At 63.7% G+C, this 57,671-nt stretch carries 48 protein-coding genes, 1 pseudogene and 1 riboswitch (2 of these 50 running past the window's edge); of the genes and pseudogenes, 20 read left to right on the top strand and 29 right to left on the bottom strand.

From position 1 onward, the window contains the following. From fba to BPNPMPFG_RS30650, 4 genes are all read right to left on the bottom strand, one after another. Positions 1-60 carry the 5' end (the start) of a class II fructose-bisphosphate aldolase gene (gene fba / locus BPNPMPFG_RS30635; protein WP_258592286.1) on the bottom strand. The gene continues 1,005 nt to the left of window position 1, outside the view, so the window shows 60 of its 1,065 coding nt (coding positions 1-60); it begins with the start codon at positions 58-60; the stop codon falls past the left edge of the window. 163 nt (positions 61-223) lie between these two features. Further along, positions 224-697 carry a 6,7-dimethyl-8-ribityllumazine synthase gene (locus BPNPMPFG_RS30640; RefSeq protein ID WP_258592287.1) on the bottom strand — a complete coding sequence of 158 codons (474 nt, stop codon included), beginning with the start codon at positions 695-697 and terminating at the stop codon, positions 224-226. Positions 698-773: 76 nt separating this feature from the next. Then, positions 774-919: riboswitch (FMN riboswitch) on the bottom strand. A gap of 289 nt (positions 920-1,208) precedes the next feature. After that, complete coding sequence (locus tag BPNPMPFG_RS30645; protein ID WP_258590634.1) at positions 1,209-2,153, bottom strand: IS110 family RNA-guided transposase; 945 nt, start codon at positions 2,151-2,153, stop codon at positions 1,209-1,211. A 277-nt stretch (positions 2,154-2,430) separates the two neighbouring features. Beyond that, a complete protein-coding gene (locus BPNPMPFG_RS30650; protein WP_258592288.1) occupies positions 2,431-3,609 on the bottom strand; it encodes an MFS transporter in 1,179 nt (392 codons plus the stop codon). Positions 3,610-3,657: 48 nt separating this feature from the next. Between BPNPMPFG_RS30650 and BPNPMPFG_RS30655 the strand changes: the two genes are divergently transcribed. After that, entirely contained in the window at positions 3,658-4,197 is a 540-nt protein-coding gene (locus BPNPMPFG_RS30655) for an Lrp/AsnC family transcriptional regulator (protein ID WP_258592289.1), read from the top strand. Positions 4,198-4,208: 11 nt separating this feature from the next. On the opposite strand, the gene mtnA is transcribed toward BPNPMPFG_RS30655, so the two are convergent. Beyond that, the gene (gene mtnA, locus BPNPMPFG_RS30660; RefSeq protein ID WP_258592290.1) at positions 4,209-5,303 is read right to left on the bottom strand and encodes an S-methyl-5-thioribose-1-phosphate isomerase; all 1,095 of its coding nucleotides are present in this window, start codon (positions 5,301-5,303) and stop codon (positions 4,209-4,211) included. Next, the gene (gene mtnK / locus BPNPMPFG_RS30665) at positions 5,300-6,571 is read right to left on the bottom strand and encodes an S-methyl-5-thioribose kinase (protein ID WP_258592291.1); all 1,272 of its coding nucleotides are present in this window, start codon (positions 6,569-6,571) and stop codon (positions 5,300-5,302) included. The genes mtnA and mtnK overlap by 4 nt, the downstream gene beginning before the upstream one ends. A gap of 135 nt (positions 6,572-6,706) precedes the next feature. On the opposite strand from mtnK, the gene BPNPMPFG_RS30670 reads away from it, so the two are divergent. The 4 genes from BPNPMPFG_RS30670 (at position 6,707) to BPNPMPFG_RS30685 (ending at position 11,346) form a co-directional block, all read left to right on the top strand. Further along, positions 6,707-8,218, top strand: a complete 1,512-nt coding sequence (locus BPNPMPFG_RS30670; RefSeq protein WP_258592292.1) for a sugar ABC transporter ATP-binding protein — start codon at positions 6,707-6,709, stop codon at positions 8,216-8,218. Positions 8,219-8,300: 82 nt separating this feature from the next. Next, the gene (locus tag BPNPMPFG_RS30675; protein WP_258592293.1) at positions 8,301-9,296 is read left to right on the top strand and encodes an ABC transporter permease; all 996 of its coding nucleotides are present in this window, start codon (positions 8,301-8,303) and stop codon (positions 9,294-9,296) included. 49 nt (positions 9,297-9,345) lie between these two features. After that, on the top strand, positions 9,346-10,398 hold the full coding sequence (locus tag BPNPMPFG_RS30680; protein WP_258592294.1) for a substrate-binding domain-containing protein: 1,053 nt from the start codon (positions 9,346-9,348) through the stop codon (positions 10,396-10,398). A gap of 102 nt (positions 10,399-10,500) precedes the next feature. Further along, positions 10,501-11,346 carry an acyl-CoA thioester hydrolase/BAAT C-terminal domain-containing protein gene (locus tag BPNPMPFG_RS30685; RefSeq protein ID WP_258596996.1) on the top strand — a complete coding sequence of 282 codons (846 nt, stop codon included), beginning with the start codon at positions 10,501-10,503 and terminating at the stop codon, positions 11,344-11,346. Positions 11,347-11,387: 41 nt separating this feature from the next. On the opposite strand, the gene BPNPMPFG_RS30690 is transcribed toward BPNPMPFG_RS30685, so the two are convergent. From BPNPMPFG_RS30690 to BPNPMPFG_RS30705, 4 genes are all read right to left on the bottom strand, one after another. Beyond that, positions 11,388-11,660, bottom strand: coding sequence for a type II toxin-antitoxin system YafQ family toxin (locus tag BPNPMPFG_RS30690; RefSeq protein WP_258592295.1), 273 nt, complete (start codon positions 11,658-11,660; stop codon positions 11,388-11,390). Position 11,661: 1 nt separating this feature from the next. Next, positions 11,662-11,919, bottom strand: coding sequence for a type II toxin-antitoxin system RelB/DinJ family antitoxin (locus BPNPMPFG_RS30695; RefSeq protein ID WP_258592296.1), 258 nt, complete (start codon positions 11,917-11,919; stop codon positions 11,662-11,664). A 115-nt stretch (positions 11,920-12,034) separates the two neighbouring features. After that, positions 12,035-14,089 (bottom strand): bifunctional aldolase/short-chain dehydrogenase, encoded by a 2,055-nt coding sequence (locus BPNPMPFG_RS30700; RefSeq protein ID WP_258592297.1) that lies wholly within the window; start codon positions 14,087-14,089, stop codon positions 12,035-12,037. A 92-nt stretch (positions 14,090-14,181) separates the two neighbouring features. Continuing rightward, entirely contained in the window at positions 14,182-15,141 is a 960-nt protein-coding gene (locus tag BPNPMPFG_RS30705) for a sugar-binding transcriptional regulator (RefSeq protein WP_258592298.1), read from the bottom strand. 156 nt (positions 15,142-15,297) lie between these two features. Here BPNPMPFG_RS30705 and BPNPMPFG_RS30710 point away from each other — a divergent pair, with 156 nt between their 5' ends. The 4 genes from BPNPMPFG_RS30710 (at position 15,298) to BPNPMPFG_RS30725 (ending at position 22,273) form a co-directional block, all read left to right on the top strand. Then, positions 15,298-16,938, top strand: a complete 1,641-nt coding sequence (locus BPNPMPFG_RS30710; RefSeq protein ID WP_258592299.1) for an acyl-CoA synthetase — start codon at positions 15,298-15,300, stop codon at positions 16,936-16,938. Positions 16,939-17,126: 188 nt separating this feature from the next. Beyond that, positions 17,127-17,735 (top strand): TetR/AcrR family transcriptional regulator, encoded by a 609-nt coding sequence (locus BPNPMPFG_RS30715; protein WP_258592300.1) that lies wholly within the window; start codon positions 17,127-17,129, stop codon positions 17,733-17,735. A gap of 52 nt (positions 17,736-17,787) precedes the next feature. Next, a complete protein-coding gene (locus BPNPMPFG_RS30720) occupies positions 17,788-18,930 on the top strand; it encodes an efflux RND transporter periplasmic adaptor subunit (RefSeq protein WP_258592301.1) in 1,143 nt (380 codons plus the stop codon). Between the two features lie 202 nt (positions 18,931-19,132). Then, on the top strand, positions 19,133-22,273 hold the full coding sequence (locus tag BPNPMPFG_RS30725) for an efflux RND transporter permease subunit (RefSeq protein WP_258592302.1): 3,141 nt from the start codon (positions 19,133-19,135) through the stop codon (positions 22,271-22,273). 274 nt (positions 22,274-22,547) lie between these two features. Here the strand turns inward: BPNPMPFG_RS30725 and BPNPMPFG_RS30730 are convergent, their stop codons facing one another. Beyond that, entirely contained in the window at positions 22,548-23,678 is a 1,131-nt protein-coding gene (locus tag BPNPMPFG_RS30730; protein WP_413776790.1) for an IS481 family transposase, read from the bottom strand. A 385-nt stretch (positions 23,679-24,063) separates the two neighbouring features. Here BPNPMPFG_RS30730 and BPNPMPFG_RS30735 point away from each other — a divergent pair. From BPNPMPFG_RS30735 to BPNPMPFG_RS30765, 7 genes and pseudogenes are all read left to right on the top strand, one after another. Beyond that, positions 24,064-25,958, top strand: a pseudogene (locus tag BPNPMPFG_RS30735) (CocE/NonD family hydrolase). A 19-nt stretch (positions 25,959-25,977) separates the two neighbouring features. Then, a complete protein-coding gene (locus BPNPMPFG_RS30740; RefSeq protein ID WP_258592303.1) occupies positions 25,978-26,928 on the top strand; it encodes an ABC transporter permease in 951 nt (316 codons plus the stop codon). Beyond that, positions 26,912-27,799, top strand: coding sequence for an ABC transporter permease (locus BPNPMPFG_RS30745; protein WP_258592304.1), 888 nt, complete (start codon positions 26,912-26,914; stop codon positions 27,797-27,799). Before BPNPMPFG_RS30740 ends, BPNPMPFG_RS30745 begins: the two co-directional genes overlap by 17 nt. Then, positions 27,796-28,761, top strand: coding sequence for an ABC transporter ATP-binding protein (locus tag BPNPMPFG_RS30750; protein WP_258592305.1), 966 nt, complete (start codon positions 27,796-27,798; stop codon positions 28,759-28,761). Before BPNPMPFG_RS30745 ends, BPNPMPFG_RS30750 begins: the two co-directional genes overlap by 4 nt. Next, on the top strand, positions 28,758-29,786 hold the full coding sequence (locus BPNPMPFG_RS30755) for an oligopeptide/dipeptide ABC transporter ATP-binding protein (RefSeq protein ID WP_258592306.1): 1,029 nt from the start codon (positions 28,758-28,760) through the stop codon (positions 29,784-29,786). Before BPNPMPFG_RS30750 ends, BPNPMPFG_RS30755 begins: the two co-directional genes overlap by 4 nt. Position 29,787: 1 nt before the next feature. After that, positions 29,788-31,350 (top strand): ABC transporter substrate-binding protein, encoded by a 1,563-nt coding sequence (locus tag BPNPMPFG_RS30760; RefSeq protein WP_258592307.1) that lies wholly within the window; start codon positions 29,788-29,790, stop codon positions 31,348-31,350. Positions 31,351-31,394: 44 nt separating this feature from the next. Then, entirely contained in the window at positions 31,395-32,075 is a 681-nt protein-coding gene (locus tag BPNPMPFG_RS30765) for a TetR/AcrR family transcriptional regulator (RefSeq protein ID WP_258592308.1), read from the top strand. On the opposite strand, the gene BPNPMPFG_RS30770 is transcribed toward BPNPMPFG_RS30765, so the two are convergent. The 18 genes from BPNPMPFG_RS30770 to BPNPMPFG_RS30855 all read right to left on the bottom strand — a co-directional run bounded on the left by BPNPMPFG_RS30770 (position 32,072) and on the right by BPNPMPFG_RS30855 (position 53,852). Beyond that, positions 32,072-33,610, bottom strand: a complete 1,539-nt coding sequence (locus tag BPNPMPFG_RS30770) for a trimethylamine methyltransferase family protein (RefSeq protein WP_258592309.1) — start codon at positions 33,608-33,610, stop codon at positions 32,072-32,074. The genes BPNPMPFG_RS30765 and BPNPMPFG_RS30770 overlap by 4 nt on opposite strands. 93 nt (positions 33,611-33,703) lie before the next feature. Beyond that, positions 33,704-35,806, bottom strand: coding sequence for an oxidoreductase (locus BPNPMPFG_RS30775; RefSeq protein WP_258592310.1), 2,103 nt, complete (start codon positions 35,804-35,806; stop codon positions 33,704-33,706). A gap of 181 nt (positions 35,807-35,987) precedes the next feature. After that, positions 35,988-37,697, bottom strand: coding sequence for a trimethylamine N-oxide permease (locus BPNPMPFG_RS30780; protein ID WP_258592311.1), 1,710 nt, complete (start codon positions 37,695-37,697; stop codon positions 35,988-35,990). 251 nt (positions 37,698-37,948) lie between these two features. Then, positions 37,949-40,318, bottom strand: coding sequence for a trimethylamine N-oxide demethylase (locus tag BPNPMPFG_RS30785; RefSeq protein ID WP_258592312.1), 2,370 nt, complete (start codon positions 40,316-40,318; stop codon positions 37,949-37,951). A gap of 376 nt (positions 40,319-40,694) precedes the next feature. Then, positions 40,695-41,318, bottom strand: a complete 624-nt coding sequence (locus BPNPMPFG_RS30790) for a sarcosine oxidase subunit gamma (RefSeq protein ID WP_258592313.1) — start codon at positions 41,316-41,318, stop codon at positions 40,695-40,697. After that, entirely contained in the window at positions 41,311-44,292 is a 2,982-nt protein-coding gene (locus BPNPMPFG_RS30795) for a sarcosine oxidase subunit alpha (protein ID WP_258592314.1), read from the bottom strand. Before BPNPMPFG_RS30795 ends, BPNPMPFG_RS30790 begins: the two co-directional genes overlap by 8 nt. Positions 44,293-44,479: 187 nt before the next feature. Continuing rightward, entirely contained in the window at positions 44,480-44,755 is a 276-nt protein-coding gene (locus BPNPMPFG_RS30800) for a sarcosine oxidase subunit delta (RefSeq protein WP_258592315.1), read from the bottom strand. A gap of 16 nt (positions 44,756-44,771) precedes the next feature. Beyond that, positions 44,772-46,025: a sarcosine oxidase subunit beta family protein gene (locus tag BPNPMPFG_RS30805; RefSeq protein WP_258592316.1), complete on the bottom strand. Its 1,254-nt coding sequence runs from the start codon at positions 46,023-46,025 to the stop codon at positions 44,772-44,774. A gap of 33 nt (positions 46,026-46,058) precedes the next feature. Beyond that, entirely contained in the window at positions 46,059-47,366 is a 1,308-nt protein-coding gene (gene glnT / locus BPNPMPFG_RS30810; RefSeq protein ID WP_258592317.1) for a type III glutamate--ammonia ligase, read from the bottom strand. A 98-nt stretch (positions 47,367-47,464) separates the two neighbouring features. Then, positions 47,465-48,793, bottom strand: a complete 1,329-nt coding sequence (locus tag BPNPMPFG_RS30815; protein WP_258592318.1) for an FMN-binding glutamate synthase family protein — start codon at positions 48,791-48,793, stop codon at positions 47,465-47,467. A gap of 6 nt (positions 48,794-48,799) precedes the next feature. Beyond that, positions 48,800-49,531 (bottom strand): GltB/FmdC/FwdC-like GXGXG domain-containing protein, encoded by a 732-nt coding sequence (locus BPNPMPFG_RS30820; protein WP_258592319.1) that lies wholly within the window; start codon positions 49,529-49,531, stop codon positions 48,800-48,802. A gap of 4 nt (positions 49,532-49,535) precedes the next feature. Next, complete coding sequence (locus BPNPMPFG_RS30825; protein ID WP_258592320.1) at positions 49,536-50,432, bottom strand: class II glutamine amidotransferase; 897 nt, start codon at positions 50,430-50,432, stop codon at positions 49,536-49,538. Between the two features lie 85 nt (positions 50,433-50,517). Then, the gene (locus tag BPNPMPFG_RS30830) at positions 50,518-50,841 is read right to left on the bottom strand and encodes a hypothetical protein (RefSeq protein WP_258592321.1); all 324 of its coding nucleotides are present in this window, start codon (positions 50,839-50,841) and stop codon (positions 50,518-50,520) included. Next, on the bottom strand, positions 50,838-51,527 hold the full coding sequence (locus BPNPMPFG_RS30835; RefSeq protein WP_258592322.1) for a hypothetical protein: 690 nt from the start codon (positions 51,525-51,527) through the stop codon (positions 50,838-50,840). Before BPNPMPFG_RS30835 ends, BPNPMPFG_RS30830 begins: the two co-directional genes overlap by 4 nt. Positions 51,528-51,572: 45 nt before the next feature. Then, positions 51,573-52,985, bottom strand: coding sequence for an APC family permease (locus tag BPNPMPFG_RS30840; protein ID WP_258592323.1), 1,413 nt, complete (start codon positions 52,983-52,985; stop codon positions 51,573-51,575). Between the two features lie 13 nt (positions 52,986-52,998). Beyond that, the gene (locus BPNPMPFG_RS30845; protein WP_258592324.1) at positions 52,999-53,160 is read right to left on the bottom strand and encodes a hypothetical protein; all 162 of its coding nucleotides are present in this window, start codon (positions 53,158-53,160) and stop codon (positions 52,999-53,001) included. A 14-nt stretch (positions 53,161-53,174) separates the two neighbouring features. Next, on the bottom strand, positions 53,175-53,552 hold the full coding sequence (locus BPNPMPFG_RS30850; protein WP_258592325.1) for a hypothetical protein: 378 nt from the start codon (positions 53,550-53,552) through the stop codon (positions 53,175-53,177). Positions 53,553-53,564: 12 nt separating this feature from the next. Further along, positions 53,565-53,852, bottom strand: a complete 288-nt coding sequence (locus BPNPMPFG_RS30855) for a hypothetical protein (protein WP_258592326.1) — start codon at positions 53,850-53,852, stop codon at positions 53,565-53,567. A gap of 288 nt (positions 53,853-54,140) precedes the next feature. Here BPNPMPFG_RS30855 and BPNPMPFG_RS30860 point away from each other — a divergent pair, with 288 nt between their 5' ends. The 4 genes in view from BPNPMPFG_RS30860 to BPNPMPFG_RS30875 are tightly spaced (at most 41 nt apart) and all read left to right on the top strand, a layout consistent with a single transcriptional unit that may run on beyond the window. After that, positions 54,141-55,274 (top strand): aminomethyl transferase family protein, encoded by a 1,134-nt coding sequence (locus BPNPMPFG_RS30860; protein ID WP_258592327.1) that lies wholly within the window; start codon positions 54,141-54,143, stop codon positions 55,272-55,274. Positions 55,275-55,315: 41 nt separating this feature from the next. Then, on the top strand, positions 55,316-55,912 hold the full coding sequence (locus tag BPNPMPFG_RS30865; RefSeq protein WP_258592328.1) for a dimethylamine monooxygenase subunit DmmA family protein: 597 nt from the start codon (positions 55,316-55,318) through the stop codon (positions 55,910-55,912). Next, positions 55,909-56,874 carry a PDR/VanB family oxidoreductase gene (locus BPNPMPFG_RS30870; protein ID WP_258592329.1) on the top strand — a complete coding sequence of 322 codons (966 nt, stop codon included), beginning with the start codon at positions 55,909-55,911 and terminating at the stop codon, positions 56,872-56,874. Before BPNPMPFG_RS30865 ends, BPNPMPFG_RS30870 begins: the two co-directional genes overlap by 4 nt. A 9-nt stretch (positions 56,875-56,883) precedes the next feature. Then, positions 56,884-57,671, top strand: the 5' portion of a protein-coding gene (locus BPNPMPFG_RS30875) for a heme-dependent oxidative N-demethylase family protein (protein ID WP_258592330.1). The gene runs 253 nt beyond the window's last position; only the first 788 of its 1,041 coding nucleotides appear in the window; it begins with the start codon at positions 56,884-56,886; its stop codon lies off the right edge, out of view.

The following is a 57,671-nucleotide window of genomic DNA, read 5'->3' on the forward strand; positions in this document are numbered from 1 at the left end:
CACGCCGTAGCCGTATTCGGCGGCGTGGTCGAGCAATTGTCTCAGTGTTATGCGAGCCACCCAATAGTCTCCCGTATCTGGTTTCAAGCGCAACGTCGCGGGCCGGCCGATCGCCGGTCGGCCCGCTGATGCTTCTGGCCGGATTTCAGGTCAACCGCAACCTTCAGAGGCCTTGTCGACCGCAATTCTTGTTGCAGGGCTGAAATCCGGCGGCTTGCTGATCTCAGGCCGCGATCTGTTCCCGCGCCGCCAGGATCTGCACGCAGGCATTGGCCGCTTCCTTGCCCTTGACGGTGAAGTGCTCGAAGAAGAAGCGGTGATGTTCAGCGCTGTCATGATAATTGAGCGGGGTGAGCACCGCCGACAGCACCGGCACACCGGTCGACAGTTGCACGTTCATCATGCCGTCGATGACTGCACTCGCCACGAACTCATGCCGATAGATGCCGCCATTGACGACGAACGCGGTGCCGAGAATCGCGGCATAGCGGCCGGTCCCGGCCAGGGTCTTGGCGTGCAGCGGAATTTCGTAGGCGCCGGGCACATCGAAGACATCGACGGCGAAGCGTTCGCCGCCGAGCGCGGAAAGTTCAGCCTCGAAGGCCTGCACGCACTGGTCGACGATGTCGGCATGCCAGCGCGCGCGAATGACGGCGATGCGGGTCGTTTCATAGTCTTTGTGGGAATGCTGATTCATGGGTCCATCCTTCCGTTTCGAACCAGAATCAGGACGCACGATACGAAATCCGGCCCGCCTGGGCGGTCCGTCTTTCGCTCGTTCTCTTCCATCCGGACTGTAACCGTCGGCTCCGGAATCACACCGGATCTGCTGACCTCTCCGACAACCGGAGAGCGCTCGCGGGCTTGGGCCGAAACCCTTACCGCCGGTGGGGACTTTCACCCCGCCCTGAGAACATTAACGCCGTTTGTATGGAAGGGCAGGGCGCCGCTGTCAACTGGGTGAAAGACTGATCAGGGAAATCGCTCCAGACCAACGACAGGAGACCGTCAATCGCCGAAGTCAGCGCCGCCCCTCATTGCCCTGCCGGGCATTTCTCCCCGTATAGTGACGGGGAGAAAGTAACTGGCCGCAACCTCAGCGCCCTTCTTGCGATGCTGGCGATTGGCGAAACCGTCGATGAGAGTGCCCCTCTCCCCGTCACTATACGGGGAGAGGATGCCGGCAGGCAGGTGAGCAACTGTGTTTGTCAGGGTCGGGCTGGGTTCCACGGTTCGTTGTTTCGGATCATGGCACTGAGGATGGTCAGTATCTTTCGCGCGACGGCGATGAGAGCGACTTTCGGCGCCTTGCCGTTTGCAATGAGGCGCTGATGGAAAGCCTTGAGCACAGGATTGGAGCGACTGGCGGTGAGTGCTGCCATGTAGACCACCCTGCGCACGTCATGACGGCCACCCCAGATGCTGCGCTTGCCTCGGAAAGTGCCGGTGTCGAAGTCGTAGGGCGCGAGGCCGGCAAGGGCTGCGATCTCTCGTCGCGAGGCCTCACCAATCTCGGGAGCCAGAGCAAGCACGGTGTGGCTGAACACTGGGCCGGCACCGCAGAAGGACTGGATCAGGCGATCCCTGGCCGCGAGCGCTGGCTGGCTGGCGACGAGTTCGGCCATCCGTTTGGCAAGCAGAGCGATATCGAGCTCGATGCGCCGCAGCCGCCGGGTGAACATGCGCTTGACCGTCGGCTCGCGTATCTGCTCGAGCTGGTTGGCGAGGCTGACCTTGTCGTCGCTGAGCTGCCTGCGGGCAACGACCAGATCGGCGAGTTGCTCGGCGATTGGGTCACAGCGCACCGGCCGGGTCGGCAGTTCGGCGGTGTAGCGCGCAATCAGCAGCGCATCGATGCGATCGTTCTTGGCCAGCCGGCCAAGGGCGCGGGCATAGTGGCGCAGCTTGTGCGGATTGACGTTCCTGGCCGGCAGGTTCGCCTTGCGCAGCGCCTTGGCCACACCGCGCTCATAGCCGCCGCTCGGCTCCATGCCGATGGCGCGCACATTGCGACCCGTCAGCCACTTGATCAGCTCGGCCCAGCCGTCCTTGTCGTTGTCGAAACGGGCTCGTTCTAGCGTCTGAAACACCGACACATCGAGCCACCACTTGGCGACGTCAATACCGACGTCCTGAACCGTCTCTTCAGCCATCTCCTCAATCCCTTCCTTGTGTGCGGGGGCTTGCCCCTTGCAACTGTTCGGGTTCACAAAGAAGGCGGTCGGGCCCCAGCTCACCTACGGTTTAGGCCACCTGAGGGGCGACGGGCTCTCGACCGCCGCCACGAACCGGAACATCCACCGGTTCGTGGCACCCTCCATTATGCATATTCCAAACACACAAGGGGCGGCGCCAGCGCCCGTAAAAGGTGACGGGCGAATTTGAAGCCTGAAGCGATTGCCCTGAAAGACGGATGGCCAATACAGTCTGTCAATTGGCCGTGCGCCATGCCGCCGCCGAGGCGGCCACCAGCATCAGCAATGCCGCGACCATCGCGCAGGTGGCAAAACCGAAGCTGGCATAAAGCGGCCCGAAGCCGGTGGTGCCGACAAAGACCGCCAGATAGGTCACCGCGCTATTCAGGCCCATGATCGTGCCGCGCCTTGATGGATCGAGCGCCGACAGGCGCATCACCAGGACGTTCAGGCCGAAGTGGTTGGCCAGTCCCCAGACCGCGATCATGGCGATGGTCAGGCCGAAACTGCCGCTGGCCACTGCAATCGCGACATAGACCACTGCGACAAGAAGATAGGCGAAAGGCATGACACGCCGCGCGCCCAGCCAATCGATCACGCCGTCGAGGAGAGCAGCCGTGCCGAAGCCGACGCCATAGGCAAGTGCCGCCCAGCCGTTGGCGCTCACCGGTTTGCCCAATCCGCTGTGCAGGTGATCGCCGAGATAGCCATACACACCGTAGAACGCGGTCATGAAGGCAGCGCAGGCGATCAGCAGCGGCACGATGCCGGGAATGCCGAGCGCCTCCAGTGGCGTAGGCGCCGGGCCGCTCTTCCTGACGTCGCTCAGCGACGTCATCGTGAGGCAGGCCAGGGCAAGCATTGCAAACAGCGCGACCGCTGCGAACACGGCGCGCCAATGCACCAGATCGGCAAGCACGGCCGACAGCGAGACGCCGGCCACCATGCTCAAGGTCCAGCCGGTCAGTACGACGCCGATCGTGCCGCTCTCACGACCCGGCGGCGCGATGGCCGCCGCGCTCGCATAGATCGAAGGCATGGCGATACCGGCAGCGATGCCGGCGACGGACTGGGCCACGACCAGCGCCGCGACCGTCGGCGCCACGGCGCTGGCGACAAGGGCTATCGCCAGCAACAGCAATGCGCCCTGCAGCATCCGGCGGGCGCCGATCCGGTCGATATAGCGTGCCAGGAACAGGGCGCTCGCGGAGGTGCCGAGGCCGAACGCGGCCGCCGCGATCATGACGACCGGCACGCTTGTCTCGAACGACGAGGCCACGGCCGGTGCTATCGGACCCAGCACAAGCGAGTTCGAGCCGATCACGGCGATGCATCCGGTCAGGAGATAGGCGAGAGCCGGGATCGGCGCCTGGGGGTTCGCGGCCAATGGTGCAACTTGATCAGTGTTCGACATAAGATCATAATGGCCGTATTTTATTCAGCATCAATCGGGAGTTTCGATATGGATGAAGAAACAGATAGCATTCTGCGGAACAAGCCTGCGCCCCGTGATGTCGATGCAATCGACCGAAAGATATTAGGCGTCCTGGTCGACGATGCGACGGTCAGTTATGCCGAACTCGGCGAGCGTGGCGGCCTTTCGCCGCCAGCGGCGCATGAGCGCGTCAAGCGCCTGCGGCGCAGCGGCGCCATCCGCAACACCGCGGCCATCATCGATCCCAACGCGGTGCGCAAGCCGCTGCTGGCCTTCGTGCATATCGACACCAAGGGTTGGGGAAAGACCCCGGAACTGATGGCGGTTTCGCAGTATCCGGAAGTCGAGGAAATCCACACCGTCGCCGGCGACACCTGCATGCTGCTCAAGGTCCGCACCGAGGACACCAGAGCGCTCGAAGGGTTGCTGTCGCGCCTTTACGAAACGCCGGGCGTCACCTCGACGCGCAGCTATGTGGTGCTGTCGACCTATCTCGAACGGCCGGTGCAGCCCGGCGTCACCGCGCATTGGCCAACGCCCAAGCACATGGCCAAGCCGCTCTATTAGCGTTGGGTTCGTTAGCCGCGCTCGGGAAACATCGCCTTCAGGCCCTCGCGCGACGCCTTGGCGATGCCGCGTTCGGTGATCAGGCCGGTGACCAGTCGCGCCGGTGTCACGTCAAAGGCCGGGTTTGCCGCGGGCGTCGCCTCGGGCGAGATCCGCACCTGGGCGATCTCGCCGGCGGTGGTCTTGCCCCAGACCAGCGACACCTCGTCGGGGGAGCGCTGCTCGATCGGGATCTCGGCCAGCCCGTCATGCACCGTCCAGTCGATGGTCGGCGACGGCAGCGCGACATAGAACGGCACGCCATTGTCGGCGGCGGCAAGCGCCTTGAGATAGGTGCCGATCTTGTTGCAGACATCGCCATCGGCGGTGGTGCGGTCGGTGCCAACGATGACCATGTCGATCTCGCCACGCTGCATCAGATGGCCGCCGGCATTGTCGACGATCAGCGTGTGCGGCACGCCGTGGCCGGCCATCTCCCAGGCGGTCAGCTGCGCACCCTGGTTGCGCGGCCGCGTCTCGTCGACATAGACGTGGACCGGAATGCCGGCCTCGGTCGCCAGATAGATCGGCGCGGTGGCGGTGCCGTAGTCGACGGTTGCCAGCCAGCCGGCATTGCAGTGGGTCAGGATGTTGACAGGCTCGCCCTTCTGCTTGCCCGCTGCGATCGCCTTGATGATGGCAAGGCCATTCTCGCCAATGGCGCGGTTGAGGCCGACATCCTCATCGGCGATTTCAGCCGCGCGCTGGTACGCGGCTTCGGCGCGTTGTTCTGTTGGCAGCGGCTTGAGGAAGCGCCGCATCCCATCCAGCGCCCAGCGCAGATTGATCGCGGTCGGCCGCGTCTCGTGCAGGGTCTCCCACACGGCATCGAGCGCGGCATCCGACGGATCGTGCGCCATCTGCATGGCGACGCCACAGGCTGCTGTGACGCCGATCAGCGGCGCGCCGCGCACCCACATGTCGCGGATCGCGGTGGCGATGCCGGCCACGCTGCCGATCTTCTCGATGCGGAAGTCATGCGGCAGCCAGCGCTGGTCGATGATCTCCACCGAACGCCCGTCGTCGCTCAGCCAGATGGTGCGATAGTGGCGATCGCCGACGTTCAAATGCTGCTCTCCTGTTCGATCAGCGCGGCCAGGGTATTGACCTCGTCGATGCTGTGGATCTGGCGCCGGTTGACAGCGAGGTGGCGGCCGAATTTCAGCGCCTTCGCCTCACAACTGGCGCGCAAATCCTCATCGGCAATGGTCTCGAAATCGGCATTGTGGGCGAGGCCGAGGATGCGCCGGTGGACCTCGATGCCGGCAAAGCCGAGCAGGTCGGTCCACATCTGGTGCAGCACATGGTCGAGCGCCTGTTCGGCGCCAAGCCTGTCGCCCTGATCCTCGAACAGGCTTTTCTGGTAGAGCATGCCGCTCCGCTCGGTGCGCCAGAGATGCGAGAACTCGGCGCGGAACACGACCCAGGTCTCGACGGTCACCTCGAGCAGATAGGCACGCATGGCGTCGCGCTTTGCCTTCTGCTCGTGGCCGCGCTGCGAGAAGAAGGACATCCAGAAATTGGCGAGCAGCATGCCGACATCGAAGGCCATCGGACCGTAGAAAGCGAACTCCGGATCGATCATTCGGGTCTGGCTGTCGGTGACCATGATCGAGCCGGAATGCAGGTCGCCATGGAGCAGCGTTTCGGCATTGGCGGCGAAGATATGCTTCAGCCGCTGCGCCTCGACCTTGAGATCACGGTCGGCACGCAACTGCGCGACGATACCGTCGAGTTGCGGCGAGGTATGCCGGTTCATCTTGGCGTCGAAATAGGGGTCGGAGAACACCAGGCTCTCTGTGATGTCGCAAAGTTCGACATTGTCGGCGAACAGCGCCAGATCGGCCTTGCGGTCCTTGGCCGCCATATGCAGGTCGGAGCCTCGGAACAGGGTGCGGGCCATGAACAGGCCGATATCCCGGGCAATGTTCGGCAATTGCCGGCCTTCGATCAGCGCCCGCCGCAGGATGATGTGCGGCGACAGATATTCCATGATGATCAGCGCCTGGCCTTCGTCGAAATGGTAGATGGCCGGCACCGAGCCGGGCGCGCGCGCCTGTTGCCGGGTCAGCGCGTGGTATTCGAAGAAGGAGCGCTTGAGCGGCAGCGGCCAGCTGTCCCCGACCAGGCGGACATAGGGCAGGGCCTGCTTGACGACAGCCGCACCGCTGGCGCCCTCGACGATGAACACCAGGTTGAGATTGCCGTCGCCGACCTCGCGGACCTTCCAGGCGCTCGTGTCCTTGCCGATCTTCGCGCGCAACGCTTCGTTGGCGCCAAGGCGGGCCGGGAGCGTCTCGACCGATAGTGCTTCGAACTGCAATTTCCCAGTCATCGTCATCCTCCCGCATATGCACTCCGAACATAACGGAGGCATGGCTGCCGGGCCAAGCTAGGAAGCGATCTGGCAATTGTCAATCGTGTTGACAATTGCCGATGTAGCCCATAGCGTCGTGTCAGGGAGGAACGCATGATCGGCGATGCCGTGTTCCGCGCAGAGGGGCTGAGGAAATCCTTTGGCCGCAACGAGGTGCTTGGTGGCGTCTCGCTTGAACTGCATGCCGGCGAAGTGACCGTGCTGATGGGCGCCAACGGCGCCGGCAAATCCACCCTCGTCAAGATCATCAGCGGCGTCTACGAACGCGGTGGCGGCACCATGGGCCTCGCCGGTCAGGATTTCGTGCCGAACACACCGGCGGAAGCGATCCGCGCCGGCGTCGTCACCGTGCATCAGAACATCAATGATGGTGTCGTCGCCGATCTCGACGTCGCCACCAATTTGACGCTAGACCGGCTGAGCGGCAGCGGCGTCCCGTTCCTGTTCAATCCAGCCCGCGTGCGCCGCGAGGCCAAGGCCGTTGCCGACCGCATGGGCCTGGCCATCGATCTCAAAGCGCGCGTCAGCGATCTTTCGCTGGCCGACCGCCAGATGGTGGCGATTGCGCGGGCCATGGCGCACCAGCCGAAGGTGCTCATTCTGGACGAACCGACCTCCTCATTGTCCAGCGCTGAAGCCGATCGGCTGTTCGCCCTGCTCGACCGGTTGCGCCAGCAAAGCGTGGCGATCCTCTACATCTCGCATCGTATGTCTGACATCAGGCGGTTGGCCGATCGCATCATCTCGATGCGGGACGGGATGATCTCAGGCATTTTCGACAGAAAACCGCTCGACTATGAAGGCGCGGTCAACGCCATGCTCGGCCGCAAGATCCATCTCGACCAGATCGTGGTCAGGGACTCGGCCAACGCCGTCCTCGCGGTCGAAGGCCTGCGCATTGCGCAGGGCGCCAAGCCGATCTCGCTGACGCTCGGCGACGGCGAGGTCGTTGCCATCACCGGCCTCGTCGGCGTCGGCAAGACGGCGCTCGCCGAGACGCTGTTTGGCGTGCGCAGGCCGCTCGCCGGCACCATGACGTTGAATGGCAAACCCTATTCACCGCAATCGGCGGGCGAGGCGATCGCCGCCGGCGTGTTTCTCGTCGCCAAGGACCGCGGCGAAAACGGCATCGTCGGCGGCTTCAATATCCAGGAAAACATCAGCCTGCCGTTTCACAAGCGGATGTCGCGTTTCGCCGTTCTCAGGCGCCGTCTGGAGCGCGCCACCGCGCGCCGGCAGATCGAAGAACTGGGCATCGTCTGCCGCTCCGAGAAGGACGAGATGGCGGCACTTTCCGGCGGCAACCAGCAGAAGGTGATGGTCGCCCGCTGGATGGCGCAGAATGCAAAACTGTTCATTCTCGACGAACCGTTTCAGGGCGTCGATATTTCGGCGAGGCGCGACATCGCCGCCAAGTTGCGAGCAAGCGCCAGTGGCCGCGCGACGATGCTGTTCGTCACCGAACTCGACGAGGCGCTGGAGACGGCCGACCGCATCCTGGTCATGTCCGAGCAGACCATCGTCGGCGAGCACCGCAACGCCGACGTCGATCTCGACCGCCTGCTGGCCGAAGTCGCCGGCGGGCCGCTGCACAGCGCCGCCTGAGTGCGGCGTTGGATAGGAATTGGAATGGAGAGATGATGGGTTCGAGTTGGGTAAAAATCGCAGCGGCGCGCGGGAGCGCTGAATGACGCTGCGCGACCATGCCATCCGCTACGGCTTCATCGTCCTCTTGTTCGGGCTCGTCGCCTATTTCGCGACCGCCGCCGACGGTTTTGTCTCGCCGCAAAGTGCCGTCTTCATCTTCCAGTCGGTCGCCATTACCGGCGTGCTGGCGCTCGGCGTCACCGCGACCTTGGTCGTCGGCGGTTTCGACCTGTCGATCGGCTCGGTCGCCACATCGGCCATGATGGCGGCCGCCTATGTCATGGTGGTGCTGGAGCAGAACGCCTTTATCGCGGTCGTCGTCTGCCTGCTCATCGGCGCCATTGTCGGTCTCATCAATGGCTGGCTGATCGTCTATATGCGCGTGCCCGATCTCCTGGCGACGCTCGGCATGATGTTCCTGCTGGTCGGCCTGCAACGCATCCCGACCGAAGGCCGCTCGATCGCCACCGGCATGACGATGCCGGACGGTTCGGTCGCCAATGGCAAGTTCTCCGATGCCTTCCTGGCGCTCGGTCGCCACCGCTTCGACTTCTTCATCCCGAACCTCATTCCGGTGTCGGTCGTGGTGCTGCTCGTGCTCGCCGCGCTGATCTGGTTCTTCCTCGAATACACGCGGTTCGGCCGCATGATGTATGCCGTCGGCAGCAACGAGCGGGCCGCCGAACTCGCCGGTGCGCCTGTCAAGGCATACAAGATCTGGGCCTACGTCATTTCAGGAGTTTTTGCCTCGATCGGCGGCATTTTGCTCGCCGCCCGACTTGGACGCGGCGATATCGCCTCGGGTAATAATCTGCTGCTCGACGCTGTCGCCGCGGCGCTCATCGGCTACGCGGTGCTCGGCGCCGCCAAGCCGAACGCCTTCGGCACCGCCGTCGGCGCGCTGTTCGTCGGCATCTTGCTGCAGGGCCTGACGATGATGAACGCGCCTTACTACACGCAGGATTTCGTCAAGGGCGTGGTTCTGGTCGTCGCCCTTGTCTTCACCTTTGCCCTTTCGGGCAGGGGCAGGAGGTAGCTTTCGACCGGGACAGGTTTTGGGTTTCAACAAGAGTGGAGGAAACGAAGTGAACATCACAAGAAGACTTCTGGGGAAGGCAGCGCTCGGACTGGCCGGCGCAACCATGCTGATGCAGGTCCCGGCGCTGGCCGCGGACAAGCCGGCGCCGTTCGACAAGCCCGGCGTCAAGATCGCGCTGGTGCGCTATCTCTCGACCGGCGACTTCTTCCAGGCCTATCTCTCCGGCGTCGAGGCGCAGTCGAAGGCGCTCGGCGTCGACCTGCGCGTGCTCGACAGCCGACAGGACGCCGCGCTTCAGTCCGACATGGTCGACCAGGCCATCGCGCTTGGCGTGCAGGGCATCATTATCCAGCACGGCCTGACGGAATCGATGAAGGACGCCGCCCAGCGCGCGGTCGATGCCGGCATCAAGGTTGTGGCTTTCGACGTCAATGTCGAAAACCCCAAGATCCCGCAGATCGAACAATCCGACCGCGACTTGGCTCGCCTGGCCCTCGAACAGGCGGTCAAGGACAATGGCGAGAGCTGGAAGGCCGGCTATGTCTACGTCGCCGGCATCGCGCCGCTCGACCGCCGCAACGAGACCTGGGTCGACGTCAAGAAGAAGCATGCCGGCATCAACGAAGTCGCGATGTTCGGCACGCTCGACAATCCGATCGCCAACTCCGTCGCCAACCAGGCGCGTTCGGTGCTGTCGGCCCATCCCGAGATCAAGGTGATGTTCGCGCCGTATGACGAATTCGCCAAGGGCGTGAAGATCGCCGTCGACGAGGCGGGCCTGAACAAGGGCATCAAGATCTATTCGGCCGATATCTCGACGTCCGACATCGCCGCGATGCGTGAGCCTGACAGCGCCTGGGCGGCGACCGCCGCCACCAACCCGGCCGTCGTCGGCCAGGTCTCGGTGCGTGCGCTGGCACAGCTGCTCGCCGGTGAAGACCCCGGCCACAACGTCGTCGTGCCGCCGACGCTGATCACCCAGAAGGACCTCATCGACAAGGACATCAAGAACATGGAAGACCTGTCGGCCAAGCTGCCGCAGTTCGCCCATGCCGATGTCGCGATGCCGGCCTGGATGCCGAACCCGAACGCGAAGTAGGTTTCGCTCCCGAGGGCCGCTTGCAGCAGCTTGTTGCAGGCGGCCTTTTTGCCGAATATTGGAGCCGGATTGCAGATTCCGTCCCTAAGGTTCGGTTCGTATATGGAAGTGCAGACGGCAATCGAAGAAAACCTGTCCGGCGCCGTCGCTGGAAAATTGTTCCGATGCCCGCAGGCCACCACGGGCGTCGTGGTGTTGGGTGGATCGAGTGGCCGCGTCGATGTTGGGCGCGCGAGGCTCTTTGCAGACGAGGGTACCTCGGCCTTGGCGCTGCGGTGGTTTGGCGGTGAGGGCCAGATTCCCGGAATCTGTGAGATTCCCCTCGAAATGTTCTTCGCGGCAACCGGTTATCTGCTCGAAACGGGATGCCGTCGCATCGTCTATGTCGGTACATCCAAGGGTGCCGAGGCCTCATTGCTTGCGGCCGTCCATGACCAGCGGATCAGCGCCGTGGTCGCCATCAGCCCGTCATCGGTGGTCTGGGGAAATATCGGCGCGGGCCGGGATGGCGTCAGTTGGCCCGAACGATCTTCTTGGTCTCTCAACCGTATCCCCTTGCCGTTTGTGCCGACAGATCCGAACTGGGCACCAGAATACGTGGATGGCCTGGTGGCCTACAGGGGGCTTTTCGAACACTGTTTGAAAATCTCCAAGCGGGAAGCCAAGGCGGCGGCTATCCCCGTTGAGACCGCATCGGCCGAGATTCTGCTTGTCGCGGGTGGCGACGATGCGCTGTGGCCCTCCCTATCGTTCGCGACGGATATCGTCCGACGGCGAGACAAGGCAGGTAAGGTCACACATCTCATCTCGTCGCCGGATGCGGGACACCGCATTCTCTTGCCAGGCGAAAACACACCACGTTCGACAATGCATGCGCACGGCGGCAATGACGAGGCCGATTCAAGGCTGGGCAGAAAGGCTTGGGAAGGCATTCGGGAACTGCTGTAGCTGCCGTTCAGTGTCTGCGCACTTGGCGGCACGTGGTGTCTTCACTCATTGAACAGATCGGAATGGGAGCCGGTGCGGGCAAGCTGCAGTTCGTCGGGGGCCACACGATAGATCAAGAGCCAGTCCGGTTCTATGTGCGCGTCACGATAGCCTTTCCAATCTCCTTTCAGAGGGTGATCTTTATAACTCGCCGGTAACTCATCTTCGGCAATCAGAAGGCCGAGCAGCTCGCGTAATTTACCAAGGTCTTTGCCACGCTTCTCCGCACGTTTCACGTCGCGACGGAATTGCCCGGAGCGAACAGGCGTCAGCACATCAGAGACCCAAATCCTTGAACAGCTCATCGGCCGAGGCGAAACGCTTGCCCTTGCCTTCTTCCAATTCGGCCATGGCCTTTCGAGTGGTTGCGTTAGGCACCTTCACCTGAAAGGGAAATTCCTTGTCGGCAGCGACACGGACCAGCAGCAGGCGGATGGCGTCGGAAATGGACAATCCCATTGCCGCCAGGGCTTCCGTTGCCTGATCCTTTGTCGCCGTATCGATCCGAGCGCGGACCACGGTATCCGTTGCCATTTCGTGACTCCTCTTAGCAAGCCACAATGTAGCTACAGGCGACCAGCTGCGCAAGCCCTTTGGTTCTCGCGCAAACTTATTCGAAAAGTCTGGCTTTCCCGTGGCGCAGTCGCAGCTACCGCAGCGCCGCCGCGATGTTGCCGCCGTCAACCGTCGTCACATCGGCGGTGGTCCGTTCGGCCAGCGCCTGATGCAGGAAGGCCTGCGCCACATCCTGCGCCGTCACTTCCTGGCCGAGCAGATTGCCGGACATGTATTCCTTCTCCGAGACGCCACGCGCGCCCGAACGGCTGGCGATCATGGCGTCGGTCAAAAGACCCGAGCGGATGCGGTCGGCGTTGACGGCGTTGGAGCGGATGCCGTGCGCGCCATAGTCGAGCGCGTATTGCCTGGACAGGAACAGCGTCGCCGCCTTCGGCACGCCATAGGCGCCGAACTTCGGACCCGGATTGACCGCCTGCTTGGAGGTGTTGAACAAAAGCACGCCGCCGGTACCCTGTTCGAGCATGATGCGCACGGCATTCTGCGCCACCGACTGGTGGGCGAAGAAATTGAGTTCGAAACTCCTGCGCAGGAGCGTATCGTCGAGCTCGCCGATCCGGCCTTCCCAGGCAGCACCCGCATTGGACACCAGGATGTCGACGCCGCCGAACACGGCGACCGCTCTGTCGAAGGCGGCGCGCACCTGTGCCGGATCGGTGATATCTGCGGCGACGCCGATTGAGTTGTTACCGGCCTTCTTTGCCGCCTCGGCAGCCTTGTCGGCGTCGAGATCGACGACGACCGCATGCGCGCCATTGTCGGCGAACAGTTTTGCTGTCGCGGCCCCGATTGCGCCGGCGCCGCCGGTGATCAGCACCACCTGGCCGGTCAGCGGCTTCGGCTTGTTGGAGGCGAGCTTGGCCTGTTCCAGCGACCAGTATTCCAGCGGGAACAGGTCGGCCTTGGAGAGAGGATGGAAACGGCCGACCGCCTCGGCGCCACGCACCGCCTCGATCCACATCTCACCGACGTCGGAGGCGATCCTGGCATCCTTCAGCGTGCGGCCATGGCCGAACATGCCGAGGCCCGGCACCAGCGTCAGCCGAGGCATCTGGTCGAGCATGGTGCGCTTGACGTCGTCGAGCGCATCGTTGGTTTCGAAATAGGCTCGATAATCCTTGGCGAAGGCCTCAACGTGATCCTCGATCACGGATTTGTACTCGCCGATCTTGTCGGCATCGGGCGCCGGCAGCGCCATCGGCCCGGTCTTGATGCGGATCGACAAATCGGGGGTCGAAACACCACGTCCGGCATAGTCGGCAATCTCAGCCGAATTGATGAAGTCGACGATTGCGTCCGAGGTGCGGAAGTCGCTGATCATGCGGTCGAAGCGACCTTCGCCGCGTGCCACCGCGACGGCGCCGCGCAGCGTCGGCGCAATGGCCGCCGGTGTCGCGAGCTTTGCCGGCAACGCCGCCTTCGCCGCTTGCGGCTTGGCGTTCCCAGCGATGTACGCCTCGGCGACATTCACATAGTGGATCATCCGGTCGTAGGCCTGCCTGGCATCGTCGCCGAAGGTGAAGATGCCATGCTTGTCGAGGATCAGGCCTTCGACCGTCGGATCGGCGTCGAAAATATCGGCCGCCGCCTTGGCGAGGTCGAAGCCGGGCATGATGTAGGGCACATAACCCATCTTCGCGCCGAACACCGTCTTCACCAGCGGCTTGCTGTCCTCTTGGTCGACGATGGCCAGGATGGCGGTCGAATGCGTGTGGTCGACGAATTTGTGCGGCAGGAAGGCATGCAGCAGCGTCTCGACCGAGGGGTTGGGCGATGACGGGTCGATGAGGTTGACGCGTTGCAGCGCAACCATGTCCTCGTCGGCCAGTCTGTTGAGCGCGCGCGCCTTGAGCAGCGGCTTGAGCTTGACCGCCGGCAGGCCCTGCGGCTCGATGACACCCATGTCCCAGCCGCTGCCCTTGACGCACAGCACATCCCATTGGTCGCCGACGAGATCGGTGGCCGTCGTCTTGCAGGACGTGTTACCGCCGCCATGCAGGACCAGTCGTGGCTCGCCGCCAAGCAGCCGGGTCGTGTAGACGCGCAGTGCCAGGTCGCGGCCGACACCCTTCTTTGCATAGTCGGCAACGAGTTTCTCGGCTGCGTCGTCGTTCCACAGGTTCTTCATGTTCGTTTCGTCCGGTTGCTGTCTTTGATGGTGAAACAGGAATGCCGCGACGCTTTGATGACAATGCGCCGGCGGCGGAAATTTGTGCTTTCCTACGAGGCCTTTTCTGTCGTGGCAGCTGCATGATCCAGCAGTCGCTGCGCCATGCGTGCGCCAATCACCAGATGCGTGCAAAGTCCGCCCGCGATCGCCGCCAGCAGCGGTTCGAACTTGCTGTCCTCCTGCACGACCATCAGGCGCCTGGCGATGGCGCGCAGCGAGGCAAGTTCGGCTGAGATCACCCGGCGGTTGTAGCTGCAGTCGAGCACCTTGCCGTCGGCGTCGATGATCTGTCCGGCGATGACGCCGGCAGCGCCTCGGCTGCGCAGCTCCGCCATTTCACTTGCTGTCAGCGCGCCGCATTTGACCAGATGGCTGTCGGCGTCGACCGCGCCGACCGAGTACAGGGCGAGATCGCATTCACCGACGCCGGACAATTGCTCGCGGATCACCGGTTCGGCACGCAGCGCGCGCGCCAGCTCTTCCGTCGACAGCACCAGCGGCGCGTAGAAGTTGAGGCCCTTGGCGTTGAGCCGCCGCGCGATCTCCATCGTGCACTGGTCGGGCCGGTAGGAGTAGGGCGCGCCGAGATTGCCGCACAGCTGCACCACGGTGACATCCTGCAGGTCGGCATAGGACATGATGTCGGCGATGGTGTAGACGGTGCGGCCCCAGGCGACGCCGATGCGATCGCCCTTCTTGACCAGTTCGAGAAAGACGCTGGCCGCCAGAACGGCGATTTCCGTCGAAGGGTCGGCGATGTTTTCCGGGGCGATCCAGACGGCGTCGAGGCTCAGCGCATCCTCGATCTTGCGCGCCAGAACGTCGTCGGTGAAGAGCTGGGTCGAGGTCGAGATGTTGACGATGCCGGTTTCGCGCGCCTTGCGCAGATACATGGCGACCGAGGCGCGGGAAATGTTAAGCTGGCTCGCCACCTGGTCCTGCCGCAGGCCATGCGCATAGTAGAGCCAGGCGGCCTTGTGGATGAGCTGTTCTGCCGGTCGGATCGCCATGCCGTCTCCTCGGCTGACATTATTCACGGCCTTCGACAAAAGTCAAACTTGCTGAATGTATCCCGCATGCGGATCGTAGCGGTTTGGCAGTTTGACGGGGGATGACGCCAGCGCGAGCCTGTGGTTAGAAGTCTTCTATAGGAATGGGAGCACGGGATGGGCAATCCTTACGAGCGGGACCTCGACAAGAACGCGGCCAACCATCAGCCGCTGACGCCGCTCACCTATCTGGAGCGCGCGGCAAAGACCTATCCCGACCATATCGCCATCATCCATGGCCGCCAGCGCATGAACTATCGCACGTTCTGGCAGCGATCGTTGAAGCTTGCCTCGGCCCTTCAGAAGCGCGGCATCGGCAAGGGCGACACCGTCACCGTCATGCTGTCCAACACGCCGCCGATGCTGGAGGCGCATTTCGGCGTGCCGATGACCAAGGCGGTGCTGCATTCGCTCAACACCCGCCTCGATGCGGCGGTCATCGCCTTCCAGCTCGACCATGCCGAGACCAGGATACTGATCGTCGACCGCGAGTTCTCTGGCGTCGTCAAGCAGGCCTTGGAACTGGCCAAGGTCAAGCCGCTGGTCATCGACTATGACGATCCCGACTACGCCGCCGACGCACCCTATCCGAAGGGCGAGCGCATAGGCACGCTCGACTATGAGGACTTCGTCGCTGGCGGCGATGAGGATTTCGCCTGGTCGATGCCCGACGATGAGTGGGACGCCATCTCGCTCAACTACACCTCCGGCACGACAGGCAACCCGAAGGGCGTCGTCTATCACCATCGCGGTGCTGCCCTGATGGCCTACACCAACACCATCCACGCCGGCATGGCCAAGCACGCCGTCTATCTGTGGACCCTGCCGATGTTCCACTGCAATGGCTGGTGCTTCCCGTGGACGCTCGCCGTGCAGGCCGGCACTCATGTCTGCCTGCGCTGGGTGCGGCCGAAGCCGATCTACGACGCCATCGCCGATCAGGGCGTCACCCATCTGTGCGGCGCGCCGGTCGTCATGTCGGTGCTGATCAATGCGAAGGACGAGGACAAGCGCGAATTCCCGCAGACCGTCACCTTCAACACCGCGGCTGCTCCGCCACCGGAAGCCGTGCTGTCCGGCATGGCCGATGCCGGCTTTGCCGTCACCCATCTCTATGGCCTGACCGAGACCTATGGCCCGGCGGTCGTCAACGAATGGCACGGCGAATGGGACGATCTCGAAAAAGGGGAGCGCAGCGCCAAGAAGGCACGGCAGGGCGTGCGCTACGCGGCCCTTGAAGGCCTGACCGTCATGGACCCCGAGACGATGCGGACGACGCCGGCTGATGGCGAGACCATTGGCGAGGTGATGTTCCGCGGCAACATCGTCATGAAGGGCTATCTCAAGAACCGCAAGGCCAGCGACGAGGCCTTTGCCGGCGGCTGGTTCCATTCCGGCGATCTCGGCGTCATGCATGCCGATGGCTACATCCAGCTCAAGGACCGCTCCAAGGACATCATCATCTCCGGCGGCGAGAATATCTCGTCGATCGAGGTCGAGGATGCGCTCTACAAGCACCCTGCGGTTGCCTCCTGCGGTGTCGTTGCCAGACCCGACGACAAATGGGGCGAGGTGCCCATAGCGTATGTCGAGCTGAAGCCTGGCAAGGTGGCGACCGAGGCCGAGATCATCGAGCACTGCCGGGGGCTGCTTGCCCGCTTCAAGGTGCCGAAGGCGGTGATCTTCGCCGAAATCCCGAAGACCTCGACCGGCAAGATCCAAAAATTCCGGCTGCGGGAAATGGCCAAGGTCGCCTGACGTCTCCGACTGCCTCTCGCGAAAATATTTTCAGGGACCCGCATCCTGCGGCCGCGTCGTGACGTCTATTGCATGTCACCAGCTGTCACCAATCGTACAAGTACGTCGAAATCGCATTGACAGGTCGCCTATTTCAATTTACGAGTGATGAAAATCAAAATTCGTCACTCGTTAAACAATAGAGAGCCATGTCCGAAGCCGCCAACATAGTCGCCGATGCCGCCCGACAGGAAAATGTGACGCGCATTCTCGACTGCGCCGAGCGCCTGTTCCGGCACTATGGCTACGGCAAGACCAATGTAGCCGACATCGCCCGCGAACTCGGCATGTCGCCTGCCAACATCTACCGTTTCTTCGCCTCCAAGGTCGAAATCCACCAAGCGGTCTGCGGCCGGATGCTCGGCGCCAGCTACAAGATGGCCTACGAGATTTCGCGTCTGCCGATCAGCGCCGAGGAGCGGCTTCGGCGCTACGTTCATGCGCAATACAAGATGACGATGGAGGTCATGCTCGACGAGCAGAAGGTCCATGAAATGGTCATCGTCGCGCTCGAACGGGATTGGGGCGTCATCGACAAGCATGTCGACGGCATTCACGACCTGTTCGCGGAGGTGATCAGAGACGGCATCGAGGCCGGCGAGTTCAGGGAACAGGATCCGGTGATCGCGTCGCGCTGCTTCGGCGCCGCCACCGTCATCCTGTGCCATCCGCAGATGGTGGCGCAGTGCCTTGCCAAGACCAATCGGGCGATGCCCGACGACCTCATCGATTATGCAATCAAGGCCTTGAAGAAATAGCGCCGCACGTCGGTGCCGGTGTCGACCATTCATCTCCAGTTGGAGTACCAAGATGTCTTTGTCCCGTTCCGTCCTTCGCAAGCTGCCAGCCGCCGGCCTGATCGTCGCGGCGCTCGGGCTTGCCGGCTGCTCGCAGGAGAAAGCCGAAGTCAAGGACATCATCCGCCCAGTCAAGGTCGTCGAGATCGCCCAGGCGCATGACACCCGCACGCTCTCCTATTCCGGGTCGGTGCGCGCCCGCACCGAAAGCGCCCTGGCGTTCCGGGTCAACGGCAAGATCACGCAGCGCCTCGTCGACATTGGTCAGCACGTGGCCTCAGGCGATGTTCTCGCCCGCATCGATCCCGTGGATTACGACCTTTCGGTCAAGAGCGCCCAGGCAGCGCTCGATGCCGCCGAGCGGCAGGTCGAGACGGTCGAGCTTGCCCGCAAGCGCGCCGAGCAGCTTTTTGCCAAGAACTTTGCACCGAAATCGCAACTCGAACAGGCGACGCTGACCTATGACCAGGCGGTTGCCACGCGTGATTCCGCGCGTTCGTCGCTGGACCAGGCCAAGAACCAGGTCGGCTATACCGACCTCAAGGCCGACAGGGATGGCATCGTCACCGCGGTCAGTGCCGATGTCGGCCAGGTGGTCGGCTCCGGTACGCCGGTGGTCACAGTCGCGGTCGACGGCGAAAAGGAAGTGCTGATCGCCGTGCCGGAGATGGAAATCGCCGAATTCAAGCCGGGCAAGGTGGTCAAGGCGGGCTTCTGGTCCGACGATAGACTGGCGCTCGAGGGCAAGGTTCGCGAAGTCGCCGGCAGCGCCGATCCGCAATCGCGCACCTTCGCCGTTCGCGTCAGTTTGCCCAACGATCCGCGCGTTCTCCTCGGCATGACCGCCGGGATCGAGGCGTCGGCGGCCAATGAGCGGCAGCTCGTTTCGATCCCGCTGAGCGCGCTGGCGCAGAAGGACAGCCAGTCGATCGTCTGGACCGTCGATCGCGGCGCCGACACCGTTCATGCCCGTCCGGTCAAGGTCGCCGAGTTCGCCGCCGATGGCGTGCGGGTCGCCGAAGGGTTGAAGCCCGGCGATGTCGTGGTCGCTGCCGGTACGCAGTTCATGACCGAGAACCTGAAGGTGAAGCTCGCGGGTGACACGGTGCTGCAATCCGCCTCCGCGGCAGACAGCGACGCCAGGCAGGTGCGCTGAAGACAGACAACCGGCTGCGCGTTCCCGCGGCCGCTGGTTTCCGGGCGGCAAGCGCCCAGACCGAGGCGCTCGATTGATGCGTCCCCCGCGCATCGATTCTCGCGTCCCACCGCGATGAGTGTTTCTCCGCTCGGAGAGCCTTGCCGCCCGGAAGCCACCACCGAACTCGATCTTGTTGCACTAGACAGATGGACCTGCATCGATGACCAATTCCACGGAAGAGAAGCGGCCCTTCAACCTTTCGCGCTGGGCAATCGGCCACCCCTCGATTGCGCGCTTCCTGTTCGGCCTCATCATCATTTCCGGCGCGCTCGGCCTGATGCGCATGGGCCAGAAGGAAGACCCCGATTTCACCTTCCGGGTGATGGTCGTCCAGGCGATCTGGCCGGGCTCCTCGATCCAGGAGATGGAAGACCAGGTCGTCAACAAGATCGAACGCAAGCTGCAGGAGACGCCGCATCTCGACTTCGTGCGCTCCTTCACCCGCGCCGGCAGCGCCATCATCACGGTGCAGATCAAGGGCGACACCAACGCCGCCGAAGTGACGGACGCCTTCTATCAGGTGCGCAAGAAGGTCGGCGATATATCAGGCGATCTGCCGCAAGGCCTGCTCGGTCCCTATTTCAACGATGAGTTCGGCGACACCTTCATCACCCTGCATTCGATCAGCGGCGACGGCTTCAGCTATCCGGAATTGAAGAAATTCGCCATCCAGGCCCGCGACATGCTGCTGACGACGCCCGGCGTCGAGAAGGCCGTGATCATCGGCGACCAGCCGGAAAAGCTCTACATTGACGTCTCGTCCAAGGCGTTGGCCGAACGCGGCCTGACGCTTCCCGATCTGCAGAACGCGATCAAGGGACAGAACAATGTCGACCCGGCCGGCTCAGTCGACACCGGCGCCAACTCGGTGCGCATTTCGGTCGAGGGCGATGTCAGCAAGGTCGAGGATATCCGTAATCTGCGCCTGCGCGCCGGTGGCCAGGTCACCCGGCTGGGCGACATTGCCACCGTGACGTCGGGGCTGGAAGATCCGTTCCAGCGCAAATACCGCTTCAACGGTCACGACAGCGTGCAGCTTGGCGTCGTCATGGCCAAGGGCTTCAAGGTCACCGATGTCGGCAAGGATGTCGAGGCGACCTACAAGCGCTTCGAAGAGACGCTGCCCTATGGCGTTTCGGTCGACCAGATTTCCGATCAGCCGGGCGTCGTCACGGATGCGGTCGCCGAATTCATGCATGCGCTTGGCGAAGCGCTGCTGATCGTGCTCGTCGTCTCGTTCCTGTCGATCGGCTGGCGTTCCGGCCTGGTCATCGCCATCGCCATTCCGCTGGTTCTGGCCGCCACTTTTGCCATCATGTACGAACTCGGCATCGACCTGCAGCGCATCTCGCTCGGCGCGCTGATCATAGCGCTCGGCCTGCTCGTCGACGACGCGATGATCGTCGTCGAAATGATGGAGCGCAAGCTGGAGGAAGGGTTGGTCAAGATCGAGGCGGCGAGTTTCGCCTATTCCTCGACCGCCTTCCCGATGCTAACCGGCACGCTGATCACCACCGCCGGCTTCATCCCCGTCGGCTTTGCCGCCTCGACGGCCGGCGAATATGTCCGCACTCTGTTCTATGTCGTCGGCATCGCGCTGATCGTTTCCTGGTTCGTCGCGGTCTATTTCACGCCATGGCTCGGCAACATGATCCTGAAGCAGCGCAAGCATGCCGGCAGCCATCACGATGTCTTCGACACCCGTTTCTACCGACGGCTGCGCTCGACCGTGGGCTGGGCCGTGCGCCATCGCATCATCGTGCTTGTCATGACGCTGGTGACCTTCGGCACCAGCCTGTGGGCGTTCCAGTTCATCCCGCAGAACTTCTTCCCGCAATCGTCGCGGCCGGAAATCCTCGTCGATCTCTGGCTGCCGGAAGGCACCAGCATCAAAGAAGTCGAGGCGCAGGCCAAGGCGCTTGAAACCAAGATGATGGACGACAAGGACAAGCGTTTCATCGCCACCTATATCGGCGAAGGCGCGCCGCGCTTCTTCCTGCCGCTCGATCAGCAATTGCGCAATCCGAACTTCGCCCAGCTTCTGGTGATGGCCAATGATGAGCCGGCCCGCGAACGGCTGATCGTCAAGCTCCGCACCGTCCTGGCCGAGGACTTCCCGTCGGTCCGCGCCAAGGTCGACCGCCTGTTCCTCGGCCCGCCCACCGGCTGGCCGGTGCAGATGCGCGTCATGGGTCCGGATCGCCAGGAGGTGCGCCGCATCGCCGACCAGGTGAAGGCGAAGTTCCGCGAAGACCCGCTGCTTGGCGCCGTGCATGACGATTGGCTGGAGCCGGTGCCGGCGATGAAGCTGGTCATCGACCAGGATCGCGCCCGGGCGCTTGGCGTCACATCGCAGCGCATCCGCCAGATGCTGCAGGCGACGATGTCCGGCGCGCCGCTCGACGACTTCCGCGACGGTGAGGAGACGGTCTCCATCGTTGCCCGCGAGCCGGATGCCAGCCGCAGCCTGCTGTCCTCGGTCGACTCCGTCTATATCCCGACCGATTTCGGCGGCTTCGTGCCGCTGTCACAGGTGGCCAAGGTGGTGCCGGTGCTGGAGCAAGGCATCGAATGGCGGCGTGACCGCCTGCCGACCATCAGCGTGCGGGCGACGCTGCCCGACGGTGTGCAGTCGAACGACGTCGTCACCAAGATGTACAAGGACATGCAGGGCCTGCGCGACGGGCTGGCGCCCGGCTACAAGATCGAGATCCAGGGTGGTGCGGAAGACTCTGCCGAAAGCCAGGCGTCGATCGCCGCCAAGGCGCCGATCATGCTGGCCATCATCGTCGTGCTGTTGATGATCCAGCTGCAGAATTTCGGCAAGGCGATGCTGGTGCTGGCGACCGGCCCGCTCGGCATCATCGGTGCTGCCGCCGCCCTGCTGATCAGCGGCGCACCGTTCGGCTTCGTCGCCATCCTCGGCGTCATCGCGCTGCTCGGCATCATCATGCGCAACTCGATCATCCTGGTCGACCAGATCGATCAGGACATCGCCAAGGGCATGGAGCGCTCGGAGGCGATCATCGGCTCGGCTGTCCGCCGCTTCCGGCCGATCGTGCTGACGGCGATGACGGCGGTGCTGGCGCTGATCCCGATTTCGCGTGCCGTGTTCTGGGGGCCGCTTGCTTACGCCATGATGGGCGGCATTCTCGTTGCCACGGTGCTGACCATCCTGGTCCTGCCGGCTGGCTACGCCCTGTTCTTCGGCCGGGAGCCCAAGAAGCGCGGGGCCGATGCTGCCGAAGCATCCGTGACGGACCAGCCGGAAAGGCCCCAACTGGCGCTGGCCGCCGAATAGGTGTTGTCGGCTGGGGCCGGTCTGCCCAGGCTATCGCATATGGATTCTTGCGAAGAAGGACCCCCACCCTAACCAACCGGGGCGAGCCACGGGTCTCGCCCGTCCTTCGGACCCCCACAAGGGGGAGGGAAGCTGCCGCGCTCTTCCCCTTTGGCGTAAAACGTCGGCAATATGTCGAGATCAGCACCTACGGAAGTTTCCCTCCCCCTTGTGGGTGTTTGGACCGGAGACATCGCGAACAGGTGTGCGAGGACATCGCGAACAGTTTTGCATGCTATCGAGCCATGGCATTGAGGTCGATGGTTTCTATTTTCTGGTGCCTGAACCAGGCGTCGAAGAGGCCGTCTGTTGCGGTCGGACGGAAGGCAACGGATTTTCCGGCGAAGGCTTTGCAGAGGCGCATTTTGCGGCCGAGAATAGAGACGAAGCCATGCTGCTGAACGCGGCGGATGAGATCGTCCTTGGCGTATTCGAACGGCTCGACAATTTCGCGATACTGGCGCTGCGAGGCCCGGTAGCGGTCGAGCGGCACGGCGCCGTCCAGCGCGTCGTGGGGACGCTGGGCGTTGTAGACATGGCGCCACTGGTCGAAGGCGTGCTGAGCCTTGGCGAGATCGGCGAAGGGTGGTCCCTGCAGCGCCTCGGCCTTGAGCGTTCGGTGGAAGCGCTCGTCCTTGCCGAGTGTCTGCGGGTGGCAAGGCCTGGAGTGGCTGACGGCGACGCTGGCCTCGATCAACCAGACGGTGAGCAGCGTGAAGTTGTTGCGGCCGCCATCGCCCCAGGGCGGGCCATTGTCGGTGGCGATGCGCCACGGCAGGCCATAGCGACGGAAGGCCTCGATCAGGCGCGTTTGCACGGTTTGGGTGGTCTGATCGGAGCAGGCCGACAGCACGATCGAGAAGCGCGAATGGTCGTCGAGCACGGTGAGCGGATGCAGCCGGCCGGTGCGCAGGGCGACATGGCCCTTGAAGTCCATCTGCCACAGATCGTTGGGGGCTTCGTGCTCGAAGCGGATGAAAGGCTGCGCCCCGCCGCCCTGCAATCCGAGCTCGATCCCGTTGCGGCGCAGGATGCCGGTCACCGTCGAGGGCGAAGGGGTGCCGATACCCTCGCGAGCGAGCACACGCGCGATCTTGCGCCCACCCCAGGCCGGATGCGCCGCACGCACCCAAAGGGCTGCCGCTTCGACCTCAGGGGCGCTGCGCCGTGGGCTCAAATGGGGCTGCCGCGAACGCTCCAAAAGCCCCGCATCGCCTTGCGCTCGATAGCGAGCGATCAGCTTGTGGGCCAACGTCCGGCCGATTCCGAAGCGCCGACACAACGCGCTCACATTCGCACCCGCCGCGCTCGCCAACCTGACGAATTCCAATTTCTGTTTCATCGCGCTGTTGTCCCCGAATGGCATCCCGAACCCCCTCGCGCAAAACGCGCAAAACTGTTCGCGATGTCTTCGCACACCTGTTCGCGATGTCTCCGGTCCAAACAGTGGGGAGGGGTTAGGGGTGGGGGTATTTGTAGGGCGAAACCTCGGTTTTCCGCCTGCGATCTGCCGCCGGTCGCACTCACCCGGCGCCGCGCATTACCGGTATTCGGCGTCAAAAAGCGCGAAGCGGGATTGCGCCTTAAATCGCCTTGTTGTACGAACGTTCAACAAGGCGATTTAACGAGTACCTGCCGTGGTACGGACCGAGTTCCCCTTTGCCGTCGAAACCGTCGATCCGCTCTGGATCACGCTGGCCGACGGCACACGCATCGCCGCCACTCTGTGGCGCCCGCGCACCGACGTGAAGGTGCCGGTCGTCGTCGAAATGGTGCCCTATCGGCGCCGCGATGGCACCGTTGCGCGCGACATCGATATCCACCCCTGGCTTGCCGGCCACGGCATCGCTTGCGCCCGCATCGATATCAGGGGCTCGGGCGATTCAGACGGCGATCTTGCCGACGAATATCTGCCGCGCGAGCAAGAGGACGCCTGCGAGATCATCGCCCATCTGGCAGCACTGCCCTGGTGCAACGGCAATGTCGGCATGACCGGCATTTCCTGGGGCGGCTTCAACGCGCTGCAGGTGGCGGCACGCCGGCCGCCGGCCTTGAAGGCCATCATCGCCAACTGCGCCACCGACGATCGCTACGCCGACGACATCCACTATATGGGCGGCGCGCTGCTGACCGAGCAGGAGATGTGGTCGAATTTCATGCTGGTGAAGAAGGCGATGGCGCCCGATCCGCAGATCGTCGGCGACGCCTGGCGCGCCATGGGACCAGCCGTCTGGCGGCGACCAGCTCGCTGTCGGAAACCTGGCTGGCGCATCAGCGCCGCGACGACTACTGGCGGCAGGGTTCGGTTTGCGAAGACCGCGCCGCGATCGAATGCGCGGTCATGGCCGTCTGCGGCTGGGAAGACAGCTACTCCAACTTCGTGCCGCGCCTGCTCGAGCACCTGCCGGGACCGAAGCTTGGCATTGTTGGTCCGTGGTCGCATGCCTATCCCTGCCGCGGCGCGCCGGGGCCGCTGATCGGCTATTTGCAGGAAGCGCTGCGCTGGTGGCGCCATTGGCTGTGTGGCGAAGACACCGGCATCATGGATGAGCCGCTCTACCGAGTCTGGATCACCGGCGAGGAGCGGCCTCAACCTTTCTATCTCCCCGATCATGCCGGCAACTGGGCCGCCGAGGATGTGTGGCCGTCGCCGCGCGTCGAGCGCCGTGCCTTGCACCTGAACGCCGCCGGGCTGGGCAGTCAGGCAGTGCCCGGCGCCACGCTTGCCGTACGCTCGCCGGCCACCGCCGGCCGCGATTGCGGCCGCTGGGGCGGCTATGGCGGCTCTTGCCCTGATATGGCCATCGACCAGCGCCGCGAGGACGGTCAGGCCTTGTGCTTCGACACGCCACCTCTTGACGGCGACCTGACATTGCTCGGCGCGCCGGAACTCGATCTGCTCGTCAGCGTCGACCAGCCGCATGTCAATTTCGCCGCCCGACTCTGCGATATCTATCCCGACGGCACCTCGGCGCTGATGACTTATGGCGTGCTCAATCTCAGCCACCGCGACAGCCACGAGCATCCGACGCCGTGCCCAGTGGGCACTCAATTTCGCGTGCGGCTGAAGCTCAACGATTTCGCCCGCACTGTGCCCAAGGGCCATCGCATCCGGCTGGCGCTGGCCAACCAGCACTGGCCGATCCTGTGGCCGCAACCGAAATTGTCGACGCTGTCGGTGGCGAGCGGCGACAGCACGGTGATGCTTCCGGTGCGCCCGCCGTCGCCGCGCGACCGTGACGTCCGCTTCGAGCCGGCCGAAACCGCGCCGCCGGTTCCCACCACCACGCTGGATGACGGCTTCGACCGCCGCATCGTCACCGATGATGTCGGCACGGGCATACAGACCATCGCGCTGTCTTCCGACCATGGATGCAGGCGCTACGACGATCGCGCAATCACCGTGTCCTCGGCCAACAGCGATACGATGAGCATTCGCGCCGACGATCCGCTGTCGGCCAAGCTCGTCACGGAATACCGCTGGGCCGTCGCCAGCGGCGATGCCGGCACCGAAGCGATGGCGGTGACCGAACTGACATCAGATGAGACCCATTTCAACTTGAGTTGGCGCCTTGAGGCGCGAGAACGAGGCAAGCTCGTCCACAGCGCCTCGGCAACGCGGCGCATCAGGCGCGATTTCGCCTGACAGGAGCGGAGAGGGGACCATGCTTGCATATGCAGTGAAGCGCATCGGTCTCGGCCTCCTGATCCTAATGCTCGTCATGATCGCCATGTACGCGGCCGTCTTCCTGGTTCCGGGCGATCCGGCAACCGTGGCGCTTGGTCCGCGCGCCACGCCGGAACTGAAGCGGCTGCTGATCGAGCGCATGGGCCTAGACCAGCCTGTCTGGTGGCAGATCGTCGAATTCTTCCGCAACGCGCTGACCGGCAATCTCGGCTACGACGTCTGGTCGAATCGGCCGGTCTCCACTCTGGTCCTGGAGGCGCTGCCGAACACGCTGATCCTCGGGCTGACCGCGCTTGGCGTCGCGCTTCTCATCGGCGTTCCGCTCGCCTGCCTGTCGGTGATGCGGCGCGGCACGCTCGCCGATGCCGTCATCGGCGTACTCTCGGTCGGCGTCATCGCCGTGCCGTCTTTCGTCGTCGCCATCTATTCGCTGCTGCTCTTTGCCGTGACGCTGCGCTGGCTGCCGGCCATCGGCGCCGGCGAGGCCGGCGATTTCATCAGCCAAGCCAAGGCGCTGATCATGCCGGCCGCGGCCATCGCGCTCGGCTGGATCGGCTATATCGCTCGCATGGTGCGTGCCTCGATGATGGAGGTGATGGGCGAGCCGCACATCCGCACCGCGCGCTCCTTCGGCCTGCCGGAGTGGAAGATCGTCTCCAAATACGCGCTGCGCATCGCCATCATCCCGACCATCTCGCTGGTCGCCGTCAGCCTCGGCAGCATCCTGTCCAGCGCCGTCTTCGTCGAGGCGGTGTTCGCGCGGCCCGGCATCGGCAAGCTGATCACCGATGCCGTCAACACCCGCAACTATCCGGTCGTCATGGGCACCGTGCTGATCATGACCGCCATCTACGTCTCCATCACCATCGCCGCCGATCTGTTGATCGCGCGGCTCGACCCGAGGGTGCGCGATGTCTTCCGTGGCTGACGCCTCTCTGTCCCTTCCGGACCGACAACGGTTTCCGCTACTGCGCGCACTGCTGGCCGATCCGTTCACCTGCGTCGCGCTGATCCTTGTCACCGGCTTCCTCATCACCGCCGTCTTCGCGCCGTGGCTGGCACCCTATTCGCCGCTCAAGATCGATGTGCTGCACAAATTGCAGCCGCCATCGGTCGAACACTGGTTCGGCACCGATCATCTCGGCCGCGATCTGCTGTCGCGCGTCATCTATGGCGCGCGCACGGCGCTGACCATCGCCATCGTGTCGGTGGCGATCGCCGGCGCGATCGGCCTGTTGCTCGGGTTGATCGCCGGCTACGGGCCGCGCTGGCTCGACGCCATTCTGGTGCTGAGCTTCGACAGCCTGAATTCGCTGCCGATGATCATGTTCGCGCTCGCCATCATCACCGTGCTCGGCGCGGGCACTGGCACGCTGATCATCGTCATCGCCGCGACCTCGTTCCCGAGCTATGCCAGACTGATTAGGGCGCAGACGCTGGCGCTGAAGAACAGCGACTATATCCTCGCCGAGCGCCTGCTCGATGCCGGTGCGGCGCGCATCATCTTCATCCACCTCCTGCCCAATGTCGTCGGCCCGCTGATCATCCTTTTGTCGATGGACATTCCGGTCGTCATCATGGTCGAGGCGGGCTTGAGCTTCCTCGGTCTCGGCGTGCGGCCGCCGACGCCGTCCTGGGGCTCGATCCTCTATGACGGCTACACCAGCATCCGTTCCGCACCCTTCATGGTCATCTTCGGCGGCCTGCCGCTGGTGCTCGCCACCCTCGGCTTCACCTTCCTCGGCGAAGGCCTGCGCGACTATCTCGACCCGCGCCTGCAATTGCGGAGGCCGGCATGAGCGGTTCGCTCGCCGCTAGCGACCTCAGCGTCCGCTACGAGACGCCGCATGGCAGCGTGCACGCTCTGCGCCATGTCGACATCGAGGCACATCCCGGCGAGGTCATCGGCATTGTCGGCGAAAGCGGCTGCGGCAAGTCCACGCTGGTCACTGCTCTGGCAAACCTGCTGCCGGCCAACGCCCGCGTCGACGGGTCGATCAGTTACAACGGCGTCGACCTGGCCAAGCTCGACGCGCACCGCCAGCGCCTGTTGCGCGGCGACGAAATCGCGCTGGTCAGCCAGGATCCGATGACCGCCTTCAACCCGGTGCTGACCATCGGCGACCAGCTCGTCGACTTCCAGCATCACCGCAAGGATCTCGGCCGCGCGCAGAAACGGGCGCGCATCGCCGCCATGCTCGGCCGCGTCGGCATCGCGGACGCCGAGCGGCGGATGGACAACTATCCGCATGAACTGTCCGGCGGCATGCGCCAGCGGGTGGCGATTGCCGCCGCCCTGCTGACCGATCCCGGCCTTCTTATCGCCGACGAGCCGACGACGGCGCTCGATGTCACCATGGAGGCGCAGATCATCCATCTGCTGCGTGAACTCAGGCGCGAATACAACGGCATCATCATCGTCGTCTCGCACCATCTCGGCGTCATCGCCGAGCTCTGCGACCGCGTCTATGTCATGTATGCCGGCGAGGTGGTCGAGGGCGGCGAGGTCGACGCGATCTTCCACGACGCCAGGCATCCCTATACGCAAGCGCTGCTCGCCTGCGACCCGGCCCGCTTTCACGAAAGGCTGGACAGGCTGCCGACCATTCCCGGTTCGCTGCCCAACCTGACCCAGCCGCCGTCCGGATGCGTCTACGCGCCGCGCTGCGACCGCACCTTCGCGCCATGCGGCTCAGTCGCGCCGCCATTGGTGAAACTGCCCGCCTCGCATATGGCGCGCTGCCATGCGGTGACGCCATGAGCCCACTGCTCGCCATCGACGACCTGTCGGTGACCTTCTCACGCAAGGGCCTGCTTAGCCGGCTTATCAACCCGTTCCCGCTGCCGAGCTTCAACGTCATCGATGGCGTGACGCTGTCGCTGATGCCGGGCGAGACGCTTGGCCTGGTCGGCGAATCCGGTTCCGGCAAGACCACGCTTGCCCGCACTATCCTTGGCCTGGTGCGCGCGGCGGCCGGCCGCATCGTCTTCGAGGGCAGGGATGTGCGGACGCCGGCCGATTTCCGCGCCATGCGCCGACGCTCGGCAATGATGTTCCAGGACCCGGTGGCCTCGCTCAGCCCGCGCCTGCGCATCGGCACGCTGCTGACAGAACCGCAGATCATCCAGGGGCTGCCGATGCCGGATCGCCGCGCCGCGGCAAAAGCGCTGCTGGCGCTGGTCGGACTGCCGGCCTCCTTCGTCGACCGCTTCCCGCACGAACTGTCGGGCGGGCAGGCGCGCCGGGTTGGTGTTGCGCGGGCGCTGGCGATGAAGCCGCATCTGCTGCTCGCCGACGAGCCGACCGCCGGCCTCGATGTGTCGGTGCAGGGCGACGTGCTCAATCTGATCGGCGAATTGAAACGCGAACTCGGCTTCGCCGCCATGATCGTCACCCACAATCTGGCAATGATCCGCCATGTCAGCGATCGGCTCGCCATCATGTATCTCGGCCGGCTGGTCGAGACCGGACCGACGCAGGAGGTGTTTTCGGCGCCGATGCATCCCTACACCGCGACGCTGATCCAGTCCGAGCCGATACCCGACCCGCGCCGGCGCAGCCAGAACCCTGCCGTCAGCGGCGAGATTCCAAGTGTGTTCCGCCGCCCATCGGGCTGCGAGTTCCACACACGCTGCCCGATCGCGCGCGATCGTTGCAAGACCGATGCACCGACCTACCGACCGATGGGCACTGATCGGATGGTGCGCTGCCATTTCCCGCTGGTATCCGGCGGGCAAGAACGGGAAGCCTTCTCACGCGCTTCCGCAAACCAAAGGGGAAACTGACATGACGCAATGGAACATGGACAGACGTGCATTCCTGAAAGCGGCCGGCGTGCTGGGCGCCGGCCTCGCGATGAAACCGGGTTTCGCCTGGTCGGCCGTCGGCGACACGTTGCGCATCCGCATGGAAGGTGATCTTCAGACCCTCGATCCTGCCTTCATGAACGGCGGCATCGAGGATGTCATCATGCGCGGCATCTATGTCACGCTGAACCATTTCGGCGACATCCAGAAAGGGTCGCCGTGGGCGCCCTGGGGCGCCGAAAAGCTCGAACAGAAAGACCCGAAAACCATCGCCTTCACCTTGATCGATGGGCTGAAATGGTCTGGCGGTTTTGGCGCGGTCACCGCCGACGACGTAAAATTCTCGTTCGAGCGCATCGCCGACAAGGCTCTGTCGTCGCCCTGGGCCTATCAGTTCGAGAAGCTCGACCGTGTCGAGGTCGTTGATGGCAGATCCGGCATCATCCACCTGAAAGAACCCTACCAGCCGATCTTCGTCACCAGCCTACCTTACTATGGCGGCCACATCATCAGCCGCGCCGGCACCGAAAAAGCCGGCGGCAAATTCACCACCGAACCGCCGGCGACATGCGGTCCCTATCTCTTTACCGACTGGAAGCAGAAGCAGAAGGTGACGCTGACCGCCAATCCAGACTGGCCGGGACCGAAGCCGGATTTCGGCAAGGTCGAGATCTATGTCGTCGCCGACGATCAGGCAGCGCAACTGGCCTATGAGGCCGACGCCTTTGACTACACCAAGATCGCCATTTCGGCGACCAAGGCGGTCAAGGCCAAGCCGCCCGCCGACACAACCCTGATAGAGGCGCAGTCGACCCGTTACGTCTGGCTGACCATCAACATGCTGAGCCCGCGCCTCAAGGACCTCAAGGTCCGCCAGGCCGTGCAGTATGGCGTCGATGTCGGGCAGATCCTGACCGGCGTCTATGACGATCTCACCAAGCGTTCCACGGGCGTCGTCCAGCCGGGGACCAAATTCGCGCGCGCCAGCAATCTGATCGCCGCACCTGATTATGAGAAGTCCGCTGCGCTGCTCACCGAGGCCGGCGTCAGCGACCTGTCGCTGACCTTGACGGTGATGAACGATTCCATCCGCAGCGCGACCGCCCAGATCATCCAGGCCAGCCTCGAACAGGCCGGTATCAAGGTCGACATCCAGCCCTATGACGAGGCGGCGTTCTGGGGCGTCGGCGACAAGACGCAAGGCGACGGCTACAAGAACATCGATCTGGCGCTGATGGATTTCGCCGGCGGCATCGACCCTTCCGAAAATCTGGTCTGGTTCCGCCCCGACCAGATCGGCGCCTACAACTGGTCCGGCTTCGACAGCCCCGAGTTCGAGACCAGCTATCAGCAATTGGTGGCGGAAAGCGACGAGGCCAAGCGCATCGCATTGTCTAACCGCATGGAGGACCTGATGGAGCAATCCGGCGGTTTCGTCTTCATCTGCCACCAGCCGCTGGTCGTCATCCACAAGGCTGGTTTCGAGCCGGTCATCTATCCCGACGGCCATCCCAATCCGGTCTTGTTCAAGAAGAAGGCGTGACCACTTCCGTGGACAGGAGACATGTGATCATTTAGCTGGGCTCGATGACGGACAGAGAACCAGCACCTGAAAAACGCAAGCGCGGCGCCAAGAAATCGCCGCCGCGCTTCAGCCGTGAACAGGCGGATGTACGCCGTTCGATGCTGATCGAGGCGGCGACGCGATGCCTGTCGGTCGGCGGCATCGGTGCCTTCACCATCGATCGCATCTGCAAGGAGGCCGGCGTCTCGCGCGGCCTCATCAACCATCACTTCGAAGGCCTCGATGGCTTGCTGGTCGAGGTCTACAAATCCTCGCTCTATGCCAGCGTCAACAACCAGATCGCCGAGGCCAAGCGGCGCCGCGCGGAGACGTCCGATTGGTCGCCGCAGGCAGCACTCGCTGCCTTGGTGCACTCCAATTTTTCGCCCGATTATTTCAGCCGCGACAATCTGCTGATCTGGCTGTCGCTGTGGGGCGAGATCGCCGTCAACCCGCGCCTCAAGGCGGCGCACCGCGAACTCTATGACGCCTATCGGGCGGAACTCGCCGAGGACATCGCCGCGGTCGCCGTGCCGCGTGGCAGGCAAGTCGATGCCCCGACGCTGGCGCGCAATTTCATCGCTTTGGTCGACGGGCTCTGGCTCGAATGGTGCCTCGACGAAAGCGTGGTGACGCCGCAGGCCGCCGAAGCCGCCGGCTTCGAGATGCTTGAGGCGCAAGTCGGGCCGTTGCGAGAAAGCTAGTTCAGCGGCGAACCGCCCTCGCGCTTGCGGCGTTCCATGTAATCGCGCAGCGCTTCGTCGATGCCGGGATCGATCGGCGGTTGTTCGTATTCGGCGACCATGCGCTTCCACACGACATTGGCGCGCTCGCGCGCCGTCACCTGGCCGCGCTCCATCCAGGTGTCGTAATTATCCCAGTTGGAGACCAGCGGCGAATAGAAGGCCCGCTCGTAGCGCTGCATGGTGTGCGCCGCGCCGAAGAAGTGCCCGGCCGGGCCGACCTCGCGCACCGCCTCCAGCGCCAGCGTGTCGATGTCGACCACCGGCGGGTCGAAATAGGCGCACATCATCTGCAGCATTTCGGCATCGATGACCAGTTTCTCGAATGATGCGGTCAGCCCGCCGCCGAGCCATCCGGCGGCATGCAGCACCAGATTGGCGCCGCCCATCAGGCAACCCCACAACGACATGGCGCTCTCATAGGCCGCCTGCGCGTCGACCGAATTGGCGGCGGTGACATTGCTGGAGCGGAACGGCACCCCGATCAACCGGCACAGCTGGCCGGTGATCTGCGCGGCCTGCGTATATTCGGGCGTGCCGAAGGCCGGCGCCCCGGTCTTCATGTCGACATTGGAGGTGAAGCCGCCATACATCACCGGCACCCCGGGTCGCACGATCTGGGTCAGCACGATGCCGGCCAGCGCCTCGGCATGCTGCTGCGACAGCGCGCCGGCAAGCGTCACCGGGCTCATTGCGCCGGCCAGCGTGAAGGGCGTGATGACATTGACCTGGCCATGCTCGGCCAGCGCGATCAACCCTTCGGCCATCGGTTCGTCGAGCTGCAGCGGCGAGTTGGTGTTGATGATGCCTGTGAAGACCGGCATCTCCTGCACCAGCTTCTCGCGCGTCGTGCCCAGCGAAATCGCCACCATCTCCAGCGCGTCGACGGCGCGCCCGCGGCCGAGCGCCTGCGGCTGCCAGTTCTTGTCGAGCAAAGTGATCTCGGCATAGTAGAGGTCGAGATGGCGCGTGTTCTGGTGCAGGTCGAGCGGCTCGAACGGCCCGCCGCCTTCCTGATGCAGCACGTTGAACGACTGGATCAGTTTCAAATAGTCGCACATCTCGGCATAGGTGCCGGGACGGCGTCCGCGATCATTGTCCATGACATAGGCCGGCCCGCCGACCGACGACAGGATGCAGTGCCGCCCGCCGACCTTGACGTTCTTAGCCGGATTGCGAGCCCGCAATTCGAACGACGATGGCGCCATGGCGACGCGCTCCATGACCATGGCGCGGTCGAAGCGCACCCGCATCTCGCCTTCGTCAACGTCACAGCCCGCGGCGCGATAGAATTGCCGCGCCTGCGGCTGCAGCACGCGCATGCCGATCTCCTCGAGGATGGTCAGGCCCATCTCGTGGATCGTCCGCACCTGGTCGGCCGACAGGATTTCGATCGGCGCATAGGGCCGCGTCAGCTGCTGCCACGGCCGCTGTTCTATGCCGCCGATCTCGCGCTGCGGGCGGCCGGGTCTGCGACGTGCGGTGATGCGCTCCATGGCTTTCTAGAACTCCTTTTTGACGCAATTCCCTAGGGAAAGCGCTACGCGGTTTTCCCGGGAAAACCGCTTCACACTTTTCCTGGAATTGCTCTATTCGGCCGCCGTCCGCATGTCGAAATCCGCCACTTGATCGACAATCGGCGTGTCGCGGCGGTAGGGCTGCCAGCGGATTTTTGCGCCGATCTCCTGAGCAAGCTTGTGGCCGCTATGCACCGCATGGGCGATGGCTCCCGGCGCCAGCGTGTCGCCGATACGATCGACGCCGCGGATGCCGGCGGCCGCAAGCTCGCTCGCCCGCTCCGTCAGCGTCTCGAACAGCTCGCCCCGCGGTAATCTCAGCCCGACGATCAGCACCGAGCGGCAGGCCACGCGGGTTTCCTCGCCGGTGAACAGATGCGCGAGCGTCGCCGTCTCGCCGTCGAAGGATTTGAGCAGATGCAGCGTCGTTACCGGCACCTTGCGCCGCGCCAGCGCGCGATGCACCAGCGGCAGCTCGTTGGTCATGATCGTCCAGGCGGACGCCTGGCCCGCCGGGGTCACATAGCTGACCGGGATGCCGTGCGCGGCCAGATGCTCGGTGAGAACGCCGCCCATATAGTAGTTGTCGAAATCGAAGACGAGGGTCGGTCCTTGCGGAAGCCGGCCACCGGCGATGTCGTCTGGAGTGAAGACATTGGGATGGTCGAGCCGCCCGACCGGAATCTCCAGCGAGGAATAGAGCATATCAGTCCAGCGCGCGCCGGTCGCCAGCACGACGCGATCCGGCGCCAGGTCGATGATCTCGTCAGCGCCCAAAACACTCTCGGGATAGAGCGTGACGTTGCTCATCTCGTTGAGGCGCCCGAGGCGGTAGTCGACGACGCGGTTCCAGGCCGAGAGGCCGGGCAACGTCTTCTCGAAGGTCAGCCGCCCGCCGAAGGTCCGGCTGCTGTCGGCGAGCGTCACTTCATGGCCGCGACGGCCAAGCGTCAGCGCGCATTCCAGCCCGGCCGGTCCGCCGCCGACGACCAGGATCCGCTCCGGATTGTCGGTGCGCTCGACACGTTCGGGGTGCCAGCCGCGCCGCCATTCCTCGCCGGCGGTCGGGTTCTGGGTGCAACGCACCGGCACGCCATCATGCCAGCTCGAAATGCAGATGTTGCAGCCGATGCATTCGCGGATTTCAGCCTCGCGGCCCTCGCGGATCTTGTTCGGCAGGAAGGGGTCGGCGATCGAAGGCCGCGCGCCGCCGATGAAGTCCAGCACGCCCTGCCGGATCTGCGAGACCATGGTGTCGGGCGAGGTGAAGCGCCCGACACCGACCACTGGCTTTCTCGTCAGCGATTTGACGAAATCGATCACCGGCTCGTGGCTGCCTTCGCCGCTGAAGCGCGACGCCGAGCAGTCGGTCGGACTGGAATCCATCTTGACGTCGAACAGGTCCGGCAGGTCCGCGAGCAGCTCGACCAGTTCGTGCGCCTCGGAGGGCTGATTGCGGCCGGGCCGGCCGCGCAGTTCCTCGAGACTGACCCGCAGGGCGACGCCGCAATCCTTGCCGACGGCATCCTTGGTGACCTCGATCATCTCGCGCACGAAGCGCACCCGGTTTTCGATCGGCCCGCCATAACAGTCGGAGCGATGGTTGTATTCGGGCAGCAGGAACTCGTAGCCGAGATAACCCATGCCGGCATAGACGTAGACGATGTCGAAGCCGGCCGTGCGCGCCTTGCGCGCCGCTTCGGTCTGGCATCTTAGGACGTCGCGTATATCGGCCTTGTCCATGGTCTTTGGCCGCAAATTGCCCATGAAGCCGACATGGGTGGCCATCCACGGAATTCCCGACGGCGACAGCGGCGGCAGGCGGCTTGTCCGGTTCATCACCGATGCGCCGCCATGCCACAATTCCACGCCGGCAAGCGCGCCATGGCGATGCACCGCCTCCGTCATCAGCGCATGCGCGCGGATATCGTTGTCGTCCCACATCGTGGCGAAAGGCAGCGGCGTGTCGTCCGAGCTGGGGTCGATCGAACAGGCCCCGGTGCAGATCACCCCCCAGCCGCCCTCGGCCTTGGCTTCGCGAAAGGCTGCGCGCACCCTGGGCAATGCGTTGGTCATGCCGCTTGCGTGCGGCACTTGATAGAAGCGGTTCGGCGCGGTGACCGGCCCGATCCGCATCGGCTCGAACAGGATTTCGTAGCGAGGATTGCAGGTCATCGGAGCTTCATGAATATGCTTGTTGAACGATCGTACAACAAGCATATTCGCACGTCGGCCCCTGCGCAATGGGCAGGGAGGCAAACAACAAAAAATCCATCCCGGCTTTCGCAGGGATGGATCTGAGGTCAATGAGAGGATACGGACTGGGCGCCCTTAAGCGCCCAGTCAACGGCGGACGTCAGATGACGAAATACCAGTTGGCGAGCAGCATCACCGCCACGCCGGCAACCAGCGTCAGGTAGGGCAGCATTCCCGCCTTCCTGACCGCCAGATCGGACGAACTCATGCCGAGGTCGGCCAGCATATGGTCTGGGAACTTGCCACCGTCCTGGATGTAGTGGCGATAGCAGAACACCGGGATGATCAGCGCGGCGGTGATCAGTCCGGCCCACAGCGCCATCGGGTTCCACACCTTGGCGCCGGCGCCCATGAAGATGGCGTTGACATAGGCGAAGATGGCGCCGACGCCGAGCAGCCAGCTCGGCGCCTTCCACGGCCGCGCGATATGGCCGTTGTCGATGCGATGGATCCAGCCGGCGTTGAGGTTGAGGAAGTTGAAGATGATGTAGCCGCAGTTCGACACGGCGAGGATGAAGAAGAAGCTCGTCGCGTCGGCCGAAGCGATGGCCAGCACGATCAGGTTGAAACAGAGGTCGGTCCACATGGCCCGCGTCGGCGCGCCATGCTCGTTCACATGGCTGAGGTAGCGCGGCAGCCAGCCATCGACGGAACCCTGATAGAGCGTGCGCGAAGAACCCGCCATCGCCGTCATGATGCACAACACCAGCGCCAGGATCATCAGCATCACCAGCAGGCTGTGGATCAGGGCTCCACCACCAACCATGCCGGCCAGCGCGTCGGCGACACCGGAGCCGTCGACGATCGGCGTCGCCAGCATGCCGTTCAAGCCGAGTACGCCCTGGAAGGTGAACGGCACCAGGATGAACAGCAGCATGCAAAGCAGGCCGGAATAGAAGATGGCCTTGAACGTGTCGGTGCCGGGGTTCTTGAATTCGGATGTGTAGCAGACGGCAGTCTCGAAACCGTAGGTCGACCATGCCGCGATGAACATGCCGCCAAGCACGAGCGTCCAGCCGGCAATGTTCCACGAGCCGGGCTCCGGCGCGTAGGCGGCGGCCAGCGGCACCAGCGGTGAAAAATTCGCCCAGTTGATCTGGCCGGTGACGATCGGCACGACACCGACGATCAGCATTGGGATGATGACCAGCAGGCCGATATATTTCTGCACATTGGCGGTGCCCAGGATGCCGCGATGCTGGATGGAGAAGATGATCAGCATCAGCACCGCGCCGATGAAGAAGGTTGCGTTGAGCGTGAAGGAGACCGGACCCAACGTGTGGCTGAACAGCGTCCAGTTGCGGATCGCCGGCGTGGCGGCCGCGGTCACTGCCGTGACGGCGTCGGCGGCACTCGTGCCGGCGTGCGCCGCGATATAGGCGACGACATCGGGCGAGGCATCGGTGAACAGCGGCATCGGCGCCAGCGCGTTGAGGATATAGGCGGCAGCGATCGAGCAGCCGAGCGACAGCACCGGCGACCAAGCGAACCAGTTGCACCACACCGACAGCGGCGCGATGAATTTGGAGTAACGCAGCCAGGCGGTGGCGCCGTAGATTGAGGCGCCGCCCGACTTGTTCGGGAACAGGCCGGCGATCTCGGCATAGGTGAAGGATTGCAGGAAGCCCATGATCATGGAGAAGATCCAGATCGCGAAGGCCAGCGTGCCGGTCGTGCCGGCAATGCCGCCGATCGAAAACAGGACGAGGGCCGGGACGCCGCTTGCCACCCAGAAGGCGCCGCGCCAGTCGATGTTCCGGTGCAGCTTGCTTTCGGCAGGCTGCTCCAGTGCAGTGCTTATCGTGCTCATGTGTTTGGCTTTCCCATTTTGATGTTCCCCGTCGGCGACGCCTCGACTGCGCGAGACTTCATCGCCGGCATGAATTGAACGACCATGGTGTTTCCACTCAGTCGTATTTTTTTCTTAACAGTGAAGATTGATCCGGCGCACTTGCACGTCAAGCGTTTTGTGAAGCCGTGCACATCACGCTTGTGAGCGCGCGGGTTCACGCGCCCAGCGACACAGTCGACCGGCCTGTCAGTATGTTGGGAAAACGGTTGTCAGGAGCGCGGCTTGGTCTTCTGCGGATCGTAATGGGCAAAGGCGACGACGCGCGCAGGCAGCCGCTTGGCATGGCCGTCGAGCTTGCCTATCTCGACCTCGGTGCCGACAGCCGAATGCGTGACGTCGAGCCGCGCCAGCGCGATGGTCTTGTTCAGCACCGGCGAGCGCATGCCTGAGGTGACCACGCCGATCTGGGCGCGGCCGACATGCACGCAATCGCCATGGCCGACAGCGACGTTGGCGTCGATGTCGAGGCCGACCAGTTTTGTCTGCGGGTTTTCCTTGCGCCGGATCAGCGCCTCGCGGCCGATGAAATCGTCGGTCTTGGTTTTCAGCGGTACGGTGAAGCCAATGCCGGCCTCGAACGGATCGGTCTGGTCCGAGAATTCGTAAGCTGCGAAGATCAGCCCGGCCTCGATGCGCACCATGTCGAGCGCTTGCAGCCCCATCGGCTTCAGCCCGTGCGGCTGGCCGGCCTCCCAGATCGCGTCGAACACTTTTTCGGCGTCGCGTGGATGGCACCAGATCTCGTAGCCCAACTCGCCGGTATAGCCGGTGCGCGAGATGACGACCGGAATACCGTTGCCGCCGCCGATGCGAGCAACAGCGAAGCGGAACCACTCGAGCTCGTCCATCGACGGCTGCAATGGCGAGGTCCAGATGACTTCCCTAAGGATGTCGCGGCTCTTCGGCCCCTGCACGGCGACATTGTGCATCTGGTCGGTGGAGGAGCGCACCAGCACGTTGAGGCCAAGTTTTGTCGCGGTCTCACGCAGCCATTCGCCGGACAGATCGTCGCCGCCAACCCAGCGGAAATTGTCCTTGCCGAGCCGCAGCAGCGTGCCGTCATCGATCATGCCGCCATGCTCGTAGCACATCGCGGAATAGACGACCTGACCGACGCCAAGCTTCTTGACGTCGCGGGTCAGCGTGTATTGCAGCAGCGCTTCCGAGTCCGGGCCGGTGACCTCGAACTTGCGCAGCGGCGACAGGTCCATGATCACCGCGTCCTGCCGGCAGGCCCAGTATTCGGCGATCGGCCCGTCCTTGGCGAAGGAATTGGCCAGCCAATAGCCCCGATACTCGACGAAGTTGCGGGTGTGCTTGGCAAAGCTCGAATGAAATGAAGTCTCGCGGGTCATTTTCGGTTCCGAATCAGGCGTCATGCGTCTTGCGATCGCTCGCGAGAATTTGTGCTGGCCGAAATAGGTCCGCACATGGATGTCGGTCAGGTTCCAGCCATTGGCCGGTGTCGTGTCGTCGGGGCAGGCTGAGGACACGCAGACGATGTCGGTCAGCGCCCGCAACAGCACATAGTCGCCGGCGCGCGACCATGGTTCGTCGGACACCATGACGCCGTGCGCGTCGATCGCGGTGTTGAAGAAGAAGTTGATCGCCATCCAGCCGGCGCGCGGATTGACGCCCTTGTCGGCCAGAGCGCGGTTGAAATTCTCCGAGCAGTTGGTGTGGCCGGGATAGCCGATGTCGTCGTAATACTTCGCGGCGCAAGCGAGCGCGAACGCATCGTGCCGGCCACAGGTGTCCTGCACCACCTCCACCAGCGGCTCCATGTCCTGGTCATAATATTTCGAATGCAGGCCGGGCATCGGATAACTCGCACCCATCAGCGTGCGCGTCGTCGTCACGTCGAGCGGATGGTCGCGGCCCTTGTCCAGCTTGCGCGCTGAAAAGCACTGGAAGTCGGTGCATTGGCGCCCGTCGACATCGATGATCTGCAGATAGTCGCCAGCCCTAACGAAATAGGATTCCGCCGTCGCCGAATGGACGCGCAGGTCGAGCACCGGGTCGGCGAGCGGATCGGCCAATTGCGATTTCGCCGCCGGGCGGATGGTGGCGCGCCGGACGATGACACTGAGCGGCGTCGCCGTGTCGTGGCCATCGACCAGCATCGGCCCGCCGGGGGCGGCGATGACCATCGCGCCGTCGCGTGCAACGGTGAAAGCCTGTTCGGTACCTGCGGGCGTGGTGCCACCGAACGCGCGCACGGCCTTCGCCTGATCAAGCTGCACCTGCCGGCGCTCAAGGCCACGGCGCAGGGTTGCGAGACTATCGTCGCCCGCGGCCAGCAGCGCCTTGATGCCGGCTGCATTGCTGTTGGTAGTTTCACCGAAAATGCCAGGGTCTGTCGCGCCGCTCCTGTCCCATGCCAGCAACTCGCAGGCCTGGCCGCCCTCGACATTGCGCACGGTAAGGGTGTCGCCGGCCTCGACCTCGATGAACACCGCGCCGTTGCCCTGGATCGTATAGCGCTCCATACCGGGCGGCAGCGCGATCTGGCCGGGCCTCAGGATAAGGCTCGGCCTCGGCGGTCCAGCGGCAATTGCAGGGTAGGGCGACGGGCTCATCTCAGCCTTGCGTTTCGAGAAACAAGTTTGCCTGTGTGTGAAATTATTTTAGCAGCAAGAATAGGCAGCAGGGTTGGATTTGGCAAGGCGAAGGTGGTGTGGCGGGCGCAGTCACTTGGGGTCGGAGTTCGCCGCTTAAACCTATCTGCCGAGCGTCGGCGCTGCCCCTCACCTGCCTGCCGGCATCCTCTCCCCGTAAACGGGGCGAGGGGTGCTCTCATCGACCGTTTCGCCAATCACGGGCGTTGCAAAAAGGGGGCCGGGGTTGCGGCCAGCCCCTTCTCCCCGTCGCTATACGGGGAGAAGATGCCGGCAGGCAGATGAGGGGCAGCGCCGAGATCCGGAATTGGCCGCCCTCAGCAAAAACTGGAAGCCATCATTCCTCCGAATGCGTGATCGTCACCCCATATTCCGCAGCCGCGTCAAGCATCGTGTGCCACAGGCTTTCGGCGAAGGTCGCGAACACCAGAAGGTTGAAAACTGCCTGCCCATCCGGCCGGTCGCCACCGCGCCAGAGCGCGATGCTGGTGTGGTCCATCGAGGTCGCGGCAGCCGCTCCAACCGGGAATGCCGCCGGATGCAGGTCGATCGACGACAGCTTGGCCAGCATGGCGCGTGCCTTGGCGCCCGAGATGCTGATCAGGGCGCGGGCGTGCGACTGGTCCGACAGCGAGGCGGGGCCGGACAATGCCGGCGCCAGCGTGCCCATCGTATGCCTGCCGCCCTTCGACAGGACGAAGACCTGATCCGGCCCGGACCAGATCAGCGTGGCGTCCTGAGATTGCACCGCCTTGGGCGCATCCGGGGCAGGAATGCCGAAACGGGTCTCGGTCGCCCTTGCCAGCTCTGTCGCTTTGCCGCGCCGCGCCATCACCTGGATCAGGTCGAAATTGCGGACTTCCGTCAGCGACACGCCGGCCTCGACGCCGCGCGCACCATGCGCGCCGGTGACAAGTGCATGCTCCAGCGGACTGCGAGTAACCCAGGAAAACTCAGCCACGCTGGCGCCCTCCATCCGGATCGTAGAAGACGGGATTGCACAGCTCGACATCATAGTCCTCGCCGCGCAGCGGGTCGTGCGCATGGACGATCTCGCCGATGCGTTCGCGGCCACGTTCGACAAGGCCGAGCCCGATCCACTGATCTGATGTCGGCGAGAAGCAGACCGAGGTGACATAGCCCTGGTCGTTGCCCGGTCCGGGTGCCTGGCCCTTCGGGATGATGTGCGCGCCGGAGCGCAAGCGGCGTGCCTTGTCGACTGGCTTGATGCCGACCACCACCTGGCGGTCCGGAGCAACCAGCGCCTCGCGGCCGGCCATGACGCGGCCGATAAAATCCTTCTTGGTCGACATCATCTTGCCGAGACCAAGATCGGCCGCGGTGGTCGTGCCGCTCAATTCCGGTCCGGCGATGTGGCCCTTTTCGACGCGCATGACACCGAGCGCCTCGGTGCCGTAGGGCGTGACGCCGAATAGCGCGCCGGCCAGCATCAGATTGCGTGCCATGGCGTCGCCGAAGCGTGCCGGCACCGAAATCTCGAATGCCATTTCGCCGGAGAAGGAGATGCGGAACAGCCGCGCCTTGATGCCGCCGCGAAGCGCGACTTCGCGCGCGCCCATGAACGGAAAGCCTTCGTTGGACAGGTCCTCGGCCGGATCGACAATCTCCCTGAGCAAGTCCCGCGTCTTCGGCCCGGCGATCGAGAATTGCGCCCACTGGTCGGAGACCGAGGTCAACTGCACATCGAGTTCGGGAAACAGCACCTGCCTGCAGAATTCGAGATGCTGCATAACAAGTCCGGCCTTGGCCGTCGTGGTCGTCAGGAAATAGTGATCCTCGGCCAGCCGCGACGTGGTGCCGTCGTCATAGACGATGCCATCCTCGCGCAGCATCAGCCCATAGCGGGCCTTGCCGACGGCGAGGTTAGAGAAGGTGTTGATGTAGACGCGGTCGAGGAAGGCACCGGCATCCGGGCCGTGCACGTCGATCTTGCCGAGCGTCGAGACATCGCAGAAGCCGACGCCGCCGCGCACCGCCTTGACCTCACGGGTGACCGATTCCAGCCAGTCCTTCTCGCCGGTGCGCGGATACCATTGCGCGCGCTTCCACAGGCCGGTGTCGACGAAGACAGCACCCTGTTCCGCCGCCCAATGATGCGACGGCGTCAGCCGCGTCGCGTGGAACGTCTCGTCGCGGTGATGACCGGCAAAGGCGCCGATCGCGACCGGCACATAGGGTGGGCGGTAGATCGTGGTGCCGGTCTCGGGAATGGATCGGCCGCTGACCGCGGCCATGATGGCGAGGCCGGCGACATTCGAGGTTTTGCCCTGGTCGGTGGCCATGCCGAGCGTCGTGTAACGCTTCAGATGCTCGACCGATTCAAAGCCTTCGCGTTGCGCCAGCTCGATGTCAGAGGCGGTGACGTCATGTTGGTAATCGACAAATGCTTTTCCCTTTCCGGCGACGTGCCAGAGCGGTGTGAGCGAGAAGGCTTCGCTATCGGCGACAGGCGCCGTGCCTGCCTTGCCGCTGCGCCCGGCATCAAGCGCGGCTGCCCCGCCCGCGGCAAACCCTTCGGCCAGGCAGGCGCCAAGCCCGAAGGCGCCGTTGGCAGCACCGGCGGCGACCATGCCGGGCGGGGCGCCGTCAGGCACGAAGGCGGCGATATCGTCACGCCATTTCGGCCGGCCACGATGGTAGGAGGTCAGCCCGACAGCCGGGTTCCAGCCGCCGGAAACGGCAAGCCCGCCGGCCTCGACTTCGGCGCGCGCGCCACCGGTCAGCGACACCGCTATTTTCCGCACACCGTCCTTGCCGCCATCGACGCCGCTGACGGAACCGTGCAGCACGGGGAAACCGCCCTTCGAGGCGAGGGAACGATGGGCAGGCGACACGTCAGGCCGCGCGTCGATGACCGCCGCGATCTGCAGTCCCGCGCCAAGCGCCGTCTCGACCGTGCGCCAGCCATCCTCATTGTTGGTGAACAGCGCGATGCGTTTTGCCGGTGTGGCCGCATAGCGCGCGACATAGGTCCGCATGGCGGACGCCATCATCACGCCGGGCGTGTCGTTGCCGGCAAAGACGATCGGCCGTTCGATGGCGCCGGCCGCGACCACGCAGCGTTTGGCCACGATCCGCCACAGCCGCTGGCGCACCTGATGCTCGGGCGGCGAGAGCAGGTGGTCGTTGACCCGCTCGATCGCGCCATAGGTGCCGCCGTCATAGACGCCGAACAGCGTCGTTCGGGTCATGATGCGGACGTCTGGCAGCGAACTGAGTTCGGCCAGAGTCCGTGAAAGCCATTCGGCTGCCGGCATTCCATCGATGATGCCGCCATCCGACAGCAGGCGGCCGCCGAGCGAAAAGTCCTCCTCGCACAGGATGACGCGGGCGCCGCTGCGGCCGGCAGCCAATGCGGCGGCCAAGCCGGTCGCACCGGAGCCGGCGATCAGCACATCGCAATGCGCCCACGCCTTGTCGTAGTGGTCGGGATCGGCAACGCCCGCCGCGCGGCCCAGACCGGCGGCGCGGCGGATCGCCGGTTCGTAGATGGCTTCCCAGAATTTGGCCGGCCACATGAAGGTCTTGTAGTAGAAGCCGGCGACGAAGATCGGCGCGAACAGCTGGTTGACCGACATCACATCGTGGCGCAGCGACGGCCAGCGGTTCTGGCTGGCGGCATCGAGCCCTTCATAAAGCTCTGCCGTCGTCGCCTTGGTGTTCGGCTCGCGTCGCGCGCCGGTGCGCAATTCGACCAGCGCGTTGGGCTCTTCCGAGCCGGCGGTCAGGATGCCGCGCGGGCGATGGTATTTGAACGAGCGACCGACCAGCTTGACGCCATTGGCGATCAGCGCCGACGCCAGCGTGTCGCCCTGGAAGCCGGAGAAAGTCTTGCCGTCGAAGCGGAAGGTCAGCGGCTTCGAGCGGTCAATCAGGCCGCCGGATGTGAGGCGATGGGATTGGCTGGAGGTCACGATTGCCGGCCCTCATGCAAGAGCGTCGCGCTGCCCTTTACCCTCCCCCTTGCGGGGAGGGTCGCTGCGAAGCAGCGGGGTGGGGGTGCGGCGCCGACCCCCACCCGGACCTGCGGTCCGACCTCCCCACAAGGGGGAGGTAGGGGCTTGGCGATCTTCGCGGCGGCGCTGACTTGGACAGGAAAACTCATTTCGCGGCCTGCCTCGCCCCAGCACCTGCGGCCGGCTCAACCGAAGAAATCTCATGCGTCAGCGTGTTGCGGCTGACCTTCAGCCAGGCGCGGCAGCCACCACCATGGTACCAGTATTCGCTGGTTTCGCCGGCGACATTGTCGCGCAGATAGACATAGTCGAAGACCTCGTCCTCCGAGGCGCCGGCCGCCGGCCGCACCGGCTTGGCGTCGCCGAGATAGGTGAACTCGCCAAGTTCGCGTTCGCCGCAGAAGGGACAGACAATGCGCATGGTTTCCCGGCTGTCCTCAGTGAAGGTTCGGTTGGGCGCCCTGGCCCTTTTCGTCGATCATTGCGCCAGTCCGGAAGCGGTCGAGGCGGAACCGTGCGGCCTCTTCGTGAGGCGTGTCGCGGGCCAGAAGATGGGCAAAGACAAGCCCTGATCCCGGCGTCGCCTTGAAGCCGCCATAGCACCAGCCGGCGTTGAGGTAGAGCCCGTCGACCGGCGTCTTGTCGATGATCGGCGAACCGTCCATCGACATGTCCATGATGCCACCCCACTGGCGCAGCAGGCGCACGCGGCCGATCATCGGCATCAGCGCCATGCCGCCCTCGCAGACGTCTTCCATGACAGGCATGTTGCCGCGCTGGGCGTAGGAATTGTAGCCGTCGATGTCACCGCCGAAGACGAGGCCGCCCTTGTCGGACTGGCTGACGTAGAAATGTCCGGCACCGAAGGTCATCACACCAGGGATGAGCGGCTTGATCGCCTCGGAGACGAAGGCCTGCAGCACATGGCTCTCGATCGGCAGGCGGAGCCCTGCCATCGCGGCGACCCGCGACGAACTGCCGGCGACCGCCATGCCGACCTTGCCGGCGCCGATCTTGCCGCGCGAGGTCTCGACGCCGGTCACCTTGCCGTTGGCATCGCGAGTAAAACCTGACACCTCGCAGTTCTGGATGATGTCGACGCCGAGCGCGCTCGCCGCATGGGCATAGCCCCAGACCACGGCATCGTGGCGCGCCGTGCCGCCACGTCGCTGCAGGAGCCCGCCTTGCACCGGAAAGCGGGCATTGTCGAAGTTCAGGAACGGTATCATCTTCCTGACCGCGGCGAGGTCGAGCAGTTCGGCATCGATGCCATTGATGCGCATGGTGTTGCCGCGCCGCGCATAGGCGTCGCGCTGCGCGTCGGAGTGATAGAGGTTGAGGACGCCGCGCTGGCTGACCATCGTGTTGTAGTTGAGGTCCTGCTCCATCCGCTCCCACAGCTTCATCGATAATTCGTAGAAGCCGGTGTTGCCGGGCAGGCCGTAATTGGAGCGGATGATGGTGGTGTTGCGGCCGGCATTGCCGGAGCCGATCCAGCCCTTTTCCAGCACGGCGACATTTTTGATGCCGTACTCGCTGGCGAGGAACCAGGCGGTGGCCAGGCCATGGCCGCCGCCGCCGATGATCACCACGTCGTAGCGATCCTTCGGCGTGGCGTCGCGCCAGGTGCGCTGCCAGGTCTTGTGGCCCGACAGGGCGGCGCGGGCGAGCGAGAAGATGGAGTATTTCATCGGGTCATTCCGGGATCGCTCGCCTCGTGCTGGTCAGATGTCCAGCGTGTGGTCGCGCTCCCATTGCGTGAAGTGCGAAGCATAGGAATTCCATTCCTGGTGCTTCAGCTTTAGATAGGCCGACGAGAATTCCTCACCCAGCGCCGCCTTCAGCGATTTGTCCTTGTCGAACTCGCGCAACGCGTCGAGCAGGTTGAGCGGCAGCTTCGGCGCACCCTTCACGGTATGGCCGTGCTGATACATGTCGATGTCGTAGCGCTTGCCGGGATCGGCCTTCGACCGGATGCCGTCAAGGCCGGCGGCGATGATGACTGCCTGCAGGAGATAAGGATTGGCCGCGCCGTCGGGCAGGCGCAGTTCGAAGCGGCCGGGGCCTGGCACACGCACCATGTGGGTGCGGTTGTTGCCGGTCCAGGTCACCGTGTTCGGTGCCCAGGTCGCGCCCGAAATGGTGCGCGGTGCGTTGATGCGCTTGTAGGAATTGACCGTCGGGTTGGTGATCGCGGCCAGCGCGGAAGCATGCTTCATGATGCCGCCGAGGAAATTCTTGCCCTTGGCCGACAGGCCGAGCTCCATCGAATTGTCGGCGAAGACGTTGGTCTTGCCGGCCTTGTCCCACACCGAGATATGGGCATGGCAGCCATTACCTGTCAGGCCCTGGAAGGGTTTGGGCATGAAAGTCGCGCGCAGGCCATGCTTCTCGGCCACCGACTTGACCATGAACTTGAAGAAAGAGTGCTTGTCGGCGGTGGCCAGCGCGTCATCGAAGGCCCAGTTCATCTCGAACTGGCCGTTGGCATCCTCGTGGTCGTTCTGGTAGGCGCCCCAGCCGAGTGCCAGCATGTGGTCGCAGATCTCGGCGATGACATCGTAGCGGCGCATCACCGCTTGCTGGTCGTAGCAGGGCTTCGACGCGGTATCGTATTCGTCAGAGATCGTCTTGCCGTCCGGCGAGATCAGGAAGAATTCGGCCTCGACGCCGGTCTTGACATGCATGCCGTCGCTGGCGGCCTCGGCGATCAGCCGGTTCAGCGTGTTGCGCGGCGCCTGGTCGACTTCCTTGTCGTCCATGATGCAGTTGGCTGCGACCCAGGCGACTTCCGGTTTCCACGGCAATTGGATCACCGAATCCGGATCCGGCACCGCCAGCATGTCGGGATGTGCCGGCGTGAGATCGAGCCAGGTGGCGAACCCGGCAAAGCCGGCCCCGTCCTTCTGCATGTCGGCGATGGCTTGCGCCGGCACCAGCTTGGCACGCTGGCCACCGAACAGGTCGGTGTAGGAAATCATGAAATATTTGACGCCGTTCTCTTTGGCGAATGCGGCGAGATCGTTCCCCATTATAGTTCCTCGCTTATGGTATTTTTGGTGATGTCTTAATCTCTTGTTTCGAGCATGATCTTTTCCGAAAACCGGATTCCACTTTTCGGGATCATGCTCTAGAAGCCGTTCTTCCCCGGTATCCAGTTGGTGCCGGCCAGCGGAATGCCGGCCATGGCGGCTGCCTCGATCGTCAGCGCGACGAGGTCCTCGGGTTCGAGATTGTGCAGGCTGTTCTTGCCGCAGGCGCGCGCAATGGTCTGAGCTTCCAGCGTCATCACCTTGAGGTAGTTCGCCAGCCGGCGTCCGGCGGCGACCGGGTCGACCCGCTTCATCAGTTCCGGGTCCTGCGTGGTGATACCGGCCGGGTCGCGGCCCTCGTGCCAGTCGTCATAGGCGCCGGCGGTGGTGCCGAGCTCGTTGTACTCCGCCTCCCAGCGCGGATCGTTGTCGCCGAGCGCGACCAAGGCGGCCGTGCCGATGGAGACGGCATCGACGCCCAGCGCCAGCGCTTTCGCGACATCGGCGCCGTTGCGGATGCCGCCGGAGACGATCAGCTGCACCTTGCGGTGCATGCCGAGATCCTGCAGCGCCTGCACCGCCGGCCTGATGCAGGCGAGCGTCGGCTGGCCGACATTTTCGATGAACACTTCCTGCGTGGCGGCGGTGCCGCCTTGCATGCCGTCGACGACGACGACATCGGCGCCGGCCTTCACCGCAAGCGCGGTGTCGTAATAGGGGCGGGCGCCACCGACCTTGACGTAGATCGGCTTTTCCCAGTCGGTGATTTCGCGCAGCTCGAGGATCTTGATCTCGAGATCGTCGGGCCCGGTCCAGTCGGGGTGACGCGAGGCCGAGCGCTGGTCGATGCCCTTCGGCAGCGTGCGCATTTCGGCGACGCGGTCGGAAATCTTCTGGCCGAGCAGCATGCCGCCGCCGCCCGGCTTGGCGCCCTGGCCGACGACGACCTCGATGGCATCGGCGCGGCGCAAGTCGCGCAAATTCATGCCGTAGCGCGACGGCAGGTATTGATAGACCAGCGTCTTGGAATGACCGCGCTCCTCCTCGGTCATGCCGCCATCGCCGGTCGTGGTCGATGTGCCCGACAGGGTCGCGCCGCGCCCGAGCGCTTCCTTGGCCGGGCCGGATAGCGAGCCGAAGCTCATGCCGGCGACGGTGATCGGGATCTTCAGTTCGATCGGCTTCTTGGCATGGCGCGAACCGAGCACCACGCTGGTGTCGCAGCGCTCGCGATAACCTTCGAGCGGATAGCGCGAGATCGAGGCGCCGAGGAACAGCAGGTCGTCGAAATGCGGCAGCTTGCGCTTGGCGCCGGCACCACGGATGTCGTAGATGCCGGTCGCCGCGGCGCGGCGGATTTCAGAAAGCGTGTAGTCGTCGAAGGTCGCGGATTTGCGCGGCGTCGTCGGCGGGTTCCTGTAGGTCATGCTGCCTCAATACGCATCGGCGTTGTCGATATTGAAATTGTAGAGCGTGCGCGCCGAGCCGTAACGCTTGAAGTCCGACGGCTTGACGCCGGTGACGCCGGCGCGGTCGAGCAGGCCTTGCAGCAAGTCAAGATGTTCGGCCCGCATCTCCTTGGCGATGCAGTCGGCCCCCAAGCTGTCGACCTTACCGCGCACGAACAGCCGCGCCTCGTAGATGGAATCGCCCAGCGCATCGCCGGCATCGCCCAGCACCACCAGATTGCCTGACTGCGCCATGAAGGCCGACATATGGCCAATATTGCCATGCACGACGATGTCGATGCCCTTCATCGAAATGCCGCAGCGCGACGAGGCATTGCCCTCGATGACCAGCAGGCCGCCCTTGCCGGTGGCGCCGGCATACTGGCTGGCATCGCCTTTGATGGTGATGGAGCCCGACATCATGTTTTCGCCCACGCCGGGTCCCGCTGAACCATGCACGGTGATGGTGCTGCCGGAATTCATGCCGCCGCAATAATAGCCGACGCTGCCGCGCACATCGATGGTAACAGGCTGGTCGACGCCGACGGCGACCGAATGGTTGCCTTTCGGGTTGAGGACTTCCCACGCCGTTTCATTCGAGCCGGGGGCCAGATTGTGCAGAGCCTGATTGAGCTCGCGCAACGACATCTGATCGAGATCGAAGACCCGAGAGGCGTGATCGTGCGCCGCCGTCTTCGAAAGCTTGGTTGCTGGCATGAACTCAATGCTCCCAGAAATAGACGGTTGCGGGCTCGGGTTCCCAGACCCTCGCGTTGTCTATGCCGGGCAGTTTGGTCAGCGCGCGGTATTCCGAGCCGAAGGCGACATACTGGTCGGTCTCGGCCATCACGGCGGGCTTGCAGGCGATCGGGTCGCGCACCACGCCGAAGCCGTTCTTGGTGCCGACGACGAAGGTGAAGAAGCCGTCGAGGTCGGAGAGCGTGCCTTCCAGCGCTTCGCCCAGATTCTTGCCATGCGCCATCTGCGACGAGAGATAGGCGGCCGCCACCTCGGTGTCGTTCTCGGTCTCGAAGGTCATGCCTTCGCGGATCAACTCGCGGCGGACATTGTTGTGGTTGGACAGTGAGCCATTGTGCACCAGGCACTGGTCGGCGCCGGTCGAGAACGGATGCGCGCCCATCGTCGTCACCGCCGATTCCGTCGCCATGCGGGTATGGCCGATGCCATGCGTGCCGGTCATGCTGCGAACGTCGAAGCGATCGACGACCGCCTCCGGCAGGCCGACCTCCTTGTAGATTTCGACCACGTCGCCGGCGCCCATGATCCGGATGTCGGGGCGCAGCGTCTGGATCGCCTCGCGCGCCTCGTCGATCTTGGCGGGCGTGGTCCTGACCACGGCGTGGGTGGATTTCACCGCGATCGTCACCGGCGTGCCGATGGCCTTGGCGAGTTCGGCCTCGAGGCCGCGGAAATCGCGATCCGGCTTGGCCGACTGGATGGTGATCTTGGCCTCATTTTTGGAAGGCGCGCCATAGATGGCGATGCCGGCGCTGTCTGGACCCCGATCGCTGAGCGAGATCAGCATCTGCGACAGCATGGAGCCCAACTGGGGTTCCAGCGACTTGTCCTTCAAAAACAGTCCGACAATTCCACACATGTCAGCCTCCCGGTGTTTGTAGCTCTGAGATGATGTATCGAATGAGTCTCTCGAATTCAATCACATGAAAAAAATTTTCCTCTAGTTACGTATGCGTCTCAATGCCGCCTCGCGCACTATCGTTGTCTCGCCGGGCATTGTGAACCCATTTGGCGGTGCGGATGCGGGCTATTCTGTAGGCGTCGAGGATCGACAGCGCATAGATCAGGAAGCCGCCGGCATGACGGCCGACGAAGCTGGCGTCGGGTGGTGCGATCTTGGCGGTGACCCACGCCAGGATCACCATGAAGAAAAGAAACTGCAGGCCGCGCACCGGCACGCCGAGAATGACGTGTCCGCTTGCCGGCAGCACGATTGCCGCGCCGAGAATCAGATACGGGTTGGGAGGCGCTGTGGCGGAACTGGTCATGCGGCTTGCCGTTCGTTTCTGTTGATGGCGTCACGAAGCGCCGACACCGACACCAGCAGTCTCTCGATCAGCGCTGGATCGAGTGTCGAATCACCAAATTCGGCTTGCCTGAAGACGCCGTAACGCGCCCGCTCGGCCTCGGCCAACAGCCAGACGATCCGTACACCCTTGGGCGTGATCAGCAGTTCCTTGGCGCGTCCTTCGGCAAATATCCCGAGGTGACTGGCGATGGTCTCCAGCGGGAAGCGTACGCCTTTGCGATCCGTCCGCGCCACGGCCTCGGCCGGAAATGCGGAACGCTTCGGCAGCGTATGGTCGAGATGATCGAAGTTCGAGAATGTCGTCGGCGAGCCCGGCCGCATCATCATGTCGAAGGTGCCGGGCACGGCGACTTTTTCCGTGATCGAGACCGACAGCCAGCGCGCCGGGAGTTTTCTCGTCGCCAGCGTGTCGACGATGGTGCGCAGTTGGACGCGCCGGCCGTTCCATGACCCTTCCCAGGTGATGACACCGGCGGTGCCGTCCGAGACATCGGCTGCGTCGGCAATGACGGTGCGGATGCTGGCAAGGTCGATGGCGAGCGCCGCCGCAGCCCTGTTGCGGCTGGCGCGCGCCAGCCAGGCAAGGTGAAGGACGAGGGCGAGGACCATTGCCCCGGCAAGCAGTACTGACGTCACCTCGGACATATTGTCATGCCAGGCCCGTCCGGGGGTCGGACGGGCCTACTCCCATCAATAACCCTGAGGCTTCGGCCACGGCATGGTGAACTGATCGCCGCGGCGCACGAATTTGTAGCGGTAGAAATGGAACCACAGCGAGATCAGGAAATAGAAGGCGACCATGGCGATCAGCTGCGAGCCGAAGCCGAGGAAGATGGCGAAGAAGGTGACCACGCACAGGCAGAACAGCACGATGGCCGGGATCGGATGAAAGGGGTGCGTGTAGCCGCGGCGGATCGAGCCGAGCGGCCATTTCTTCCTGAACATGATAATGTTGATGCTCATGAACGTGTATTGCAGCACGCCCGACAGGATCGAGAAGGTGATCGCCTGGTTGAGGTCGGCGATGAAGGCGAAGGCCAGCGCGATCGGCAACAGGAACAGGATCGAGCGATAGGGCGTGCGATATTTCGGATGCACGGCCGAGAACCAGGTCGGCAGATAGCGGTCGCGGCCGAGCGAGAACCAGGCGCGCGCCGCGTCGTTGATGCAGCCATTGGCGGAGGCCAATGCCGCAAGCAGCGTGGCGACGAACAAAAGGTTTTCAAGCAGGGGGCTGCCGGTCAGCTTGCCGGCGTCCCAGAGCGGGTAATAGGTGATGCCGAGATATTCCCAAGGCATCAGCGAGGCGCAGACATACCAGGTCATGGCGGCGGCGATCAAAAGCGTGATCATGCCGGCCATCGTGCCATAGGGCAGCGAGCGGGCCGGTGAGCGCACTTCCTCGGCCGCCTGCGTGGTGCCCTCGATGCCGAGATAGTACCAGATGCCGAACTGGAAGGCGGCTATGACGCCGATCCAGCCATAGGGCAGGGCGTTGCCGGGAGTGACCAGCTCGTTGAGCTTCAGCACCGCGCCCTGCGTCCACGGGCTGACCGAAAAGAACAGGATGACGATCGAGACATAGGCGATCGCGGTGATGACGAAGTTGACGTTCAGCGTCATCAACACGCCACGGTAGTTCAGCCACGCCAGCACGACGATGGTGGCGGCGATGAAGGAATTGTGGGTGAGCCCTTCGACCCCAGCCTTGGCGACGATGGTGTCGCCAAGCAGGATGGCGTCGGACACTTCGAGCATCGTGTAGGCAAAGACCAGGAACAGCGCGACATTGAACGCCATCAGCGGTCCGACAATGTGCTTGGCCTGCGCATATTGGCCGCCGGCGGCGGCGACGGTCGATGTCACCTCGGAATCGATCATCGCGACCGAGGTGTAGAGCAATCCGACGACCCAGCAGACGATCAGCGCGGCGAGTGCGCCGCCCTTGTCGGCGGCAAAATTCCAGCCGGTGAATTCGCCGACCAGCACGATGCCGACGCCGAGCGCCCAGACATGGGCCGGGCCGAGCACCCTGAGTAGTGAAACCCTGTCGCCTTGTACTGCCGGTTCGCCTTGTACTGCCGGTTCAACCGTGATCGTCATTGTTCATCCCCACTCAGATCCGGTGTTTTTCGGACGCGGCTTCCAGTTCGCCTTCGCGCGACGAGGTCAGCACCTCTTCGGAGAAGGTCGTATCGACCCTGAACCAGTCGTAGAGCATCCACAAAGCGAGCACGATCGAGATGCCCCAGCATGCGTAAGAGAGTGCTATCCACATGATCGTGCCCCGGATTACTTGTCGTCGAATTTTTCGTTGATGACGTCACGATATTCGCGGTCGGATGCGCGAAACAGGAAGACGAAATAACCGATCAGCACCGCAGCCATGATGATCAGCGTTGGCCAGTCGATGACATAGTGGAAGCGGTTCTGAATGATGTCGTGCGCGGTCTCGGGCGTGTAGCCGAGCTTCTCCCAGATCGACGCCATGGTCGGGTTCTGGCCGAGCGCTTCCCAGGTCTTGGCGTCGAGTGCGTCGATGGATTTCGCCGCACCGGCGAGGCCCATCTTGAGCGGCAGCCACAGCGCCACGAAAATGGCGACGACGACGACGACGATATCGAAAATCTGCCCGGCCTTGCCTTGCTCCGGCGGTGTGTAACGCGACATCTCTTCTACCCCTCAGGACTTGCGGTTGCGAAACGCGTCGGCGTTCTTGATATCGAGCCCGTAGATGAAGTCCTTGTCTTCCTTGTAGTGATTGACCATCGCCAGAATGGCAGCCGTGTTGAAGATCAGCACGGCGGTAGCAGCGATGGCGACGACGGCCTTGATGCCGCTGTGCGGGATGTATGGCCACGTCATGAAGAGAACGAAGAGGATCGTTGCCCACAGGCAGACGATCAGGAGCGCGGCTCCGCGCACGTCGGAGCGATACAGCGCTTCGATGCGCTGCTGCATGTCTGACATCGGTTTTTCCCCTTTTCCCGACGTCCGGTTCCGAATCCACCGCCCGCCGCTCTCTTTCAAGAGAGTGAAATTTTTTTCATAAGTTCTGTCCGAATTCCGCAATTGTCAAGCCGAATTTACGTGACGTTAAGCGTTTGCTTCATGCAACGGATTTTGCCTGACAATGAAATTAATTTCTTATGGGTATTGCGGCGCCCGAATGTTTGCGGTCAATATTCGGCCAACGCTCCCGCCGCTACGCAGGGGGCAGGGAACAGCAAAAAGATTTTCGAAACGGAGGACGAGCGGATGACGGCATCCTGGAGATTTTCGACCCTGGCGGATCGCCATCGCGCGCTAGGTTCGAAGCTCGAAGACTGGAGCGGCATGGGAACCGCCTGGACCTACGACAAGGATGCCGACGAAGAGTACATCGCCATCCGCACCAAGGCCGGCCTGATGGATGTTTCGGGCCTCAAGAAGGTCCATATCACCGGGCCGCACGCCTCGCACCTGATCGATCTGGCGACGACACGCGATGTCGAGAAGATCTATCCCGGCAAGTCGGCCTATGCCTGCATGCTGAACGAGGCGGGAAAATTCACTGACGACTGCATTCTCTATCGTACCGGACCGAACGCCTGGATGGTCGTGCATGGCTCGGGCACCGGCCACGAGGAGTTGCAGCGCGCGTCCGTAGGGCGCGACGTCTCCTTGCGCTTCGACGACAATCTGCACGACCTGTCGCTGCAGGGTCCGACATCGGTCGACTATCTGGCCAAGCATGTGCCTGGCATTCGCGACCTCAACTACTTCCATCACATGCAGACGCAGCTGTTCGGCCTGCCTGTGATGATTTCGCGCACCGGCTACACCGGTGAGCGCGGCTACGAGATCTTCTGCCGTGGCCAGGATGCCGGCACGATTTGGGACAGAATCCTCGACGAGGGCAAGAGCGCCGGCATCATTCCGTGCCGTTTCACCACGCTCGATATGCTGCGCGTCGAAAGCTACCTCTTGTTTTATCCCTACGACAATTCGCAGAAATATCCGTTCGAGAACGAAGGCCCTGGCGACACGCTGTGGGAACTCGGCCTCGACTTCACCGTCAGTCCCGGCAAGACCGGCTTTCGCGGCGCAGAGGAGCATTACCGCCTCAAAGGCAAGGAGCGCTTCAAGATTTTTGGCGTGTTGCTCGACGGCAAGGAGCCGGCCGACGAGGGTGCGCCGGTCTATCGCGACGGCAAAAAGGTCGGCGTGGTGACCTGCGCCATGGTTTCGCCGCTGGTCAAGAAATCGATGGGTATCGCCCGGCTCGACGTCGACTGCGCGGTCAAGGACACCAAGCTCGAGATCCGCAACAAGAGCGGTTCGATCAAGGCGACGGCGCAGCCGCTTCCCTTCGACGATCCCAAGAAGGCCAAGCGCACGGCGAAAGGTTGAGGCATAGTCGACAGCCAGGGGTTCGAGGCACGAAGATTTAAATGGCAGCCAAAAGCATCATCAGCCGGCCCGTTTACGGAACCCTGTCTCCACAGCCCGGCAAGCACCATCTGTTCGTGGCGGATGCGGAGGGAGCGCTGGCGATAGCGGAGATGGCCAGGAGAGCCCCGACCGGGTTTTTCGACGGGGCCCACATCATCTTCATTCCTGGCTCTGACGGTAAACGCGTCGCGAGGCTCGAAGCCTTGAACCCGGCGCAGTTCTATCAAGGTCCTTCCTTCGCCAGCGCCTTGCCGCGGCTGAAACAGACGCTGACCAACGCGCACATGGGCCTGCGCGTCTATCTCGCCGGCACCGAAGGGCTGATCGGCCAAGCCATGCAGGTGGCGCTTGAGGCCGGCATCGACCACACGTCGATCGAGACCGAGCATCGCGGCTCGCTGGCGCGCCGCATGCAGTGCGTCCACTGCAAGGGCATCACCGAAGACGTGACGACGCAGCCGGCGACCTGCGCACATTGCGGCCTGCTGCTCTTGGTGCGCGATCATTATTCCAGGCGCATCGCGGCGTTCCAGGGCGTCTGCATCAATGCGGAAGATCGCACGGAGAGTCCTCCGATGGAGGAGATTTTTCGATGAGCACCGGAACAACAAAACTCGATGTCGTGGTCAGCGATGTCGTCCCGGTCAACGATCTGGTCACCCGTTTCCATTTCCGCCGCCGTGACGGGCAGCTGTTGCCGACCTTTTCCGGCGGTGCCCATGTCGTCGTTGAAATGCGTGACGGCGAGCGGACCCGGCTCAATCCCTATTCGCTGATGGGCTCGCCGCTCGACACGCGCGAATACACGATCAGCGTGCGCCGCGACGACGTCGGGCGTGGCGGCTCGCTGTTCATGCACAGGAATGTCAGGCCGGGTCATGAGATGGTGGTCAGCTATCCGGTCAACCTGTTCTCGCTCGACCTGCGCGCCAAAAAGCACCTGATGCTGGCGGGCGGCATCGGCATCACGCCGTTCATGGCGCAGACCGCGCAACTGGCGGCCGAAGGCGGCAATTTCGAACTGCACTACACCTGCCGAACCGCCTCGCTCGGCACTTATGCCGATGTGCTGCGCGAGCGCTACGACCGTCGCATCAGGCTCTATCACGACGACCGCGACGAGCGCATCGAACTCGACCGCCTGTTGTCGTTGCAGCCGCTCGGCACGCATCTTTATGTCTGTGGCCCCGCAGGCATGATCAACTGGGTGCGTGACCGCGCCGCAGCCCTCGGCTGGCCGTCGGAGACCGTCCATTTCGAGCATTTCGCCGCACCCCAGCCCGGCCTGCCGTTCGATGTGACGCTTGCCGTCAGCGGCAAGACGATCAGGGTCGACGAACAGCAGAGCCTGCTCGAGGCGATCGAGGCGGCCGGCGTCGATCCGCCCTATCTCTGCCGTGGCGGTGTCTGCGGCCAGTGCGAAACCAATGTCATCTCGTATGACGGCAAGTTCATCCACAACGACCACTGGCTGAGCGAGGAAGACCATCGCTCGGGCTGCAAGATCATGCCGTGCGTGTCGCGCTTCGAAGGCCGGTCGCTGGTGTTGGAAAGATAGGAGGCGAGCTTGGGAATCACCTTTCGCAAGGAAACGTTCCGCGACGACTTCACCTTCAAGAACAGCCCGGAGCACATCAGGCGGTTCCCGTTCCCCTTCCATGAAGACGCCTACATGTATGCGGTCAACATCGAACCGCATGTCGTTGGCCCGAAGGGCAGCGTGCTGGAAAACCTGATCGACGTCGACGAGCACTATGTCGCCGAGATGCAGGACCGCGCTTTGGTGCTGGCCGAGGACCCGCTGCGCTGCCAGTCGCTGCCGCACATGGCGCTGGCCGGCTGGGATCTGCTCGAACTTCTGATGGAACAGCAGGCGCTAGGCTATCCCGAGCATTTCACGCTGACCCGCGACGGCGACCGCTGGCGCTGGGTCAACCGGCCGCTCGGCATCGACGACACCTTCACCTTCGGCGACACCTCGACGCTGCCCTGCGGGCCGATGGAGTACATCACCCGGCAGAGCCAGGGCGATTTCTGCATCCTCGACCAGCGCGACGGCAATCTGTGGATGGATGCCGGCATGGTCACCACCCAGGCCGACTGGTCGCTCGATTTCGACATCGGCATGAACTTCTTCGAATGGCACGCGCCGGTGCCGTTGGCGCATGAGAAAGGAATTTTCACCCGCGCCCTGAAATTCCTCACCAACATCCAGCAAGGCAAGCCGGCACGGCGCCTGAACTGGACGATGACCATCAATCCGCGCCTCGATACCAGCCCCGAGAATTATCACAAATGGGGGCCTGACCGCACCACGGTGACACCCGAAAATGTCGGCGACAAGGTGCATCTGCG

This window comes from Mesorhizobium sp. AR07, from assembly GCF_024746815.1.
Lineage (GTDB): Bacteria > Pseudomonadota > Alphaproteobacteria > Rhizobiales > Rhizobiaceae > Mesorhizobium.

Coding starts and splice junctions, on each gene's coding strand:
- BPNPMPFG_RS30640 (WP_258592287.1), bottom strand. CDS start 697: ATGAATCAGCATTCCCACAAAGACTATGAAACGACCCGCATCGCCGTC.
- BPNPMPFG_RS30645 (WP_258590634.1), bottom strand. CDS start 2,153: ATGGCTGAAGAGACGGTTCAGGACGTCGGTATTGACGTCGCCAAGTGG.
- BPNPMPFG_RS30650 (WP_258592288.1), bottom strand. CDS start 3,609: ATGTCGAACACTGATCAAGTTGCACCATTGGCCGCGAACCCCCAGGCG.
- BPNPMPFG_RS30655 (WP_258592289.1), top strand. CDS start 3,658: ATGGATGAAGAAACAGATAGCATTCTGCGGAACAAGCCTGCGCCCCGT.
- mtnK (WP_258592291.1), bottom strand. CDS start 6,571: ATGACTGGGAAATTGCAGTTCGAAGCACTATCGGTCGAGACGCTCCCG.
- BPNPMPFG_RS30670 (WP_258592292.1), top strand. CDS start 6,707: ATGATCGGCGATGCCGTGTTCCGCGCAGAGGGGCTGAGGAAATCCTTT.
- BPNPMPFG_RS30675 (WP_258592293.1), top strand. CDS start 8,301: ATGACGCTGCGCGACCATGCCATCCGCTACGGCTTCATCGTCCTCTTG.
- BPNPMPFG_RS30685 (WP_258596996.1), top strand. CDS start 10,501: ATGGAAGTGCAGACGGCAATCGAAGAAAACCTGTCCGGCGCCGTCGCT.
- BPNPMPFG_RS30695 (WP_258592296.1), bottom strand. CDS start 11,919: ATGGCAACGGATACCGTGGTCCGCGCTCGGATCGATACGGCGACAAAG.
- BPNPMPFG_RS30700 (WP_258592297.1), bottom strand. CDS start 14,089: ATGAAGAACCTGTGGAACGACGACGCAGCCGAGAAACTCGTTGCCGAC.
- BPNPMPFG_RS30705 (WP_258592298.1), bottom strand. CDS start 15,141: ATGGCGATCCGACCGGCAGAACAGCTCATCCACAAGGCCGCCTGGCTC.
- BPNPMPFG_RS30710 (WP_258592299.1), top strand. CDS start 15,298: ATGGGCAATCCTTACGAGCGGGACCTCGACAAGAACGCGGCCAACCAT.
- BPNPMPFG_RS30715 (WP_258592300.1), top strand. CDS start 17,127: ATGTCCGAAGCCGCCAACATAGTCGCCGATGCCGCCCGACAGGAAAAT.
- BPNPMPFG_RS30720 (WP_258592301.1), top strand. CDS start 17,788: ATGTCTTTGTCCCGTTCCGTCCTTCGCAAGCTGCCAGCCGCCGGCCTG.
- BPNPMPFG_RS30725 (WP_258592302.1), top strand. CDS start 19,133: ATGACCAATTCCACGGAAGAGAAGCGGCCCTTCAACCTTTCGCGCTGG.
- BPNPMPFG_RS30730 (WP_413776790.1), bottom strand. CDS start 23,678: ATGCCATTCGGGGACAACAGCGCGATGAAACAGAAATTGGAATTCGTC.
- BPNPMPFG_RS30740 (WP_258592303.1), top strand. CDS start 25,978: ATGCTTGCATATGCAGTGAAGCGCATCGGTCTCGGCCTCCTGATCCTA.
- BPNPMPFG_RS30745 (WP_258592304.1), top strand. CDS start 26,912: ATGTCTTCCGTGGCTGACGCCTCTCTGTCCCTTCCGGACCGACAACGG.
- BPNPMPFG_RS30750 (WP_258592305.1), top strand. CDS start 27,796: ATGAGCGGTTCGCTCGCCGCTAGCGACCTCAGCGTCCGCTACGAGACG.
- BPNPMPFG_RS30755 (WP_258592306.1), top strand. CDS start 28,758: ATGAGCCCACTGCTCGCCATCGACGACCTGTCGGTGACCTTCTCACGC.
- BPNPMPFG_RS30760 (WP_258592307.1), top strand. CDS start 29,788: ATGACGCAATGGAACATGGACAGACGTGCATTCCTGAAAGCGGCCGGC.
- BPNPMPFG_RS30765 (WP_258592308.1), top strand. CDS start 31,395: ATGACGGACAGAGAACCAGCACCTGAAAAACGCAAGCGCGGCGCCAAG.
- BPNPMPFG_RS30770 (WP_258592309.1), bottom strand. CDS start 33,610: ATGGAGCGCATCACCGCACGTCGCAGACCCGGCCGCCCGCAGCGCGAG.
- BPNPMPFG_RS30775 (WP_258592310.1), bottom strand. CDS start 35,806: ATGACCTGCAATCCTCGCTACGAAATCCTGTTCGAGCCGATGCGGATC.
- BPNPMPFG_RS30780 (WP_258592311.1), bottom strand. CDS start 37,697: ATGAGCACGATAAGCACTGCACTGGAGCAGCCTGCCGAAAGCAAGCTG.
- BPNPMPFG_RS30785 (WP_258592312.1), bottom strand. CDS start 40,318: ATGAGCCCGTCGCCCTACCCTGCAATTGCCGCTGGACCGCCGAGGCCG.
- BPNPMPFG_RS30800 (WP_258592315.1), bottom strand. CDS start 44,755: ATGCGCATTGTCTGTCCCTTCTGCGGCGAACGCGAACTTGGCGAGTTC.
- BPNPMPFG_RS30805 (WP_258592316.1), bottom strand. CDS start 46,025: ATGAAATACTCCATCTTCTCGCTCGCCCGCGCCGCCCTGTCGGGCCAC.
- glnT (WP_258592317.1), bottom strand. CDS start 47,366: ATGGGGAACGATCTCGCCGCATTCGCCAAAGAGAACGGCGTCAAATAT.
- BPNPMPFG_RS30815 (WP_258592318.1), bottom strand. CDS start 48,793: ATGACCTACAGGAACCCGCCGACGACGCCGCGCAAATCCGCGACCTTC.
- BPNPMPFG_RS30820 (WP_258592319.1), bottom strand. CDS start 49,531: ATGCCAGCAACCAAGCTTTCGAAGACGGCGGCGCACGATCACGCCTCT.
- BPNPMPFG_RS30825 (WP_258592320.1), bottom strand. CDS start 50,432: ATGTGTGGAATTGTCGGACTGTTTTTGAAGGACAAGTCGCTGGAACCC.
- BPNPMPFG_RS30830 (WP_258592321.1), bottom strand. CDS start 50,841: ATGACCAGTTCCGCCACAGCGCCTCCCAACCCGTATCTGATTCTCGGC.
- BPNPMPFG_RS30835 (WP_258592322.1), bottom strand. CDS start 51,527: ATGTCCGAGGTGACGTCAGTACTGCTTGCCGGGGCAATGGTCCTCGCC.
- BPNPMPFG_RS30840 (WP_258592323.1), bottom strand. CDS start 52,985: ATGACGATCACGGTTGAACCGGCAGTACAAGGCGAACCGGCAGTACAA.
- BPNPMPFG_RS30845 (WP_258592324.1), bottom strand. CDS start 53,160: ATGTGGATAGCACTCTCTTACGCATGCTGGGGCATCTCGATCGTGCTC.
- BPNPMPFG_RS30850 (WP_258592325.1), bottom strand. CDS start 53,552: ATGTCGCGTTACACACCGCCGGAGCAAGGCAAGGCCGGGCAGATTTTC.
- BPNPMPFG_RS30855 (WP_258592326.1), bottom strand. CDS start 53,852: ATGTCAGACATGCAGCAGCGCATCGAAGCGCTGTATCGCTCCGACGTG.
- BPNPMPFG_RS30860 (WP_258592327.1), top strand. CDS start 54,141: ATGACGGCATCCTGGAGATTTTCGACCCTGGCGGATCGCCATCGCGCG.
- BPNPMPFG_RS30865 (WP_258592328.1), top strand. CDS start 55,316: ATGGCAGCCAAAAGCATCATCAGCCGGCCCGTTTACGGAACCCTGTCT.
- BPNPMPFG_RS30870 (WP_258592329.1), top strand. CDS start 55,909: ATGAGCACCGGAACAACAAAACTCGATGTCGTGGTCAGCGATGTCGTC.